At 71.0% G+C, this 57,431-nt stretch carries 46 protein-coding genes; 24 read left to right on the forward strand and 22 right to left on the reverse strand.

Annotated elements, in window-relative coordinates:
* Positions 1-91: 91 nt before the first annotated feature.
* Positions 92-1,225, reverse strand: coding sequence for a WD40/YVTN/BNR-like repeat-containing protein (locus tag ACIQNU_RS34705; RefSeq protein WP_401373965.1), 1,134 nt, complete (start codon positions 1,223-1,225; stop codon positions 92-94).
* 209 nt (positions 1,226-1,434) lie between these two features.
* On the opposite strand from ACIQNU_RS34705, the gene ACIQNU_RS34710 reads away from it, so the two are divergent.
* Entirely contained in the window at positions 1,435-1,851 is a 417-nt protein-coding gene (locus ACIQNU_RS34710) for an SsgA family sporulation/cell division regulator (protein WP_401373967.1), read from the forward strand.
* Between the two features lie 40 nt (positions 1,852-1,891).
* Here ACIQNU_RS34710 and ACIQNU_RS34715 read toward each other — a convergent pair whose 3' ends face one another.
* Positions 1,892-2,755, reverse strand: a complete 864-nt coding sequence (locus ACIQNU_RS34715) for an isocitrate lyase/phosphoenolpyruvate mutase family protein (protein ID WP_401373969.1) — start codon at positions 2,753-2,755, stop codon at positions 1,892-1,894.
* 101 nt (positions 2,756-2,856) lie between these two features.
* On the reverse strand, positions 2,857-3,537 hold the full coding sequence (locus ACIQNU_RS34720; RefSeq protein ID WP_401373970.1) for a GPP34 family phosphoprotein: 681 nt from the start codon (positions 3,535-3,537) through the stop codon (positions 2,857-2,859).
* Between the two features lie 394 nt (positions 3,538-3,931).
* Between ACIQNU_RS34720 and ACIQNU_RS34725 the strand changes: the two genes are divergently transcribed.
* The 4 genes from ACIQNU_RS34725 (at position 3,932) to ACIQNU_RS34740 (ending at position 9,819) form a co-directional block, all read left to right on the forward strand.
* Positions 3,932-5,569 carry an ABC-F family ATP-binding cassette domain-containing protein gene (locus tag ACIQNU_RS34725; protein ID WP_401373972.1) on the forward strand — a complete coding sequence of 546 codons (1,638 nt, stop codon included), beginning with the start codon at positions 3,932-3,934 and terminating at the stop codon, positions 5,567-5,569.
* A 10-nt stretch (positions 5,570-5,579) separates the two neighbouring features.
* Complete coding sequence (locus tag ACIQNU_RS34730) at positions 5,580-7,853, forward strand: ATP-binding cassette domain-containing protein (RefSeq protein ID WP_401373973.1); 2,274 nt, start codon at positions 5,580-5,582, stop codon at positions 7,851-7,853.
* A 90-nt stretch (positions 7,854-7,943) separates the two neighbouring features.
* Positions 7,944-8,720, forward strand: coding sequence for a dimethylargininase (gene ddaH / locus ACIQNU_RS34735; RefSeq protein ID WP_401373975.1), 777 nt, complete (start codon positions 7,944-7,946; stop codon positions 8,718-8,720).
* A gap of 124 nt (positions 8,721-8,844) precedes the next feature.
* A complete protein-coding gene (locus ACIQNU_RS34740; RefSeq protein ID WP_401373977.1) occupies positions 8,845-9,819 on the forward strand; it encodes an acyl-ACP desaturase in 975 nt (324 codons plus the stop codon).
* A 118-nt stretch (positions 9,820-9,937) separates the two neighbouring features.
* Here ACIQNU_RS34740 and ACIQNU_RS34745 read toward each other — a convergent pair whose 3' ends face one another.
* Both ACIQNU_RS34745 and ACIQNU_RS34750 read right to left on the reverse strand, forming a co-directional pair.
* On the reverse strand, positions 9,938-10,207 hold the full coding sequence (locus tag ACIQNU_RS34745) for a WhiB family transcriptional regulator (protein ID WP_401373979.1): 270 nt from the start codon (positions 10,205-10,207) through the stop codon (positions 9,938-9,940).
* A 149-nt stretch (positions 10,208-10,356) separates the two neighbouring features.
* A complete protein-coding gene (locus tag ACIQNU_RS34750) occupies positions 10,357-11,148 on the reverse strand; it encodes a VOC family protein (RefSeq protein ID WP_401373980.1) in 792 nt (263 codons plus the stop codon).
* A 221-nt stretch (positions 11,149-11,369) separates the two neighbouring features.
* Here ACIQNU_RS34750 and ACIQNU_RS34755 point away from each other — a divergent pair, with 221 nt between their 5' ends.
* Positions 11,370-12,593: a glycoside hydrolase family 64 protein gene (locus ACIQNU_RS34755; RefSeq protein WP_401373982.1), complete on the forward strand. Its 1,224-nt coding sequence runs from the start codon at positions 11,370-11,372 to the stop codon at positions 12,591-12,593.
* A 276-nt stretch (positions 12,594-12,869) separates the two neighbouring features.
* Here ACIQNU_RS34755 and ACIQNU_RS34760 read toward each other — a convergent pair whose 3' ends face one another.
* Entirely contained in the window at positions 12,870-13,922 is a 1,053-nt protein-coding gene (locus ACIQNU_RS34760) for a LacI family DNA-binding transcriptional regulator (RefSeq protein ID WP_401373984.1), read from the reverse strand.
* A gap of 312 nt (positions 13,923-14,234) precedes the next feature.
* Here ACIQNU_RS34760 and ACIQNU_RS34765 point away from each other — a divergent pair, with 312 nt between their 5' ends.
* Complete coding sequence (locus ACIQNU_RS34765) at positions 14,235-15,116, forward strand: hypothetical protein (protein ID WP_401373986.1); 882 nt, start codon at positions 14,235-14,237, stop codon at positions 15,114-15,116.
* 75 nt (positions 15,117-15,191) lie between these two features.
* On the opposite strand, the gene ACIQNU_RS34770 is transcribed toward ACIQNU_RS34765, so the two are convergent.
* Positions 15,192-16,154, reverse strand: a complete 963-nt coding sequence (locus ACIQNU_RS34770) for a multicopper oxidase domain-containing protein (RefSeq protein WP_401374170.1) — start codon at positions 16,152-16,154, stop codon at positions 15,192-15,194.
* A 435-nt stretch (positions 16,155-16,589) separates the two neighbouring features.
* Here ACIQNU_RS34770 and ACIQNU_RS34775 point away from each other — a divergent pair, with 435 nt between their 5' ends.
* Complete coding sequence (locus ACIQNU_RS34775) at positions 16,590-18,989, forward strand: ThuA domain-containing protein (protein ID WP_401373988.1); 2,400 nt, start codon at positions 16,590-16,592, stop codon at positions 18,987-18,989.
* Between the two features lie 62 nt (positions 18,990-19,051).
* Positions 19,052-21,196 carry an OmpL47-type beta-barrel domain-containing protein gene (locus ACIQNU_RS34780; protein WP_401374173.1) on the forward strand — a complete coding sequence of 715 codons (2,145 nt, stop codon included), beginning with the start codon at positions 19,052-19,054 and terminating at the stop codon, positions 21,194-21,196.
* An 86-nt stretch (positions 21,197-21,282) separates the two neighbouring features.
* Here ACIQNU_RS34780 and ligD read toward each other — a convergent pair whose 3' ends face one another.
* Positions 21,283-22,314, reverse strand: a complete 1,032-nt coding sequence (gene ligD / locus ACIQNU_RS34785) for a non-homologous end-joining DNA ligase (RefSeq protein WP_401373990.1) — start codon at positions 22,312-22,314, stop codon at positions 21,283-21,285.
* 89 nt (positions 22,315-22,403) lie between these two features.
* On the opposite strand from ligD, the gene ACIQNU_RS34790 reads away from it, so the two are divergent.
* Together ACIQNU_RS34790 and ACIQNU_RS34795 are read left to right on the forward strand one after the other, a co-directional pair.
* Positions 22,404-23,471, forward strand: coding sequence for an ATP-dependent DNA ligase (locus tag ACIQNU_RS34790; protein ID WP_401373992.1), 1,068 nt, complete (start codon positions 22,404-22,406; stop codon positions 23,469-23,471).
* A gap of 109 nt (positions 23,472-23,580) precedes the next feature.
* Positions 23,581-24,585: a DUF3048 domain-containing protein gene (locus tag ACIQNU_RS34795; RefSeq protein WP_401373993.1), complete on the forward strand. Its 1,005-nt coding sequence runs from the start codon at positions 23,581-23,583 to the stop codon at positions 24,583-24,585.
* Between the two features lie 36 nt (positions 24,586-24,621).
* Here the strand turns inward: ACIQNU_RS34795 and ACIQNU_RS34800 are convergent, their stop codons facing one another.
* Complete coding sequence (locus ACIQNU_RS34800; RefSeq protein ID WP_401373994.1) at positions 24,622-25,089, reverse strand: MarR family winged helix-turn-helix transcriptional regulator; 468 nt, start codon at positions 25,087-25,089, stop codon at positions 24,622-24,624.
* 197 nt (positions 25,090-25,286) lie between these two features.
* On the opposite strand from ACIQNU_RS34800, the gene ACIQNU_RS34805 reads away from it, so the two are divergent.
* The 7 genes from ACIQNU_RS34805 to pcaD all read left to right on the forward strand — a co-directional run bounded on the left by ACIQNU_RS34805 (position 25,287) and on the right by pcaD (position 31,942).
* Positions 25,287-26,042, forward strand: coding sequence for a CoA transferase subunit A (locus ACIQNU_RS34805; RefSeq protein ID WP_401373995.1), 756 nt, complete (start codon positions 25,287-25,289; stop codon positions 26,040-26,042).
* The gene (locus ACIQNU_RS34810) at positions 26,042-26,689 is read left to right on the forward strand and encodes a CoA transferase subunit B (protein WP_401373997.1); all 648 of its coding nucleotides are present in this window, start codon (positions 26,042-26,044) and stop codon (positions 26,687-26,689) included. Before ACIQNU_RS34805 ends, ACIQNU_RS34810 begins: the two co-directional genes overlap by 1 nt.
* Positions 26,686-27,921 carry a thiolase family protein gene (locus ACIQNU_RS34815; RefSeq protein ID WP_401373998.1) on the forward strand — a complete coding sequence of 412 codons (1,236 nt, stop codon included), beginning with the start codon at positions 26,686-26,688 and terminating at the stop codon, positions 27,919-27,921. The genes ACIQNU_RS34810 and ACIQNU_RS34815 overlap by 4 nt, the downstream gene beginning before the upstream one ends.
* A gap of 61 nt (positions 27,922-27,982) precedes the next feature.
* A complete protein-coding gene (gene pcaH / locus ACIQNU_RS34820; protein WP_401374000.1) occupies positions 27,983-28,753 on the forward strand; it encodes a protocatechuate 3,4-dioxygenase subunit beta in 771 nt (256 codons plus the stop codon).
* 5 nt (positions 28,754-28,758) lie between these two features.
* Positions 28,759-29,322: a protocatechuate 3,4-dioxygenase subunit alpha gene (pcaG, locus tag ACIQNU_RS34825; protein ID WP_401374002.1), complete on the forward strand. Its 564-nt coding sequence runs from the start codon at positions 28,759-28,761 to the stop codon at positions 29,320-29,322.
* A gap of 5 nt (positions 29,323-29,327) precedes the next feature.
* A complete protein-coding gene (locus tag ACIQNU_RS34830; RefSeq protein WP_401374176.1) occupies positions 29,328-30,821 on the forward strand; it encodes an adenylosuccinate lyase family protein in 1,494 nt (497 codons plus the stop codon).
* The gene (pcaD, locus tag ACIQNU_RS34835) at positions 30,818-31,942 is read left to right on the forward strand and encodes a 3-oxoadipate enol-lactonase (RefSeq protein WP_401374003.1); all 1,125 of its coding nucleotides are present in this window, start codon (positions 30,818-30,820) and stop codon (positions 31,940-31,942) included. Before ACIQNU_RS34830 ends, pcaD begins: the two co-directional genes overlap by 4 nt.
* Positions 31,943-31,976: 34 nt before the next feature.
* Here pcaD and ACIQNU_RS34840 read toward each other — a convergent pair whose 3' ends face one another.
* Positions 31,977-34,688 carry an ATP-binding protein gene (locus ACIQNU_RS34840; RefSeq protein ID WP_401374004.1) on the reverse strand — a complete coding sequence of 904 codons (2,712 nt, stop codon included), beginning with the start codon at positions 34,686-34,688 and terminating at the stop codon, positions 31,977-31,979.
* Between the two features lie 206 nt (positions 34,689-34,894).
* On the opposite strand from ACIQNU_RS34840, the gene ACIQNU_RS34845 reads away from it, so the two are divergent.
* Positions 34,895-35,857, forward strand: coding sequence for a DUF2510 domain-containing protein (locus ACIQNU_RS34845; RefSeq protein ID WP_401374006.1), 963 nt, complete (start codon positions 34,895-34,897; stop codon positions 35,855-35,857).
* Positions 35,858-36,027: 170 nt separating this feature from the next.
* On the opposite strand, the gene ACIQNU_RS34850 is transcribed toward ACIQNU_RS34845, so the two are convergent.
* A complete protein-coding gene (locus ACIQNU_RS34850; protein WP_401374008.1) occupies positions 36,028-36,732 on the reverse strand; it encodes a TetR/AcrR family transcriptional regulator C-terminal ligand-binding domain-containing protein in 705 nt (234 codons plus the stop codon).
* A gap of 352 nt (positions 36,733-37,084) precedes the next feature.
* On the opposite strand from ACIQNU_RS34850, the gene ACIQNU_RS34855 reads away from it, so the two are divergent.
* Genes ACIQNU_RS34855 through ACIQNU_RS34865 form a run of 3 tightly spaced genes read left to right on the forward strand, consistent with a single transcriptional unit; the run spans position 37,085 to position 39,178 of the window.
* Complete coding sequence (locus ACIQNU_RS34855; protein ID WP_401374010.1) at positions 37,085-37,996, forward strand: phosphatase PAP2 family protein; 912 nt, start codon at positions 37,085-37,087, stop codon at positions 37,994-37,996.
* Positions 37,993-38,940, forward strand: coding sequence for a DMT family transporter (locus ACIQNU_RS34860; protein ID WP_401374011.1), 948 nt, complete (start codon positions 37,993-37,995; stop codon positions 38,938-38,940). Before ACIQNU_RS34855 ends, ACIQNU_RS34860 begins: the two co-directional genes overlap by 4 nt.
* Positions 38,941-38,989: 49 nt before the next feature.
* Positions 38,990-39,178 carry a CsbD family protein gene (locus ACIQNU_RS34865; RefSeq protein WP_401374013.1) on the forward strand — a complete coding sequence of 63 codons (189 nt, stop codon included), beginning with the start codon at positions 38,990-38,992 and terminating at the stop codon, positions 39,176-39,178.
* A gap of 87 nt (positions 39,179-39,265) precedes the next feature.
* Here the strand turns inward: ACIQNU_RS34865 and valS are convergent, their stop codons facing one another.
* Positions 39,266-41,824 (reverse strand): valine--tRNA ligase, encoded by a 2,559-nt coding sequence (gene valS, locus ACIQNU_RS34870; protein ID WP_401374014.1) that lies wholly within the window; start codon positions 41,822-41,824, stop codon positions 39,266-39,268.
* Positions 41,825-42,097: 273 nt separating this feature from the next.
* Between valS and ACIQNU_RS34875 the strand changes: the two genes are divergently transcribed.
* Complete coding sequence (locus tag ACIQNU_RS34875; RefSeq protein ID WP_401374016.1) at positions 42,098-43,195, forward strand: SGNH/GDSL hydrolase family protein; 1,098 nt, start codon at positions 42,098-42,100, stop codon at positions 43,193-43,195.
* 61 nt (positions 43,196-43,256) lie between these two features.
* On the opposite strand, the gene ACIQNU_RS34880 is transcribed toward ACIQNU_RS34875, so the two are convergent.
* Entirely contained in the window at positions 43,257-43,637 is a 381-nt protein-coding gene (locus tag ACIQNU_RS34880) for a winged helix-turn-helix transcriptional regulator (RefSeq protein WP_401374018.1), read from the reverse strand.
* Between the two features lie 109 nt (positions 43,638-43,746).
* Here ACIQNU_RS34880 and ACIQNU_RS34885 point away from each other — a divergent pair, with 109 nt between their 5' ends.
* Positions 43,747-44,163 (forward strand): Rid family hydrolase, encoded by a 417-nt coding sequence (locus tag ACIQNU_RS34885; protein WP_401374020.1) that lies wholly within the window; start codon positions 43,747-43,749, stop codon positions 44,161-44,163.
* A 103-nt stretch (positions 44,164-44,266) separates the two neighbouring features.
* Here ACIQNU_RS34885 and ACIQNU_RS34890 read toward each other — a convergent pair whose 3' ends face one another.
* The 9 genes from ACIQNU_RS34890 to ACIQNU_RS34930 all read right to left on the reverse strand — a co-directional run bounded on the left by ACIQNU_RS34890 (position 44,267) and on the right by ACIQNU_RS34930 (position 57,385).
* On the reverse strand, positions 44,267-46,324 hold the full coding sequence (locus tag ACIQNU_RS34890) for a phosphocholine-specific phospholipase C (RefSeq protein ID WP_401374022.1): 2,058 nt from the start codon (positions 46,322-46,324) through the stop codon (positions 44,267-44,269).
* Between the two features lie 135 nt (positions 46,325-46,459).
* The gene (locus ACIQNU_RS34895; RefSeq protein ID WP_401374024.1) at positions 46,460-46,993 is read right to left on the reverse strand and encodes a VOC family protein; all 534 of its coding nucleotides are present in this window, start codon (positions 46,991-46,993) and stop codon (positions 46,460-46,462) included.
* Positions 46,994-47,110: 117 nt separating this feature from the next.
* Positions 47,111-49,282 carry a discoidin domain-containing protein gene (locus ACIQNU_RS34900; protein WP_401374179.1) on the reverse strand — a complete coding sequence of 724 codons (2,172 nt, stop codon included), beginning with the start codon at positions 49,280-49,282 and terminating at the stop codon, positions 47,111-47,113.
* Positions 49,283-49,390: 108 nt separating this feature from the next.
* A complete protein-coding gene (locus ACIQNU_RS34905; protein WP_401374026.1) occupies positions 49,391-50,998 on the reverse strand; it encodes a glycoside hydrolase family 13 protein in 1,608 nt (535 codons plus the stop codon).
* Between the two features lie 168 nt (positions 50,999-51,166).
* On the reverse strand, positions 51,167-52,042 hold the full coding sequence (locus tag ACIQNU_RS34910; RefSeq protein WP_401374181.1) for a carbohydrate ABC transporter permease: 876 nt from the start codon (positions 52,040-52,042) through the stop codon (positions 51,167-51,169).
* A gap of 27 nt (positions 52,043-52,069) precedes the next feature.
* Positions 52,070-53,029: a carbohydrate ABC transporter permease gene (locus ACIQNU_RS34915; protein ID WP_401374028.1), complete on the reverse strand. Its 960-nt coding sequence runs from the start codon at positions 53,027-53,029 to the stop codon at positions 52,070-52,072.
* A 140-nt stretch (positions 53,030-53,169) separates the two neighbouring features.
* The gene (locus ACIQNU_RS34920) at positions 53,170-54,582 is read right to left on the reverse strand and encodes an extracellular solute-binding protein (RefSeq protein WP_401374029.1); all 1,413 of its coding nucleotides are present in this window, start codon (positions 54,580-54,582) and stop codon (positions 53,170-53,172) included.
* A 306-nt stretch (positions 54,583-54,888) separates the two neighbouring features.
* On the reverse strand, positions 54,889-55,908 hold the full coding sequence (locus ACIQNU_RS34925) for a LacI family DNA-binding transcriptional regulator (protein WP_401374031.1): 1,020 nt from the start codon (positions 55,906-55,908) through the stop codon (positions 54,889-54,891).
* A gap of 124 nt (positions 55,909-56,032) precedes the next feature.
* The gene (locus ACIQNU_RS34930) at positions 56,033-57,385 is read right to left on the reverse strand and encodes a 6-phospho-beta-glucosidase (RefSeq protein WP_401374033.1); all 1,353 of its coding nucleotides are present in this window, start codon (positions 57,383-57,385) and stop codon (positions 56,033-56,035) included.
* Positions 57,386-57,431 lie beyond the last annotated feature (46 nt).

The following is a 57,431-nucleotide window of genomic DNA, read 5'->3' on the forward strand; positions in this document are numbered from 1 at the left end:
ACCGCCGCGATCTGGCACAACCACAAGACCGGCCAGCCGGTCACACGATCCTTGATCGCCTACGACCACTGATCACATAGGAATGACTCGTCTAGCGGGTTTCCACGCGCGCGATGCGGCCCTTCTCGCCCGACGCCCAGCACGTTCCGTCCGCCGTGCAGTCCACGGTGTCGTACGAGCCGGTGTCGACGGTGCGCCAGGTCCGGCCGCCGTCCGTGGTCAGGTCGGTGCCGGTGGGGCCGACCGCGAGGACCGCGTGCCGGGCGCCCACGCTGTGGGAGAGGGAGTGCGGCAGCCAGGTCACGCCCGAGCGGTAGGCGGGCGGCGGCTGCGCCGACGGGCCCCAGGTACGGCCGCCGTCGCCGGTGACCGCCGCCGCGTCCGGCGACGCCTGATCCGCGCGGTAGTCGCCGCCGACCGCGATGCCGTGCGCACGGTCCCGGAACGCGACCGCGAACACCCCGCGCGCGGGGTCGCCCGCCGGAATCGGTGTGTCGGTGGCCGTCCAGGTGCGCCCCCGGTCCGCGGAGTGCAGCACCCGCGCGCGTGCGCCACCGCCCGTCGCCAGCCACACGTCCCGCGTACCGGACGTCACCAGGCACTGGCCGCTCGCCGCGAATCCGGCCTCGCCCGCCAACGCGGGCGGCATCCCCTCGCTCGGCAGCACGGTCCAGGACCGTCCGCCGTCCCGGGTCGACAGGATGCGGTACTTGCCGTCCACCGGGTCGCTCATCGCGAGGCCGTTGCGCTGGTCGAAGAAGGCGACGCAGTCGTAGAAGGCTTTCGGGTCGGGGTTACGGAACGCCTCGGTCCAGGTCGCTCCCCCGTCCTCGGTGCGCAGCACCCGCGAGGCGTCGCCCTCGCCGATCGCGAGGACCACCGCCCGGCGCGCGTCGAACGCCTCGACGTCCCGGAACTCCAGCCCCTCGGCGCCCACAGGCGACACATCGCGCCAGGTCCGGCCGCCGTCCTGGGTCCGCAGTACGGTGCCCCGGGAGCCCGCGGCCCACGCGGTGCGCCGGTCGACGGCGGCGAGTCCCCGGAAGCGGGCGTCCGTGCCGCTGTCCTGGAGCCGCCAGCCCAGCCCGTGCCGACCGCCCTCGGCGTCGCCGGAGCCACCGGCACCGGCACCGGCCGCCTGAGCGGGCGCCGCGAGCGCCGCCGTGAGGACCAGTCCCCCCACGATCGCCGCCGTCGCCCGCCCCGTACGCCTCATGTTCCCCATGGCCCTCATGGCGGGCGAAGCTAGCCGACCGGGCACCGCCCGTCCAGACGGCCGCACCATCGCCGCGCCTCCGGAGCCGTGACAGACATCACTAGGGATTCCGGTGCACGGATCGGGTCCGTTCTTCGTCTATCCAAGTGCCCGGCGGAACCAGTTCGGCCCACTCGGGTACCGGCCCGGTCGTCACCGCAACCACCAGGAGGCAGGCGTTGTCCCTCGTCATCGAGCAAGCCGTGGAGGCCCGCCTGGTGGCCGCCGCGCCCCGAATGGCCACGATCCCGGCCATGCTCTCCTACGACCGCCGGGACCCCTTCGCCGTCCGGATGACCTTCCCCGCCCCGTCCACGCTGGAGGGCGTCGAGGTGTGCTGGACGTTCGCGCGGGACCTGCTCGCCACCGGCCTGGCCGAGGCGACAGGGGACGGCGACGTACGTGTACGGCCGTACGGGTACGACCGCACCGTCATGGAGTTCCACGCGCCCGAGGGCACCGCGATCGTGCACGTCCGCAGCGGTGAGCTGCGCCGCTTCCTCAAGCGCGCCACGGCGCTGGTCCCGGTCGGCCGTGAGCACCTCCAGCTCGACCTGGACCACGACCTCGCCGAGCTGATGCGCGACGCCTGCTGATCACGGCCGCGGATGACGCTTCACCGGGCACGGCGACTGATCACGCCCGCCCGAACAGGGCGTTCAGCTCCCCGTAGTCCGCGCCGCCGGCGAGCGCGTCGTAGGTGCCTTCGGTCAGTGCCTCGCGGGCGGCCCGGCGGACCAGCGCGTGCACGGCCTGGGCGATGCCCGAGCCGAGGCTGATCCGGGCGACGCCCAGCGCGGCCAGTTCGGCGACCGTGGGGGCGCCGGGCCCGACCATGACGTTCAGCGGTGCGTCGATCCCGTCGGCGAGCGCCCGTACCGTGTCCGGTTCCACGACGCCCGGCACGAACACCCCGTCCGCGCCGGCGGCAACAAAGGCGGCGGCCCTTTCCAGCGTCGCGGACAGCCGCTCCCCAGGCTCCCCCACGGCCCGCAGATACGTGTCCACGCGCGCGTTGACGAACAGCGGCACCCCCTCGGCGTCGGCCGACTCACGCGCGGCCCGGATGCGTTCGGCCTGCTCGGCCACCGGTCGCAGCGGCCCGGAGCCGTCGTACGCGGCGTCCTCGATGTTGACGCCCACGGCACCGGCCGCGAGCACCAGGCGGATCGTCTCGCCGACGCCCTTCGGATCGGCCGCGTACCCCGCCTCGATGTCGGCGGTGACCGGCACCTCCACGGCCGCCGCGATCCGCGCGACGGCGTCCAGGGCGCGGTCGCGGTCCACCTGGTCGCCGTCCGGGGCGCCGAGCGCCCAGGCGAGTCCCGCGCTCGTGGTGGCGACCGCCGCGGCACCGGCCTCCTCGACCACCCGGGCGCTCGCGAGGTCCCAGGCGTTGGGCAGGACCAGGGGTGTACCCGCGCGGTGCAGGGCCCGGAAGGCGAGCGCCCGCGCGCGTAGGTCGTGCCTCGGGGCGGGGGTGTGCGTCTCTTGCGTCATGCGGTCGACCCCATCACGGCGCAGCGGCCGAGGGCTGGCGAGAATCCGACGTGAACGTGCGGACCGAACCTCCCGTCAGCCACCCCCGTCAGCCACCCCCGTCAACTGCCCGCCGCCGCCCCGGTCGCCGCCCCCGTCGTGATCGCCACGATCATCGCCGTACGCACCTCCTGGATCGCCTTCCGCAGGGCGGGCGCCGCCGCTCCGGCGCGTTCGGTGAGTTCCTCGATGCGCTGCTTGTGCCGGCTGCGTTCCTGGCCGGACGCGAACGTGCGTACCTCCGCCGCGGTGGCCAGGGCGACGAGGGCGGCGTCCCGGTCGGACACCTCGGCGACGGGCGCCGGGCCGCGCAGGACGGCCACGGCCTCCTCGCGCAGCGCGTCGACCGTCGTGACGGCCTCCAGCGTGTACTCGACGGACGGGAAGACGCCCAGGACGCGCTTGCGGACGGCCCGCAGTTGACCGCCGGCGACGAGTTGGGCGCGCACGGCGTCGAGAGTGACCCCGGCCCGTGAGCCGACCCAGCTCTTCCACTTGCGCGGCCGTGACTCCTCGATCAGCTCCATGAGGCCGTCCAGGACGGGATCTCCGGTGCGGGCGTCCGGGTCGACGGGCTTGACGATGCCGTCGTCGTCCACGAGGAGTCCGCGCAGGGCCAGTTCGGTGAGCGCGCCCGCTCTGACCAGGCGGCCCAGATGAGTGGCACCGGTGATCTTGAGCTTCGCGGTGTCCCAGGAGAGCAGATAGAGCCGGGCGGGCAGTGAGAGCGGGCCGTCGGGCACGAGGCATCCTCCAGAAGCGGCGCGGGCGGGAGCGCCGTCGGGCGCCACGATAATCGCTTGACCCGCCCCGGCCCGGTTTCTACCGTGGAGAGCACTCCGGTCACACCGGACAGCCCCGCAGCCCGAACAGGAGAAGGACGTTGGACTACTGAGGTCGTGAGACACCGCGTCGCACAGCCGCCCCGCGCTGCTGTGTGCCTCGCGGACGACCTCGGCCGCCGAGCCGTCCCCACGCCCTCCGTGTCCTCCGCACGGAGCCCGAAGCTTTCCATCGGGCCCGTCTCCGAGGACCGCTCCAAGGGCCTTCCCGGGACGCTCCACCCGCCTCCGCCGTCCCGCCCTCGCGGTGTCCCGTACGCGTCGCCCCGACCGTATCCAGCCACCGTGAGGCCAAATGTCCAGTCGCCTTTCCTCGCTCACCTGCGCATCGCTTTCGTTCCACTGGCCCGACGGCTCCCGCGTCTTCGACGGGCTCCAGGCCGCATTCGGCCCCGGCAGCACCGGGCTCATCGGCGTCAACGGGTCCGGAAAGTCCACCCTGTTGAAGCTGATCGCGGGCGAACTCACCCCCACCGACGGCACCGTCCACCTCACCGGCGACATCGGCTACCTGCCGCAGAACGTCACGCTCGACACCCGGCTGCGGGTCGACGAGGCGCTGGGGATCGCCGGCACGCGCGCCGCGCTGCACGCCATCGAGGCGGGCGACGCGGCCGACGAGCACTTCACCGCCGTCGGCGACGACTGGGACGTCGAGGAGCGCGCCCTGGCGACCCTCGGCGCGCTCGGGCTCGGCGCCATCGGCCTCGACCGGACCGTCGGCGAACTGTCCGGCGGCGAGTCCGTGCTGCTGCGGCTGGCCGCGCTGCTCCTGGAGCGGCCCGGCGTGCTCCTCCTGGACGAGCCGACGAACAATCTGGACCTGTACGCGCGGCGCCGCCTGTACGCGGCCGTCCAGGCGTGGTCCGGAGTGCTGGTCGTGGTCAGCCACGACCGTGAACTCCTCGACCTGGTCGACCGGATCGCCGATCTGCGCGACGGCGCGCTCACCTGGTACGGCGGCGGGTTCTCCGGGTACGAGGAGGCGGTCGCCGCCGCACAGGAGGCCGCCGAGCGGACGGTCAGGGCCGCCGAGACCGACGTACGCCGTCAGAAGCGGGAACTCGCCGACGCCCACATGAAGTTGGCCCGGCGCAAGCGCTACGGCCAGAAGATGTGGGACACCAAACGCGAACCCAAGGTCATCATGGGCGCCCGCAAACGCGAGGCCCAGGTCGCCGCCGGAAAGCACCGCGTCCTGCACGAGGAGCGGCTGGCGGCGGCGAAGGAGCGTCTGGACGAGGCGGTCGTCGCGGTGAGGGACGACGACGAGATCCGTGTCGACCTGCCCGCCACGGCGGTCCCGGCGGGGCGGGACGTCCTCGCCCTGCGTGCGCTGACGCTGCGCCACGCGCGCGGGGCGGCCGTCTCCGGCGAACTCCTGGTGCGCGGCCCCGAGCGGATCGCGCTGACCGGGCGCAACGGCGCGGGCAAGTCGACGCTGCTGCGGACCGTCGCCGGTGAACTGGCGCCGGTCTCGGGCGAGGTGGAGGCGCTGGTTCCGACGCGGTTCCTGCCGCAGCGGATCGACCTCCTGGACGGTGCGCTGACGGTCGCCGAGAACGTGGCGCGGTTCGCCCCGCAGGCCACCCCGCAGCGGATCAGGTCACGGCTGGCCCGGTTCCTGTTCAAGGGGGCGCGGGCCGACCGGCCCGCGGGCACCCTGTCGGGCGGTGAACGGTTCCGTGCGGCGCTGGCCGCGCTGATGCTCGCCGAGCCCGCGCCGCAGCTCCTGCTGCTCGACGAGCCGACGAACAGCCTCGACCTGGCGAGCGTCCGTCAGCTCACGACCGCCCTGGAGTCCTACGAGGGAGCGCTGATCGTGGCAGGACACGATGTGCCGTTCCTGAAGTCCCTCGGCATCACACGCTGGCTGCACCTGGACGGAGAACTCACGGAAATCACGCCAGAAGCTGTCGGGTATTCCGCCTAGCGTCGAGGGCATGCACGCCTACATCACCTTGTCCGGAGCCCGCGAGAACAACCTCAAGGACATCAGTCTGCGTATCCCCAAGGACCGGCTCACGGTCTTCACAGGGGTGTCGGGATCGGGAAAGTCGTCGGTCGTCTTCGACACGATCGCCGTCGAGTCGCAGCGGCAGCTCAACGAGACGTTCACCTGGTTCGTCCGCAACCGGCTGCCCAAGTACGAGCGACCGCAGGCGGACACCATCGAGGACCTGTCGCCCGCGATCGTGGTCGACCAGCGCCCGATCGGCGGCCACTCCCGCTCCACCGTCGGCACCATGACGGACGTCTACTCGGTGCTGCGGGTGCTGTTCTCGCGGTACGGGACGCCGAGCGCGGGTGAGGCGACGGCGTACTCCTTCAACGACGCGGCGGGCATGTGCACGGACTGTGACGGCCTGGGGCGGGCGGTGCGGCCCGACTGGGACCGCATGCTCGACCCGGCCAGGTCGCTCGCGGACGGCGCGATCGTCTTCCCGCCGTTCGCGGTCGGCACCTGGCAGGGCCAGACGTACGTCAGCACCGGCGCCCTGGACACGCACAAGCCGGTCGGTGAGTTCACCGCCGCCGAGCGGGAGTTCCTGATGCGCGGGGACGGCACGGGCCGGAAGGTCCGGGTGACCAGTGCGGGGAACAGCTTCGAGATCGACTACGAAGGGCTCGCCGACCGTTTCGAGCGGCTGTACGTGAACCGGGACCTGGCGGCGCTCAGTCAGCGCACCCGGGATCTGGTGGCGGGCTACCTGGTGGAGCGGGTGTGTCCGGGGTGCCGGGGCGCCCGGCTCAACGAGGCGGCGCTCGCGACCCGGGTGTGCGGGCTGTCCATCGCCGAGTGCGCGGCGATGGAGGTGGCCGACCTGATCGACGTCCTCGCGCGCGTGGAGCACCCGGTGGGCGGGCCGATCGCGGCGGCTGCCGTACGCGCGCTGGAGCGGATCGAGGCGATCGGCCTGGGCTATCTCAGCCTCGACCGGGAGACGTCCACGCTGTCCGGTGGTGAGGGGCAGCGGCTGAAGATGGTGCGGCACCTGGGCAGCAGCCTCACCGGGATGACGTACATCTTCGACGAGCCGAGTGTCGGGCTGCACCCGAGGGACGTGGGACGGCTGAACGATCTGCTGCTGCGGCTGCGGGACAAGGGCAACACGGTCCTCGTCGTGGAGCACGACCCCGATGTCATCGCCGCCGCCGACCACGTGGTGGACATGGGTCCGCGCGGGGGCGCGGGCGGCGGCCGGGTCGTCTTCGAGGGAACCCCGGAGGCGCTGGCGCGCGCGGACACCCCGACCGGCCGCTGCCTGCGCCGCCGCACCGGCCTCAAGGACGAGCCGCGCAAGGCGACGGGCGGGCTGTGGGTACGGGGTGCGGGGCTGCACAACCTCAAGGACGTCACCGTCGAGTTCCCGACCGGCGTCCTCACCGCGGTCACGGGCGTCGCCGGATCGGGCAAGAGCACCCTGGTGTCGCAGGCGTTCACCGCCGCGCACCCCGGTGCGGTGGTCGTCGACCAGTCGGCGATCGGCATCTCGGGCCGCTCCACGCCCGCCACGTATCTCGGGATCATGGACACCGTACGGAAGATCTTCGCGCGCGGGACGGGCGCCGACGCGGGGCTGTTCAGCTTCAACTCGCGCGGGGCGTGCGAGACCTGTCAGGGGCGTGGTGTGATCCACAGCGACCTGGCGTTCATGGACCCGGTCACCACGGTCTGCGAGACGTGCGGTGGGCAGCGCTTCCGTGAAGAGGTGCGACGGCTGACGGTCGGCGGGCGGTCGATCGTGGACGTCCTGGAGATGACGGCCGACGAGGCGCTGGACTACTTCACGGACGCTTCCGTACGGCGCCGGCTGCGGGCGCTCAGCGAGGTCGGACTGACGTATCTGACGCTCGGGCAGCCGATGTCGACGCTGTCGGGCGGTGAACGGCAGCGCATCAAGCTGGCGACCCGGCTGCACCGTACCGGCGCGGTGTACGTCCTGGACGAGCCGACGACCGGGTTGCACATGGCCGATGTGGACAGCCTGCTCGTGCTGCTCGACGGGCTGGTGGACGGCGGTAACACGGTGCTTGTCGTGGAGCACAGCATGGACGTCGTCAAGCACGCGGACTGGGTGATCGACCTCGGCCCGGACGGCGGCAAGCACGGCGGCCGGGTGGTGTTCGAGGGCACGCCGTCCGACCTGCTCGGCGCGGAAGGGTCGCTGACGGCCCGGCATCTGCGGCGCGCGGTGGTGGGCTCCGCCCGGTAAAGGTGGGGTTGGGGGGTGTTGTGGTGCGGACGTGGCGCTGCATGATGAGCGCCGACCCCCACGACCGCGCCGTCGATTCGGAGATCCCCCGTGCCCAGCAGGAAAGCCCTGGTACGCCGCCCCAGCCCGCGGCTCGCCGAAGGACTCGTCACGCATATCGAGCGCGAGCCGGTGGACACCGCGCTCGCGCTCGCCCAGTGGGAGACCTACACCGCGACCCTGCGGGAACACGGCTGGGAAACCCTGGAGGTGGAGCCCGAGGACGACTGCCCGGACTCGGTGTTCGTGGAGGACGCCGTCGTGGTCTTCCGCAATGTCGCCCTGATCACCCGGCCGGGCGCCGAACCGCGCCGCGCGGAGACGGCGGGCGTCGAGCAGTCCGTGGCGCGCCTTGGCGCGTCCGTCAACTGGGTGTGGGATCCCGGGACACTCGATGGGGGCGATGTCCTCAAGGTGGGCGACACGATCTACGTGGGGCGCGGCGGGCGGACCAACGCGGCCGGGGTGCAGCAGGTGCGGGCCGCCTTCGAACCGCTCGGCGCGCGGGTGGTGGCGGTACCCGTCAGCTCGGTGCTGCATCTGAAGTCGGCGGTCACGGCGCTGCCGGACGGCACCGTCATCGGGTACGAGCCGCTGGTCGACACGCCGTCGCTGTTCCCGCGTTTCCTGCCCGTTCCGGAGGAGTCGGGGGCGCATGTGGTGCTGCTCGGCGGGTCCTCGCTGCTGATGGCGGCGAGCGCGCCCAAGACGGCGGAACTCTTCGCGGACCTGGGCCATGACCCGGTGCTGGTGGACATCAGCGAGTTCGAGAAGCTGGAAGGGTGTGTGACCTGCCTCTCGGTCCGGCTCCGTGACCTGTACATGTGACAAACGATCTTTACGGAGCGTTTAACCTACGGGAACGTAACCTACGGATACGTAGCCTACGTCTGCGTAGGTTGTCGTCGTCCCCGCAAGTACTCCCGTACTACTCCCGTCCCCAGGAGCCCCCGTGACCCTCACCTCGCCCGACCTCGGCACGCCGTCGACGTGGACGGATGCCCGACTGCTCCACGCGTTGGAGGAAGTGGTCGAGACCGAGTTGAACCGCCATCTGCGGGTCACGAAGGACTGGATGCCCCATGAGTATGTGCCCTGGTCGGACGGGCGGAACTTCCCGGGGTTCTTCGAGGACGGCGAGGCGTGGGACAAGGAGCAGTCCAAGGTCACCGAGATCGGCCGGATCGCCCTGGTCGTCAATCTCCTCACCGAGGACAACCTGCCGAGCTACCACCACGAAATAGCTTCACTGTTCGGCCGCGACGGAGCCTGGGGCACCTGGGTGCACCGCTGGACCGCCGAGGAGGGCCGGCACGGGATCGTGATGCGGGACTATCTGCTCGCCTCGCGCGCGGTGGACCCGGACAAGCTGGAAGCGTTCCGGATGGCGCACATGTCGGAGGGTTTCGAGTCGGACAACCGGCACTCGATGCTGCACTCCGTCGCCTATGTGGCGTTCCAGGAGCTGGCGACCCGGATCTCGCACCGCAACACAGGCCACCAGTCCGGTGACCCGGTCTGCGACCGGATGCTCGCCCGTATCGCGACCGACGAGAACCTGCACATGGTCTTCTACCGCAATCTACTGAAGGCCGCCTTCGAACTCGCGCCCGACCTGACGATGCAGGCCGTGCGGGATGTCGTGGTGGGCTTCCGGATGCCGGGGCACGGGATGCCGGGCTTCGAGCGGGCCGCCGCGCAGATGGCGATCGGCGAGGTCTACAACATGCGCATCCACCACGACGACGTGCTCCAGCCGGTGTTGCGCTTCCTGAAGGTCATGGAGATCGACGGGCTCGGCCCCGAGGGCGTGCGCGCCCAGGAGGAACTGGGCCTGTTCATGGGCGGCCTGGACGCGGAGGCCCGCAAGTTCGACGAGAAGCTGGCGGCCAGGAAGGCGCGGCTCGCCGCGCGCGGGCGGATCTAGACAGCCCGCAGCACCGCACGGCGGGCGGGTGGTCGGGTTCCACGGACCCGGTGCTGCCGAGGGACCCGGTGTCGCCACGGAGGCGAATGTCTCCCCGGCGGCGCCGGGTCCCCCCCGTTTACCGGTCCCGGTCTAGTCCGGGCGCCGAGTCCGGGCGCCGCAGGCTCTGCCGCTCCTTCTCCGAAAGGCCGCCCCAGACCCCGAAGCGTTCGTCGTGGGTGAGGGCGTACTGGAGGCAGGCCGCACGCATCTCGCACATCCGGCAGATGCGCTTGGCCTCGCGCACCGAACTGCCGGGCTCCGGGAAGAAGAACTCCGAGCCCGTCTGCGCACAGAGCGCCTGCTCCTGCCAGGAGAGATCCCGTGGAATGACACTGTCGATCTGCATGGCACCGATGGTGCCGCCCGGCGAAAAACGTTCGCTCAACGCCTCATCAACGCCACGTCCAACCGGCGCTCCGGACCGAGTCCGATCGACTTCGGGACTTCGCGATCAGCGCGATGCGGCTCCGCGATCAGCGCGATGCGGCTCCGCGATCAGCTCGATGACTCCGCGCTCTTGATGACCGCGAACCGTACGCCGGAGCGGTCCGCCAGTTTGGCGAAGCGGCCCACGTCCGGGATGTCCGTCGCGGGTACCCGGACCGTGCCGCCGATCTCCTGCGCCTTGGCGACCGTGGCATCGGGGTCGGTCACCTCGAAGTACGGCAGCCAGTACGGCCCGGCCTGGGCCTCGGCGGGATCCATGTCGACCGGTACCAGACCGCCGAACATGGAGGTGTCTCCCCCGGTCGCGGGCCGCACGGTGGTGTACGTGCCTCCCGGGAACGGTACGTCGGTGGTGACCCAGTCGAAGACGGTGCCGTAGAACTCCTTTGCCGCGTCGACATCCGGGGTGTACAGCTCCGTCCAGCACAGGGAGCCCGGCTCGGTGACGGTGTCGAGGCCCGGGTTGGCCGCGGGCTGCCAGATGCCGAAGCCGACGCCCCTGGAGTCGGCGAGGAACGCCATCCGGCCCTGGTCCATGACGTCCATCGGCTGGAACACCACGGAGCCGCCGGCCTGCTCGGCCGTCTTGGCCGTCGCGTCGGCGTCCTCGGTCTGGAAGTAGACGTTCCAGGAGGGCGGGCCCTGGTCGGGCGTGACCGTCATCGCGCCGGCGACGGTCTTGCCGGACAACTGGAGCATGCCGTAGCCGCCGGCCTCGGGACCCGCGGACAGGAACGTCCAGCCGAAGAGTCCGCCGTAGAAGGAGAGGGCGCCTTCGAGGTCGGGGGTGCCGAGGTCGAGCCAGTTCGGGGCGCCGTTCACATAACGGGTGGTGAGCATGGTGCCCTCCTCAAGGGAGTCCCGTTCGTCTCGCGCGTCTGTCGCGTCTGTGTCTGTAGTCCGAGTCTTCCACCGCACGTCGCACAGCGCCGTCCGGGCATGACTGAGAGCGCTCTCAGACGGAACTCTTGACGCGTTCTTGGTCCGCCGGGAGAGTGGGAGCCCGGGGCCCCCACTGCCCCTTGAGTCCCACCAACCCCCCACACCCCAGGAGTTGCATCGTGATCTCGCGCAGGCTGTTTCTGACGGGCGCCGCGGCTGTCTCGACGGCGGCCACGTATCCCCTCTGGGGGAGCGCTCTCAGCCCCACGGCGGACGCGGCGCCCGCGACCTGCCGTCTCGCCCTGCGGAACAAGTCCCTGCCCGGTACGGTCCGCGCCTATGTCACCGGGCACGAGCAGGGCACCAACGGCTGGGTGCTGCTGCGCGCCGACGGGAGTGTCTACCGGCCCGATTCGCCGTCCGCGCCGCAGACCCCGCTGCCCGTCGACTGCGCCATTCCGCTCGGCGCCGCCGGCGCCCCCGCCGTCGAACTGACGCTTCCTCAGATGTTCGGCGCCCGGGTGTACTTCGTCCGGGACGACACCCTGGACTTCTTCCTCAACCCGGGCCCCTCGCTGGTCGAGCCCGCCTTCGCCACGCCCAACGACCCGAACTACGGACGGACCTGGTCGTTCTGCGAGTTCACCTTCAACCAGGACCAGTTGTTCGCGAACATCAGCTATGTCGACCTCGTGACCGCGCTCCCCATCGGGCTGACCCTGGAGGGCGACGCGACGCACACCGTCGCCCCGCTGCCGGACGGGGCCGTGGACCGGATCGCGGCCGACCTCGTCGCCCAGGCCGGGCGGGACGGCCAGCCGTGGGACAAGCTGGTGATCCGGGGGTCGGGCGGTGAGGTGTTGCGGGTGATCTCGCCGCAGAACCTGATGGCGCCGTTCTTCGACCGGCCCGACGAGATGCCGTTCCGGGATCTGTGGAACGGCTATGTCGACCAGGTCTGGGAGAAGTACCGCGGTGAGGACCTGAGGATCGATCTCCAGGGCGGGCGGGGCGTGTTCACCGGGCGGGTCTCCGGCGACACGCTGACCTTCACCGGCGGGCACACCTTCACCAAGCCCGCGTCCAAGGACATCTTCACGTGCAACCACGGGCCGTTCACGAACAACCCGGGCGACTCCGACGACAAGAAGGGCCTCCTCGCACGGCTCGCCGCCGGGTTCAACCGGAGCATCATGCTCACGCATCCCGAGCAGCCGAACGGATCCGGGACCGGCGACTACTACCAGGGCCTGACCAACCAGTACGCGCGCGTGGTGCACGCCAACTCGCCCATCGGGTACGCGTTCCCGTACGACGACGTACGGCCCGACGGACAGCCGGACGTGTCGGGGGCGGCGCATGACGGCCACCCGGTGCGGTTCACGGTGACCGTGGGGGCGTAGCCCTTCCCGGGCGGGGAGACCGGTATCCCGCCGATTCCGCCGTCTCCCATGCCGCCGGACACTCACCGTCGTGACGACGCGCCGTGGCGGCGGGAAGTGACCCCCACAGGGTCGGGGGCCAGCCGACTTGGCCGTCTCCGACGCCGCCGGGCATTCGCCGGCATGCCGGCGCACCGTGGCGGCGGGAAGTGTCCCCGGCGGGGCTGCACCGTCACCGGGGCTCGGGAGAAGGTGGCTCTGAAGGGTCGGGGGCGGCCTTTCGCCGTCTCTCCCGGTTCAGGCCGAGGCTCGGCGGACCAAGGTGGTCGGCATCACGACGCTTTTCGGGGTGTCGGCCACCGGGGTGGGCTCGGCCGTCGTCGGGACGCGGTCCAACTGGCGCAGGAGGAGGCGGGCCATCAAGCGGCCCATCTCCTCTATGTCCTGACGGACCGTCGTCAGCGGCGGGTCGCTGTGTTCGGCGACCGGGAGCATGTCGTCGAAGCCGATCACGGCGACATCGTCGGGCACCCGGCGGCCCGCCGCGCGCAGTACCCGCAGCGCGCCGACGGCCGTCAGGTCGTTCGCGGCGAACACGGCGTCCAGGTCCGGGCAGCGCTCCAGGAGTTCCCGCATCGCGCGCTCCCCGCCCGCCGGGGTGAAGTCCCCCTCCACGATCAGCCGTGGATCGGCGTCCACGAGCACATCGCGGAACCCGTCTAGGCGGTCCACGGCCGATGTCTGGTCGAGGGCGCCCGTGATGTGCGCGACGCGGGTCCGTCCGAGGCCCACAAGGTGCCGTACCGCGTCCCGCGCGCCGCCCCGGTTGTCGCAGTCGACGTACGGCCCGTCCCAGGGCGAGCCCGACCAGCTCGGCCGGCCGCCGAAGACGGTGGGGATGCCCGCGCCGCGCACCAGGTCCGGCAGCGGGTCGTCCAGGTGGAGGGAGAAGACGAGGGCGCCGTCGACATGGCCGCCCGCGAGATAGCGGCCCACGCGCGCGTGGTCGTCGCGGCCCTCCGTGAGCAGTAGGACGAGCTGTGAGTCGGCGGCCGTCAGCTCCTTGCTGATGCCACGGAGCTGGAGTGCGAAGAACGGGTCGGCGAAGACCCTGGTCTCGGGCTCGGCGATGACGACGGCGACCGCGTCGTGACGGCGGGTGACGAGGCTGCGGGCCGCCTGGTTCGGAACGTAGCCGAGTTCGTCGACCGCGCGACGGACCCGCTCGGCGAGCGATTCCCTGACGCCGGCCCCGCCGTTGACCACACGGGAGACGGTCGCCCTGGAGACCCCGGCGCGCGCTGCCACCGCCTCCAGGGTCGGGCGGGTGGCAATCGTCTGCTCGGTCACCTTGCGTGCACCTCCGGCGTGGGCTCGCGGCCAGGATATCGGCCGGATCCGACGGAAGAGAGCGCTCCCTTTCCGTGCCGCCGCATGTGCTGCCCCACCTGCCGACCCGCCCGCCACCACCCGCTCCACCCCGGAAAACAGCGTTGCGCTGAGCGCCCGCCGTCGACCATGATCGGCCCATGACGACCAGAAAGGCCCATGCCGTCTAGGGCCACGCCGTCCCACGGCCCCACGCTCCCACCCTCGGCCCGCGCACCGCCGGTCTCCGCCGCCCCACGCCACGGACACCGCCGCCCTTCGCCGAGGAGACCCATGAGCCCCGTCAACGACGTTCCGCTGACCCCGTACGCCCACCTGCCCGCCGCCTACCAGGACCGGCACATCGCCCACAGCACCGTCGACGCCTACGGGCGCGCGCACTGGCTACTCACGGAGAAGGCTCCGGTGTGGGGCGGGCCGCCCTACGACGCGGTGGTCGTCACGGTCGGCGACGGACACGCGTACGAGACGCATCTGAGTGCGGTACTTCCGTACGGGGTGAGGTTCGACGCCTTGCCCGACGGCGGCTTCGTCGTCGCCGGTGTGCGCAGCCCGCGCGACGAGACGCAGCCGCAGGCGCAGGTGTTCGACGCGCTGGGGCGGTCGTCGTGGACGTTCCGGCTGGGTGACGCCGTCGAACATCTCCTGGCCGACGAGGACGGACAGTTCTGGGTCGGCTACTTCGATGAAGGCATCTTCGGTGACGACCTCAGCGCGCCCGGCGTCCGGCAGTGGAGCAGCACCGGTGAACCGGTCCGGGAGTACAAGCCCGGCCCGGGTCTGGAGTACATCTCCGACTGCTACGCCCTCAACGTCGCCACGAGGTCCACCTGGGTGTGCGCCTACACGCGGTTCGACCTGGTCGAGATGCGCCGGGACGGGACCGCGCGGAGCTGGGACAACCCCGTCAGGGGCGCGTCCGGATTCGCCGTACGCGGTGAGCGGGTCGTCTTCTACTCGCCGTACGGGGACGACCACCACCGGCTCGTCGACTGCCGGCTGACCGGCGCGCGCGTCACGCCGGTCGCCGAGAGCCGGCTGGTGCGGCCCGACGGTGGTGCTCTGGGCCGGCGTCGCGTGGTGTGCCGGGGCGCGAGGCTCTACGTCCAGGAGGAGCCCGGCACAACCTGGACGCTGCTCGAACTCACCGAGTGAAGTCCGCTGCGGTCGGCAGCGCCCCCAGGGGCGCGGGGAACTGCGCGACCGCGCTCAGCGCTCAGCGCTCAGTGCTCAGTGCTCGTGCGGCTCGTACCCGGGGATCGTGCCGTCCGCCTTCTTCACCAGGAACAGGCCCACCATCCCCATGTCCGAGTGGCTCTGGACATGGCAGTGGTACATCCAGGCGCCGGCGCCCACGCCTTCGCCCGCGATGATCTGGAAGCCGAAGGAGTCGGCGGGTCCGACGATCTTGTTGTCGATGACCTGGCTGGGGTCGTCGGGGCCGGTCAGCAGCCCTGTGCGGTTGTCCGCCCAGCGGTGACCGTGCATGTGGAACGTGTGGTAGTACTCGCCGTGCGTGATCATGACGATCTCCACACGGTCGCCGACGGTGGCCTCGAAGTCCGGTCCCGTGTGGGCGGGTTTGTTGTTGATCGTCATGTCGTTGAAGACGATCGTGAAGGTCTTGTCGGGGAGGATGTCGCCCTTGCGGCGGACGATCACCGGACCGTAGAGGCCCTTGCGGATGCCGCCGGTGCCGTGCTCGGTGCCGACGACATGGTCGTGGTAGTGCCAGTAGCCGGCGCTGCCCGAGCGCCAGGTGCCGTCCTTGCGGCGGCCCGGGACATGGGTGCGCCAGGTGTACGTGCGCTTGCCGCCAGGCGCGACCTGGCTTTTGTTGAGCGCGGTGCCGTCGCTGGTGATCTCGTAGTCCAGGCCGTGCACATGGAGGCTGGCGGCGACGTCCATCGTGTTCTCGAACTCGATGTGCAGGGTGTCGCCCTCGTTGATCTCGATGAGCGGGCCGGGTATGGACGCCTTGCCCTTCTCGAAGCCGTAGCCCATCTGCCCGTCGGCGAGCTTCTCGGCGTACATCTTGATGTGCCGGACCTCGCCGCCGGCGGGCGCCGTCCTCGGCGGGTCGCCGACCGCCGCCGAACTCTCCGGCGCCGACGCCGCGGACATCGATGTCAGACCGGCCGCGACCACCGCTCCCCCGGCCAGGAACCGCCGGCTGAACGCGCGTCTGCCCAGACCGGACGGCGCGCCAGGGGTCGCGTCCGCCGCCGAACCCGCCGTCTCGCCCGTCGCGTCACTCATCGTGGAACTCCCCACCTTCGTACGCATGTTGCGGGCACGCCGACGACAGTGCCCCGGTGTCGGCGACACGGTAGCCAAGGGATCTTCGTTTATCCACACTCAGGACAAAGTTCGTTCTCTTGCGGTCATACCTATTGGCGAACTGGGAAAAGAGGTCTAGCTTCGTCGGCGCTGTGGCTGTGTGCTGTAGCCGTTGCTGTTGCTGTTGCTGTTGATGTGACGACGGAGGGATGGGTGACCCACATGCGGCTGACACCGCATCAAAGGCCCTCAGCCGTACCTGGGTTGAGCAGAGTGTTAGTGAGACGGGGGCGTGCGCGCCGAGCCTGGGCCGCGGCCCTGCTCGCCGGAGCCGTGACCACCGGAGTCATGACCGGACCCGCCGCGTCCGCGCGGCCTTACCCCGAAGCGCCGCTGACAACGATGTCCCTGCCGTCGCCGCCCGGCGGGGCGAACGTGCGCGTGCTGGTGTTCTACGGCTCGGCGGCAGCGGGCGAGGAATCGCCTCTGGTGAACGCCGGGATCGCGGCGATCGAGAAGATCGGCCTGTCGGGCCCGGCCGCCGAGCGGTTCACGGTGACGGCGACCGACGACGCGTCCGTCTTCACCAACGGCACCAAGCTGGGCAGGTTCAACGCTGTCGTGTTCCTGACCGGCGGCGGCGATGTCCTGGACCCGGAGCAGGAGGCCGGACTTGAGACCTACATGGAGGCGGGCGGCGGTTTCGTCGGCATCCATGACGCGGCCCGCGCGGAGCCCTACTCGGACTGGTTCACCGGTCTGATCGGCGCCCGCCCGTCCGACACCAGCCCGACCACCGTGCAGCGGGCGACCGTCGAGGTCGGTGACCGTCAGCATCCGGCCACCAAGGACCTCCCCGTCCAGTGGAAGCGCCCCGACAAGTGGCTGAACTGGGAGAAGAACCCCACGGGTGCGGTGCACACCGTGGCCCGGGTCCGTGAGTCGACGTACCAGCCGGGCGCCGGCAAGAACGGCGCGGACCACCCCGTGTCCTGGTGCCGTGACTACGACGGCGGCCGTTCCTTCTACACCGGAATGGGCGGCACCACGTCCTCGTACGACGAGACCGACTTCCGGAGCCATCTGCGCGGGGCCCTGATGTGGACCACGCGGATCTCGCAGGCCGACTGCAAGGCGTCGATCGACGCCAACTACAAGGCGGAGCGGCTGACCCAGGCCAACCAGCCGGGGCAGAACGACCAGATCGGCGAGCCGCACGGACTGGTCACCGCGCCCGACGGACGCGTGATCTACATCGGCCGGGGCGGCGCGGACTCCTCGCAGCCTGTGATCACCGACTGGAACAACCCGGACATCGGCAAGGGCAAGGGCGAGATCCACGTCTACGACCCGAAGACGAAGAAGGTCACGCTCGCGGGCGCCCTGACGATCTTCGGCAACAAGGGCGGCGGGGACGAACTCATCAAGGTCGAGGAGGGGTTGCTCGGGATCGAGCTGGACCCGAAGTTCGAGCAGAACGGGTGGGTGTACCTGCACTACACACCGCACTCCCAGCTCGACCGGGACAAGCAGATCGCCGAGCGCCGTGTCTCGCGGTTCACCCTCGACCTGGCGACGAACAAGCTGGACCTGAGCAGCGAGAAAGTGCTGCTCAAGTGGCCCGTCCAGGTGCACAGTTGCTGCCATGCCGGCGGCGGGATGACCTTCGACTCGAAGGGCAACCTGTACATCGCGACAGGCGACAACAACTCCAGTGGCTTCAGCGACGGGTACTCGGGCAACAACCCGCAGCCGAACTACAAGGGTGTCTCGTTCGCCGACGCGCGCCGCACCGCGGGCAACACCAACAACCTCAACGGCAAGATCCTGCGGATCCACCCGGAGCCGAACGGCACATACACACTGCCCGACGGCAATCTGTTCACGGGCAAGGAGACGGCCGAGGGCGGCGGCAAGACGCGCGGTGAGATCTATGTGATGGGCGTCCGCAACCCGGCGCGCATCTTCGTGGACCAGAAGACCGACGTCCTGTACGCGGGCTGGGTCGGCCCGGACGCGGGCGCTCCGTCGACGACGTGGGGTCCGGCGAAGTACGACACGTTCGCCGCGATCACCAAGGCGTCCAACCGGGGCTGGCCGTTCTGCATGGGCAACAACCAGCCCTACCGCGACCGCGGTCTGCCGGACCCGACGAAGCCGCTCGGCTGGTACGACTGCGCCAAGCCGAAGAACGAGTCGCCGAACAACGACGGTCTGGTGAACCTGCCGCCGGTGACCGGCAACAACATCTGGTACTCGCCCCAGGGCGGCGCCCCGGACTACCCCCGGGACGCGAACGGCGTGCCGTCGTACAAGAACGAGGAGGCCTCGTATCTGCTGCCGTGGCTCAAGGGCGGCGGTCAGGCCACGATGAACGGCCCGGTGTACCGCTTCGACGCCGCGAACTCCAGCGATGTGAAGTGGCCCGCGTACTGGGACGGCAAGTGGTTCGTCGGTGACTTCTACGACGGGGACCAGCCGCGCCACGCGGTGCTCATGGACCCGAAGACGATGGGCGACGGCGGGCTGCCGATCCACGCGGAGAACCTGAAGAAGATCATTCCGGTGGGCAACAACGGCATCAAGAACCTCATGGACTGGAAGTTCGGTCCCGACGGGGCGCTGTACGTGCTCGACTACGGCCGGGGCTTCTTCACCTCGGACTCCAAGTCGGCGCTGTGGCGCGTCACCTACACGGGCGGCGGGCCCACCCCGGCCGCCGGTGATCTGGCCAGGAGGGCGGGATGATGACCAGCGTGCGCAGGCGGAGACCCTGGCATCTGTGGACGGCGCTGTTCGCGTCCGTGCTGATGGTGCTCGGGCTGACCTCGACGGTCGCGTACGGCCGCGCCGACGACACCAAGGCCGCCCAGGTGCTGACCTGGACGGCGGGCAACGACATCACCAAGTACGCGTCGGCGCCGCAGACCGCGGTGGCGGGCGCGGCGACGATCGTGTTCGAGAACAGCGCGGCGACCGGGAACGACACAGGGATGCCGCACACCCTGACGTTCGACGTCTCCGACCCGGAGTACAACAACGAGATCCCGCTGAACATCCTCGCCAACCCGTTCGACGCCGAGGGCGGCAAGCACACCGCCGAGGTCGTCCTCAAGCCGGGCCGCTACCGCTACTACTGCACCATCCCGGGGCACGGCTCCATGCAGGGCATCCTCGTGGTCACCGAGGGCACCGGTGAGGACACCACGGCGCCCGAGGCCACGGCGAAGGTCGAGGGGCAGAAGAACGCGGACGGTGCCTATGTCGGCTCCGCGTCCGTGACGCTGAGCGCCACCGACGAGGGTTCCGGTGTGGACCGGATCGAGTACGCGCTGGGCGCCGACGGCGCCTGGCAGCCGTACACCGCGCCCCTGGTGATCAACCAGGTCGGCGACCACGAGGTCCGCTACCGGGCGACCGACAAGGCGGGCAACACCTCCGCCGCGAAGACCGAGCGGTTCACGGTGGTCGCGCCGCCGACGGACGACACGACACCGCCGGAGACCTCGGCGACCGTCAGCGGTGAGAAGGACGACCAGGGCCGCTATCTCGACATGGCGACGGTGACGGTCACGGCGTCCGACACGGGCTCCGGGGTCAACACCATCGAGTACGCGATCGGGGACACCGGTGCGTGGCAGGCGTACACGGCGCCCGTGATGGTGCACGCCGTGGGTACCCACAAGGTGCGCTACCGGGCCACCGACAAGGCGGGCAACCAGGCCGCCGAGAAGAGCGTCGAGTTCACGGTGGTCACGCCGCCCGTCCAGGACAAGACGCCGCCGGAGACCTCCGCGACCGTCACGGGCGACAAGAACTCCGACGGCGCCTACATCACCAGCGCCAAGGTGACGGTGACAGCCACGGACGCCGGTTCGGGTGTCGACAAGGTCGAGTACTCGCTCGACGGCGGACCGTACCTCGCGTACAGCGCGCCGGTCCTCGTGGACCGGGTCGGCGCACACTCGGTGGCGTACCGGGCGACCGACAAGGCCGGCAACACCTCGGCGGCGAAGACGGTGACCTTCACGGTCGCGTCGGGCGGCGGTGTTCCGGCGCCGAACTGCGCCGAGTTCGACGAGCGGCTGACCGTCATCGTCGGCACGGTCGACACGGGGATCCCGAACCGGGTGACCAACAACCGGTGCCGGATCAACGAGTTGATCGAGGACGAGCGGCAGTGGTCGTCCCAGGCGCTGTTCCTCAAGCACGTCAAGACGGTCACCGACAAGCTCCTCAAGGAAGGGGTGATCGACCAGCGCGAGTACAACAAGATCAACAAGGCGGCCAAGCAGTCCGGGATCGGCAAGCCGGGACAGCAGACCGGCTACCGCACGATCTTCGACGGCACGACGGGCTCCCTGGCCAAGTGGGAGCACGTGGGCGGCGGTTCGTTCGCGCTGAACGGTGACGGCTCGATGACGTCCGGCACCACCAAGGGCGGCCTGGGCATGCTGTGGTTCCCCGAGCGCAAGTACGGGGACTTCTCGCTGAAGCTCCAGTGGCGGGACGACGCGCCGGGCACCGGCAACGCCAACTCCGGTGTCTTCGTCCGCTTCCCGCAGGTCCACGACCACCCGGAGGAGTCCCGTCCGGAGTGGGTGGCCATCAAGTACGGCCACGAGGTGCAGGTCTTCGACAGCCCCACCGGGGACATGTACAAGACCGGGTCGATCTACGGCTTCGACCGGGTGGGGCTCGCGGGTGCGGGCGTCACGCAGAAGGGCACGTGGAACGACTACGAGATCCGGGTGGTCGACCAGCACTACCAGATCTTCCGCAACGGTGTGCTGATCAACGAGTTCGACAACACGGGCGGTCAGGTCTTCGAGCCGCCCCGGTCGGACGACCCGGGCACCGACGGCCGGCGGTTCGCCTCCGGGTATGTCGGGCTCCAGGTGCACAGCACGACGGACGTCGTCTCGTACCGGGACATCCGGATCAAGGAGCTGTAGGGAGCGGGCAGTCCTGCGGTGAAGACTCTGGGCCCCTCTCCGGCGGGAGGGGCCCAGACCCGTTTGCGGGGGTGGGGGGTTGTGGCTCAGGTGTCGTCGTCGTGCCGGGCGCGGCTGGGCTGGACCCGCTTCGGTTCGCCCGGCATCTTCGGGTACTCGGGCGGGTACGGCAGATCGCCGAGCCCGTGGTCGTGTTCGTCGCGGCGGGCGAGTTCGAGGAGCGAGTCGAGCGAGAACCGGTGGTCGTCCATGTCGGCGTGCACATCGCCGACGTCGGCGTAGCGGACCGGCATCGTCGCGATGTCGAAGTCCTGGGGTGCCACGTCGTCCACCTCGTCCCAGAGCAGCGGCGCGGAGACGGGGGCGTGCGGGCGGGGGCGCACGGAGTAGGCGGAGGCGATGGTGCGGTCGCGGGCGGTCTGGTTGTAGTCGACGAAGATGCGCTCGCCGCGCTCCTCCTTCCACCAGGCGATGGTGACCCGTCCCGGCATCCGGCGCTCCAGTTCGCGTCCGCAGGCGATGGCGGCGCGGCGGACCTGCATGAAGGTCCAGCGGGGCTCGATCGGTACGAAGACGTGCAGGCCGCGTCCGCCGGAGGTCTTGGGCCAGCCGCGCAGGCCGTGCTCCTCCAGGAGCGCCCTCAGTTCATGGGCGGCCCGTACCGCGTCCTTGAAGTCGGTGCCGGGCTGCGGGTCGAGGTCGAGCCGGAGTTCGTCGGGGCGGTCGGTGTCGTCGCGCCGCACGGGCCAGGGGTGGAAGGTGAAGGTGCCGAACTGGGCGGCCCAGAGGACGGCGGCGACCTCGGTGGGGCACATCTCGTCGGCGAAGCGGCCACTGGGGAAGGTGATGTGGGCCGTGGGGATCCACTTCGGCATGTTCTTGGGGGCGCGCTTCTGGAAGAAGGACTCACCGCCCAGGCCCTCGGGGTAGCGCTCCAGCGTGGTGGGGCGGTCGCGCAGGGCGCGCAGGATGCCGTCGCCGACGGCGATGTAGTAGCGGGCGAGGTCCAGCTTGGTGAACCCGCGCTCCGGGAAGTAGACCTTCTCCGGGCTGGACAGACGCACGGTCCGCCCGCCCGCCTCCAGCTCGATCGCCGCGCCATGGCTGCTCGCACCCATGACGGTCACAGTAGGCGAGGCCCCCATACGCCGCATATCGGGCCGCCGCACAGCGGGCCGATCGTCGCGGTCCCCGGCAGAATCGGCGTATGGAGCTGCCGGTGATGCCACCCGTGAAGCCGATGCTCGCCAAGTCCGTGGCGAGCATCCCGCCGGGCATGCAGTACGAGGCGAAGTGGGACGGGTTCCGGGCGATCGTCTTCCGGGACGGCCCCGAGATCGAGGTGGGCAGCCGCACGGGCAAGCCGCTGACCCGGTACTTCCCCGAGCTGGTGGCTGCCCTCGGGGAGCGGCTGCCGCAGCGGTGCGTGGTGGACGGCGAGATCGTGATCGCCCGCGAGGGACGGCTCGACTTCGACGCGCTCACCGAGCGGATCCACCCGGCCGCCTCCCGGGTGCGGACGCTCGCGGAGCGCACCCCGGCCTCCTTCGTCGCCTTCGACCTGCTGGCCCTGGACGACGAGAGCCTGCTCGACGCCCCGCTGACGGACCGGCGCACCCGTCTGGCCGAAGCGCTGCGCGGCGTGACACCGCCGGTGCATCTGGCGCCCGCGACCACGGACCGCGAGGTGGCGCGGAGCTGGTTCGAGCAGTACGAGGGCGCCGGCCTGGACGGGGTGATCGCGAAGCCGCTCGACCTGCGCTACCGGCAGAACGAGCGTCTGATGTTCAAGGTCAAGCACGAGCGGACGGCGGACTGCGTGGTCGCCGGCTACCGCTTCCACAAGACGGGCCCCATCGTCGGCTCCCTGCTCCTCGGCCTGTACGACGACCGGGGCGCCCTCCAGCACGTCGGGGTGTGTGCCGCCTTCTCGATGGCGCGGCGGGCGGAGCTGATCGAGGAGTTGGAGCCGCTGCGGATGGAGTCGGCGCAGGGGCATCCGTGGGCCGCGTGGACGGACGAGACGGCGCACGAGTCGGCGCGGCTGCCGGGCGCGCCGAGCCGCTGGTCGGGCAAGAAGGACCTGTCGTGGGTGCCGCTGCGCCCGGAGCGGGTGGTCGAGGTGGCGTACGACCACATGGAGAACGGGGCACGGTTCCGGCACACGGCCCGCTTCCGCCGCTGGCGCCCGGACCGGACGCCGGACAGCTGCACGTTCGGGCAGTTGGAGGAGCCGGTGCGGTACGACTTGACGGAGATCCTGGGCACGGGTTGACGGAAATTCCGGGCAACGGGGGCTGACCGGCTCCTCGACGGGATCCCGACGTACGCTTGAACACACAAGCGAATTACGGGGATTTCGGGGACACGGGGGTGCAGGTCGTATGAGACCGTCCGCGCGCATACGGCACGTCGCTCGCCTCCGGTACGGGGCCGCCCTCGCGGTGACACTGGCCGCCCTGGTGTCGGCGTGCACGGTGGACAGCGGCACCGCGCCGCCCAGGGCCGACGCCTCGACGCCCCGCGCGTCCGTGTCGCCGAGCCCCGAGACCAGCCCCACCCCGACGCCGACGGCACCCCCCGTACTCGCCGTGAAGATCGACAACGTCGGTCCGGCCCGCCCGCAGACCGGGCTCGACGCGGCGGACATCGTGTACGCGGAGCAGGTGGAGGCCGGTCTGAGCCGGCTGATGGCGGTGTACGCGACCCGGCTGCCGGAGACCGTCGGGCCGGTGCGCAGCGCGCGGGAGACCGACCTCGAACTGCTCGCCCAGTTCCACGATCCGACGCTGGCCTTCTCCGGCGCGCAGTCCAAGCTGCTGCCCCTGATCGACAAGGCGCCGCTGAGGGCCGTACCGCCGGAGAAGGCGGACGCGGCCTACTACCGGGGCCTGAACAAGCCCGCCCCGCACAATCTCTATCTCCGCCCGGACAAGGTGATGGACAAGGCGGCGGGCGCGGCGGCCCTGGCGCAGACCGGGTTCCGCACGGGTCCCGCGCCGTCGGGCGGCAAGGCGGTGAAGCAGCGGACGGTGAAGTTCCCGGCGGCGCGCTTCACGTTCACGTGGTCAGCCGACCGGGGGCGCTGGCTGGTCTCGATGGACGGCACCAGGGCCCGGACGACCGACGGCAAGGACCTGGCGCCGGCGACGGTGGTCGTGCAGCACGTCAAGGTGCGCGAGTCCGCGTTCCACGACTTCCTCGGCAACAACTCGCCGTACAGCGAGACCGTCGGCTCGGGCACCGCCGAAGTGCTGCGCGACGGCCGCTCCTACGACGTCCGGTGGAGCCGCCCGAGCGCGGACGAGGGCACCGAGTTCACGACGGCGGACGGCGCTCCGGTGAACTTCGCCGCCGGGCAGGTGTGGGTGGTGCTGGCGAAGGCTTGAGCCCTCGGCCTGCCGCGCCCTTCCTGAAGCGTCCGTTCAGGCGCCCTTCGCCGCGAGTGGTTCCGCCGGGTTGCGCAGGCCCTCGGCGGCGTCCGCGACCTTGCGGATCAGCGTGAAGAACTGTGCCTGCTCGTCCTCCGTGAGCGGCCCGAGGAACACCTGGTTCATCCTGGCCGTACGCAGGGTCAGCTTGCGATGCGTCCGGACGCCCTCGTCGGTGAGGCGGAGCAGGAAGCGGCGGCCGTCCCGCTGGTCCCGCACCTTGTCGAGGAGGCCGCGCCTGCTGAGCCTGCTGATCACCTCGGCGATCGTGGAGCGGTCGAGGCCGACCCGCTCCCCCACCGTCCGCTGATCGAGCCCCGGCTCGGCGACGAGCGTGTTGAGGACCGCGAACTGCGGTGAGGTGATCTCCTCCGAGACCATCGTGTTCCACAGCAGGTAGTGCGCCTGCTGGAGGCGCCGGGCCAGATGCCCGGGATGGGTGCCGATGTCCACCGCGCCCATGAAGGTCCTCCGCTCCCGATGCCGCTGATCCGGCTGGCTGACTTTGTCGGCACACTGAACAATACCGAGCGTGGGTAGCGAGTATTGACGACCAGGCCCGCAGATGGCAACGTGACCGGCACTTCGGAAAATAGTCAGTGCCCTGACTATCTGATGCGGGACTCGGGATACTCGGGACACGGGATGGGGCGTCGCACATGGACAAGGTGGTGGGGTCGGCCGCCGAAGCGGTGGCGGACGTGAGCGCAGGCGCGTCCCTCGCGGTGGGCGGCTTCGGTCTCTCGGGCGTACCGAACGTCCTGATCCGCGCCCTCCATGAGCGGGGCGTCGACGGCCTGAAGGTGGTGTCGAACAACTGCGGGGCGATGGGCTCCGGGCTCGCGGTGCTGCTCGCGGCCGGCCGGATCGCCCGGGTGACCGGGTCCTACATCGGCGCCAACAAGGAGTTCGCGCGCCAGTACCTCGCCGGTGAGCTGGAGGTCGAGATGATCCCGCAGGGCACCCTCGCGGAGCGGCTGCGGGCGGGCGGCGCGGGCATCCCGGCGTTCTTCACACCGGCGGGTGTCGGCACGCAGGTCGCCGAGGGCGGCCTCCCCTGGCGCTACGACGGCCAGGGCGGTGTGGCCCTCGCGTCGCCGCCGAAGGAGGTCCGGGTGTTCGACGGCGTCGAGTACGTGATGGAGCGGGGCATCCGTACCGACTTCGCCCTGGTGCGCGCGGCGCGGGGCGACCGGCACGGGAACCTGGTGTTCGCGAAGTCGTCCCGCAACTTCAATCCGCTCGCCGCGATGGCGGGCCGCGTGACGATCGCCGAGGTCGAGGAGCTGGTGGAGCCGGGCGCGATCGATCCGGACCAGGTGCATCTCCCCGGTGTGTTCGTACGGCGGGTGATCGCGCTGACGCCGGAAGAGGCGGCGGACAAGGGGATCGAGAACAGGACGGTGAGCGCGTGATGGCGTGGACGCGTGAGGAGATGGCGGCGCGCGCGGCACGCGAGCTGCGCGACGGGCAGTACGTGAACCTGGGGATCGGGCTGCCGACGCTCATCCCGAACCATCTGCCGCCGGGCGTGGAAGTGGTTCTTGAGTCGGAGAACGGCATCCTCGGCACCGGCCCGTACCCGGGCGAGGACGAGGTGGACCCGGATCTGATCAACGCGGGCAAGGAGACCGTCACGGTCCTGCCCGGCGCTTCGTTCTTCGACTCGGCGCTGTCGTTCTCGATGATCCGGGGCGGCCACATCGATGTGGCGGTGCTGGGCGCGATGCAGGTGTCGGCGCGCGGCGACCTCGCCAACTGGGCCGTGCCGGGCAAGCTGATCACCGGGATCGGCGGCGCGATGGACCTCGTGCACGGCGCCCGGACGGTCCTCGTCGTGATGACGCACACCGCCAAGGACGGCAGGCCGAAACTCGTCGAGGAGTGCGATCTGCCGCTGACCGGGCGTGCCTGTGTGGACCGGGTGATCACCGAACTCGGCGTCCTCGACGTCACCGAGGACGGGCTGCTGCTGATCGAGACGGCGCCCGAAGTGAGCGCGGACGAGGTGCGGGAGCGGACCGGGGCCAAGGTCCGTTTCGCAGAAGGGGTCACGTCATGAGCGCCGGCCGAACGGTCCGGGACGTCTACATCTTGGACGCCGTACGCACCCCGGTCGGCCGCTACAACGGCGCCCTCGCCGCCGTACGCCCCGACGACCTGGCGGCCCACGCCATCCGTGAACTCCTCGCCCGGACACCGGAGTTGGACCCGGCGCGGATCGGGGACGTGTACCTCGGCAACGCGAACGGCGCCGGTGAGGAGAACCGGAACGTGGCCCGGATGGCGGCCCTGCTCGCGGGGCTCCCGGTCACCGTGCCCGGCGTGACCGTCAACCGGCTCTGCGCCTCGGGGCTCGAAGCCGTCGTCCAGGCCGCGCGCGCCGTCGCACTCGGCGACGCCTCGGTCGTGGTGGCGGGCGGCGTCGAGTCGATGACCCGCGCGCCGTACGTCCTGCCCAAGAGCGACCGGCCCTTCCCCGCCGGCCACCCCGAGCTGTACTCCACCACGCTCGGCTGGCGCATGGTCAACCCGGCGATGGACCCGCAGTGGACCGTCCCCCTGGGCGAGTCCGCCGAACTCGTCGCCGACAAGCACGGCCTGACCCGCGAGCAGCAGGACGCCTACGCGCTCTCGTCCCACCGGAAGGCCGCAGCCGCCCAGGCCGCCGGCCTCTTCGACGGCGAGATCGTCCCCGTCACGATCCCGCAGCGCAAGGGCGAGCCGATCGTGGTCGTCCGCGACGAGTCGGTACGCCCCGACACGAGCCTCGCGGCGCTGGCCCGGCTGAAGCCCTCCTTCCGTACGGAGGCGGAGCACGGAAGGGCCGGGACGGTCACGGCGGGCAACGCGTCACCGCTCAACGACGGCGCCGCCGCGCTCCTCCTCGTGGACGACGAAGGCCTCGCGGCGACCGGCCGGGAACCGCTCGCCCGGATCTCCGCGTCCGCCGTCTCCGCGAGCGAACCGCACTACTTCGGTCTCGCGCCCGTCGAGGCCGTCCGGCGCGCGCTGGCCAAGGCGGGCCGCACCTTCGCAGACCTGGCCACGCTTGAGCTGAACGAAGCCTTCGCCGCGCAGGTGCTCGGCTGTGTCGCGGAGTGGCCCGACCTCGACCCGGCGGTCCTCAACCCGCAGGGCGGAGCCCTCGCGCTCGGACACCCCCTCGGCGCCTCCGGGGCCCGCCTCGCCGGAACGGTCGCCCATCAGCTCGCGCGCCGGGGCGGCGGCACGGGTGTGGCGACCCTCTGCATCGGCGTGGGCCAGGGCCTCGCCCTCGTCATCGAACGCTAGCCATCGAACGTCAGCCACCGAACGTCAGCCATCGAACGGTAAGTAAGGAGGCCGGTCTCCCATGACGCTCACCCAGCAGGACATGGACGTCGAGATCGCCGACGCCCAGGACGCGTACGACAAGTCCCGCGCGGCGGGCGCCCCCGTACGGCACCATCCGCCGCGCGACTACGCCCCGTACCGCAGCTCCGCGTTGCGGCATCCCCGGCAGCCGCTGGTCGCGGTGGGCGGTGGGGACCCGGAGGCCGTCGAGCTGTCCGGGCCGGTGTTCGGCGCGACCGACATCACCGGGACCGACAGCGATCTCACGGTGCAGCACCAGGGCGAACCACTCGGCGAGCGCATCACCGTCACCGGACGGCTCCTGGACCGCGAGGGGCGCCCGGTGCGCGGCCAGCTCGTGGAGATCTGGCAGGCCAACGCCTCCGGCCGGTACGCCCATCTGCGCGACCAGCACCCGGCGCCGCTCGACCCGAACTTCACCGGCGTCGGCCGCACCCTCACCGACGACGACGGCCGCTACTCCTTCACCACGGTCAAGCCGGGCGCCTACCCGTGGCGCAACCACGACAACGCGTGGCGGCCCGCGCACATCCACTTCTCGGTGTTCGGCTCGGCGTTCACACAGCGGCTGATCACCCAGATGTACTTCCCGAACGATCCCCTCTTCCCCTACGACCCGATCCTGCGGTCCGTGACCGACACCGCGGCACGCGAGCGCCTCGTCGCCGCCTACCGCCATGACCTGTCGCGGTCGGAGTTCTCGCTCGGCTACGAGTGGGACATCGTCCTCGACGGTCCGTCCGCCACCTGGATCGAGGAAGGCCGCTGACTGCCATGCTGCCCACCCCCGCACAGACCGTCGGCCCCTTCTACGGCTATGCGCTGCCCTTCCCGGAGGGCGAGCAGATCGCGCCCAAGGGCCACCCCGGCACGGTCACCGTGCACGGTCACGTCCTCGACGGTGCCGGTGATCCGGTGCCGGACGCGCTCCTTGAGTTCTGGCAGGCGGACCCGGAAGGGTCGCTGAAGGGCGCCCCCGGGTCGCTGCGCCGGGACACGACGACAGGCGGCCATCTGGGCCGCAACGGCACCGACTTCACGGGCTTCGGGCGGGTGGCGACCGACGCGGACGGCCATTTCGCGCTGTTCACGCTGGAGCCCGGGGCCGCACCTGGCCATGCGGGACTTCCGTACATCGCCGTGTGCGTCTTCGCCCGAGGACTGCTGCACCATCTCTTCACCCGCGTGTATCTGGCGGACGGTCCCGATCCGCTCCTCGACGCGCTGCCGGACGAGCGGCGGGCCACGCTGGTCGCGCGACCGGGACCGCACCGGACGTACCGTTTCGACATCCGCCTTCAGGGCGAGGGCGAAACGGTCTTCCTGGAGTTTCCGTGACATCGATGGAGTCCGACGCGGGTCTGCTGGCTCCCGGGCGGGCCGGTTCGGCCGCCGAGGCCGCGACCGGTGACGGCGCGTTCCTGCGGGCGCTGCTCGACGCCGAGGCCGCGCTCACGCGGGCCCAGGCGGCGGTCGGGCTCGCGCCCGCCGAGGCGGCCCGCGCGGTGACGGCGGCGGCCGGGGACACCGCCCGCTTCGACGCCCGGGACCTCGCGCTGCGGGCCCGCGCCGGCGGCAACCCGGTGATCCCTCTGGTCGCGGATCTGACGGCGGCGGTGCCCGAGGAGTACGGGCCGTACGTCCATCGGGGGGCGACCAGTCAGGACATCCTCGACACCGCGATGATGCTCGTCGCGTCCCGCACCCTGGACCTGACCCTCGCTGACCTGTCCCGCACGGAGACCGCACTCGCCCGTCTGGCGACGGCCCACCGCGACACGGTGATGCCGGGCCGCACCCTGACCCAGCACGCGGTCCCGACGACCTTCGGCCTGAAGGCGGCGGGCTGGCGGTGGCTGGTACTGGACGCGCGGGACCGGTTGAGGGCGGTGCGGGAGGGGTTGCCGGCGCAGCTGGGGGGAGCAGCGGGAACACTGGCAGCCTTCGCCACATACGCAGCCCACGACGCCGAGTCCTCCCCCACCGGTCGCGCCGACCCCTTCCCCACCCGTCGCGACGAGTCCTCCCCGGCCCATCACGCCGACCTCTTCCCCACCGGTCGCGCCGAGTCCACCCCAACTCGTTGTGGGCAGGCGTCCCGCATGGCGGGACGGGTGGGCACAACCCCATGGGACCAGCTCCCCGGAATCTACGCCGACGAACTCGCCCTGACAGAACCACCGTTGCCGTGGCACACCCTCCGTACCCCCCTCGCCGACCTCACCGCCACCCTGACCTTCACAGCCGTCGCCCTGGGCAAAATCGCATCGGACGTCCTCACCCTGACCCGCACAGAAATCGCGGAAATCACCGAAGGCACCGGCGGCGCCTCCTCCGCCATGCCGCACAAGGCGAACCCGGTCCGCGCCACCCTCATCGCGGCGGCGGCCCGCCGCGCCCCCGGCCTCGCGGCCACCCTCTACGGCTGTGTCGCCGCCGAGGACGAACGGCCGGCCGGTGCCTGGCACGCCGAGTGGGAGCCGCTGCGCGACCTGCTCCGACTGGTGGGCGGGGCGGCGCACGACGCGGTGACCCTCACCGAAGGGCTCCAGGTGCACCCGGCCACGATGCGCGCCCACCTCGACCTCACCCACGGACTGATCGTCTCCGAGCGGCTGTCCGCCGAACTCGCCCCCCGCATCGGCCGGTCGCGCGCGAAGGCGCTCCTCACGGACGCGGCCCGCCGTGCCACATCCGAGGGCCGCCCGCTCGCGGACATCCTGGCCGCCGAACCCGACCTCGCGGAACTCGGCCTGGATCTCAACGAGTTGACCGACCCGACCGCCTACACGGGCTCCGCAGGAACCCTCACCGATCGCGCTCTGGAGCGCTCATGACCGACACAGCACTGCTCCACCACCGCGCCGAAGGACCAACCACCGCTCCCCCACTCCTCCTCGGCCCGTCACTGGGCACCTCGCTGGCCCTGTGGGACGCGGTCGCCCCCGAACTCTCCACCACGCACCGGGTGGTCCGCTGGGACCTGCCGGGCCATGGCGGCTCCCCCGCCGGACTGATCGGGCCGGGCGCCACCGTCGCCGATCTGGCGGCGCTGGTTCTGGCGCTCGCGGACGCGCTGGGCATCGACCGGTTCTCGTACGCGGGGGTCTCGCTCGGCGGCGCGGTGGGGCTGCACCTCGCGGTGCATCACCCCGAACGGGTCGAGCGGCTTGCGGTGTTGTGCTCGTCTGCGCACTTCGGCGGCGCGCAGCCGTGGCGGGAGCGGGCCGCGCTGGTACGGCGTGAGGGTACGGGTCCGGTCGCGGAGACGGCGCCCACGCGGTGGTTCACTCCGGGGTTCACGGTGCCCGCGCTGGTCGAGGACAACCGGCGGGCCGATCCGGAGGCGTACGCGGCATGCTGCGAGGCGCTGGCCGCGTACGACATCCGCGACGCCCTGCCGACGATCACCGCGCCGACCCTGCTGGTCGCGGGGCGCGAGGACACGGCGACACCGCCGCCGCATCTGCGGGAGATCGCCGACGCGGTGCCCGGTGCGTCGCTCACCGAGTTGGCGGGCGCCGCACATCTGGCACCGGCGGAGCGACCGGGGGCCGTACTCGCCGCGCTGCGGGGACACTTCGACGGGGAGCCGGGTCAGGGGATCGCGGTACGGCGTGCGGTGCTCGGTGACGCGCATGTGGACCGGGCGCAGGCGAGTACGGACGCCTTCACGGCGCGGTTCCAGGACTTCATCTCGCGGTACGCGTGGGGGGAGATCTGGACCGATCCGACACTGTCACGCCGGGAGCGCAGCGTGATCACGCTCACGGCCCTGGTGGCCCACGGCCACCTGGACGAACTGGCGATGCACACCCGGGCGGCCCGCCGCAACGGCCTGACCCCCGAGGAGATCGCCGCCGTCCTGATGCAGACAGCGGTCTACTGCGGCGTACCGGCGGCCAACGCGGCCTTCGCGGTGGCCCGCAGAACACTCGACGAGGAACCCCCGTCCTGACCCCCGACCTGCCCCGCCCCGGCAGCGGAGCGTCTCAGCGCAGTCCCCGCCCGGTCGCCAATACCTCCTCCGCCCGTGCCACCACCGCATCCGCCCCGCAGGATCTCGCCAGCGTCAGACCCCGGGTGAGTTCCGCGACGGACCTGGCGGCGATGCCGTAGTCGACGCGGGCGACCGCGTGTTCGTAGGCGCAGGGTGATGCCTCAAGGTAGGCCGCGGCCTGGGCGTACAGGGTGACCGAGCGCTGACCGGTCTCCAGTGCGGCAGCGCACCGCAGCGCCTCCCCTATGGCCGTGTCGGTACCGAACCGTTCGGCCTGGGCGCGGGCGTCCGCGGCGAGCGCCGCCGCCCGGCCGGGGTCGTCCTTCGCGAGGGCGCGGGCCAGATCCGCGGCCCACGGCGCCATGATCGTGTTGTGCCGGCCCCGGGCCGCCGCCGCCTTCTCGGCGGCCTCCAGCTCGTTCACGCCCTCCTTGACCCGCCCGGCCTCGATCAGCAGCCGTCCGCGTACGGAGTGGACGTCGGGCATGACGACGGTCGACGGGTACGGCGGCGCGAAGTTGTAGCGGTCCGCGACCTCCAGTGCCTGGTCGACATGGCCGCGGGCGAGCAGTGTGTCGATGAGCATGCACGCCGCGTCCCAGTGCATCGGCAGCCCGCGCCCGACCCGGTCGGCGAGCCGCAGGGCTTCCCGGAGATAGCCCTCCGCCTCGCTGAGCCGCCCGCGTCTGCGGTGCACGAATCCGACGAACGCCTGGGCGAGCGCGAGATGACCACCGCTCCAGCCCGCCGCCTGATACGCCCGCAGCGCCTCCGTGAACAGACTCTGCGCACGGTCGAGCCGGTCCGCGAAGGTGTACGAGGCGCCGAGCATCACGAGGAGTTCGAAGCCCCACTCGGTGTCGGTCCAGCCGAGACCGGGCGCGAGGCTGCCGTTGACGAGGGAGCGGTCGCAGAGTTCCACGACCGACTCGGCGCTCTCGCCCCGGTTCATGGCGTCGTAGGCGCGGAGTATCAGCAGGGCGCGTTCGGAGTTGTCGCGTCCGGTGAGGGGTCCGGCGAGCGCGGCGAGGCTGCGGGACCGGCCGGGTGAATCCTCCTCACCGGCGTGGATGCCTTCCCACATGTAGTGCATGGCCTGGAGCCTCAGCCGCGCGGGTCCCGGCGGCAGCCGTTCGGCCTCGGCGTCGACCGCGCCGACGGCCTCCTCCAGCTCGCCGTTGTGGACGAGTGCCTGGGAGAGTCGGCAGACGGCGTCCACGCGTGTGTCGCCTTCGAGCCCCGGGATCGCGAGGGCGTCCCGCAGATGCCCGATCGTGGTGACGGGCGAGGTCAGCAGGGTGGCGCAGCCGAGTTCGTACAGCACCCGGGCCTGGACCTCGGGCAACGGCGGCTCCTCCAGGGCCCGTTCGAGACAGCGCCGGGCCGCGTCGGGCGCGCCGACGGCGAGGTGTTCGCGGGCGGCCTGCCGTAGCTGCCCGACGAGTTGGGGATCGTCGTCCGGGTGGACTTCGAGGAGGTGCCGCGACGCCGCCGCGGCTCCCCGCCCGGACAGGGTGACCTCCGTCGCGGCCACGCCGTGGAACGCGGTGCGGGTGGCGGTCGGGATGGACTCGTAGACGGCACCGGCGATCAGCGGGTGCACGAACTCCAACTCGTCGCCGCCGGTGAGGCCGTCGCCGGTGAGGCTGTCGCCGCCCGCGCCGACGGAGCCGCCGTCGGCGACGGTGAGGATACGGGCGTTCCGCAGCACCTGCGCGTAGTGCTCGGCCTCCTCGTTCGACAGTCCGGCGAGTTTGGCGGCCAGTCCGAGCGAGATCCGGGTGCCGAGGATGGCGGCGGCCCAGGCGAGGCGGGTCGCCTTGGTGCCGAGCCCTTCGAGCCGGGCGACAAGGCCGAGGCCGCGCGCCGACTTGTTGAGGGCACGCAGTTCGGCGGCGGACGTCTCGACCGGATCGAGGCCGCTGTCCTGCACCTTGGCGAGGAGTTCCACGGTCTCGTACGGATTGCCTCCGGTGACCGCCCACACCTCGCGGCAGAACGGCGCGTCGGCGTGCTCGCCGAGTGTGGCGCGGGTGAGTCCGGCAGCCGCGTCCGGGGTGAGGGCGCGCAGCGTGGAACTGGGCCGCGCCGCGGCGCCGATCCGCTGGAGGAAGTGGGCGCTCTCGGCCACGGCCTCGCCCTGCCGGTGCGCGACCACGACGAACACCGAGAGGTCGTCGAGGCGTTCGGCGAAGGCGGCGAGCCAGCGCAGGGACTCCTGGTCGGCCCAGTGGGCGTCGTCGATGAGCAGCACGAGCGGCCACTCGATCTCGGCGAGCCGCCGGACGGCGACGACCAGACCTTCGCAGACACCCTGCGGGTCGGCCTGCCCCTCGCCGGGCGAGGCTATGCCGAGCGCGGGCCCCGCGATGTCGTACCAGCTGCCGAGGTGGTCCCGGGTCTCCTCGGGCGAGAGGGTGAGCAGCGCGGGTTGCAGCAACTGCCGTACGACGTTGAACGGTACGGAGGTGACGGTGGCGCCGCCGCGTGCCGACCACACCGTGCAGCGGCCTTCGGACATCCGGCGGACCTGGGCGAGCAGCGCGGTCTTGCCGATGCCCGCCTCGCCGGAGAAGACGAGCAGGCTGCCCGGCGAACCGGGGTCCGCGCAGAGCAGATCCACGGCTTCCGTGGCAGCGGCGATCTCGGTGTCACGCTCCCACAGCGGAGCCACGACGCCCCGTGCCGGCCGTCGCTGCGTCATCCCGCAACCTCCCGAGGTCGCCCTATCGATGTACAGACCCTTGAGATTAGCTGGCCGGAGGCCCGATGCGGGTGGGTCGGACGAGGTCCGCCCGAGTTGGGTGAAGTGACTTGCGGTGACGTGCCCGAGACGCTAAGGCATGTCCGGGCGGTCGCTTTTCCTGGGGCTCTCATGGGGATTTCAGGCACGTCTCCTACTGTTGCGGTATGACCCAGGTGACTCCTCCCGGCTGGTATCCCGACCCCGGGCAGACAAGTGACGGCCCGCCCACCGAGCGCTGGTGGGACGGCAGTGTGTGGACGGAACAGACCCGCGCCGCCGGGTCGGACGCCGTGTGGGGTCCGCCCGCGTATCCGCCCGCCTATCCGCCCGGTGCCCCGGCGCCGGACCAGCGGCGCAAGAAGAAGGTCCGCGCGGTGACGGGCGCGGTGGTGGCGCTGGTCGTGCTGGCGGGCATAGGCGGCGGGGTGTACGCCCTGACGGCCGGTGACGGCGGGAACGACGGCAAGGACCGTACGGCGGTGGAGCCTTCGCCCGGCGCGTCGTCGCCCGGCGGCCGGGGCGACACACCCCGGGAGCCGGGGACACCTGGCACACCGCCGCCGTCCGGTATGCCGTCGGTGCCGCCGAGCGAGGACGGTTTCGCGACCGACGCGGCGAGCGGCATCAGTCTGCCGGTGCCGGACGGCTGGACCGGGCAGTCGGGCTATGTGGGCGCCGAGGTGTCCACGGGTGCGTACAAGTGCCCCGGTGACACGTCCACGCAGTGTGTGCGGGGCGGGGTGTTCTCGGCTCCGGCGGCGGCGCTCAAGCTGACGCAGACGACGGCGGAGGCGGTGGCCAGGGCGGACATCGAGAAGAACGCCGAGGAGTCCTACGGCGGGGAGGCGTACGGAAAGATCAGCTCGCACGACGAGTTGGAGTCGAAGGCGGTGACGGTCGCGGGCGGTAAGGGCTATCTGATCCGCTGGAAGGTCGTCACGAGCAAGGGCGACGACGGGTACGTGGAGTCGCTGGCCTTCCCGTCCCCCATGAGCAAGGACCGGATCGTGCTGGTCCGTTCCGGCTTCGACGTCAGTGACAAGGCGCCGAAGCTGTCCGTGATGGACGAGATCAGGGAGGGCATCAAGAAGGCGCCCGAGGGCACGGGCAACGGTCAGGAGGCCTGAGCCCCGGCATGAGCCCCGACAGCCCGGTCCGGCCGGGGACACGGCGGACCGGGCGGGGCCTCTCCCCTGCGGGAGGGTCCGCCCGGTCCGGGTGGCGCGCCGCCCCCGTCCCCACGGTGCGGCGCGGGCAGGCCGCCGTCCGGTCATCCCTTGCGACGGCGGCCTGTCGTTCAGGTGCCCCCTGCGGGGGCGGTGGGTGAGCCGGACACGTCGGCCGCGTGCCCGGCGGGGTGCTCGGCGGAGTGCTCGGCCGCGCTTGAGGTGAGCCCGAGTGCGGGCAGCACCGACGCCTCGACGAACCGGGCCATGTACTCCGCGTCCGCGTACCGCCCCTCCAGGACGGGCCGTGCCCGCAGGACGCCGAACAGCTGGGCGGTGACGAACGCCGCCGCCGGGTGGTCCGCGGCGATCTCACCGCGTGCGACGGCGCGGCTCAGCATCGCGTCGATCGCCGTGACCTCCGGCTCGACCAGGGCTTCGAGCAGGGCACGCTTCAGCTCCGGGTCGTGCAGGACGGCGTGGCCGACCGCGTGCATGAGCTGGGTGTCGTCGCCCGATCTGTCACCGGCCGCGACCGCGGCGGCGCGGAGGTCGCCGGCGAGGCTGCCGGTGTCGATGTCGACGAAGCGCGCGCACCGGTTCGAACGGAGCGCGGCGGCGACGAACTGGGGCTTGGTCTTCCACTGCCGGTAGAGCGTGGACTTGCTGCACCGGGAGCGGGCGGCGATGCCCTCCATGGTCAGCGATTCGTACCCGCACGCGCGGAGCTGGTCGAGCGCGGCCTCGTAGAACTCGCGCTCCCGCTCCGGCGTGATCTTGGAGCGGCGCGACGGGACCGGTGCCTGTGCCGGTGCCTCTGCTGCCCGCGACGTCATGGCTCTTCTCCTCGCTCCGGCGGCCCTGGGGCCTGCGTCACATGCCCGTCGTTCGCCCGGTAGGGCGGGCCGGGCGGCGTCTGGTGCGTGCGATCGCAAGGCGCCGGAAGGTCCTCGTAGCGGCGCTACGTGGGCCTTTCGGCAACGCCGCGAGCGTGCGTGCCAGGCGTCGCACGGCAGACGGGCATGTGACGGCAGGCCCCACACCCTATCGATACGCCAGTGTACCGGTACGCGACCGTATCGGTACACTGTCGTATCGATAGGCGTCGGCCGGGCCACCCCACCGGGGTGAAGCGGCCGGCGCCCGTTCACCGCACCGCCACTCTCACGTCAGCAAAGGGGCCGGGGGATGGATTCCCGCACCGAGCCTTCCGCGCCGGACCCGGACATACCCGGTGATCCACCGGCCACGGTCCGCGGCGTCCGCGCCCGCGCGGCCCGTTCCGCCCCCGACCGCCCGCCGCTCCTGCGGGAACTGCTGCTCGTCGTCGGGCTCTTCGCCGTCTACAAGGCGGGCAGGCAACTGGCGACCGGCCACACCGAGGCCGCGTTCCGCAACGCCCGTCACGTCTGGGACGCCGAGCGGGCCCTGCGGCTGCCCGGCGAGGGCGCCGTACAGGGCGCGCTCCTGCACAGCGAGACACTGATCCACCTCGCCAACACCTATTACGCGGCCGTCCACTTCCCGGCGACCGCCCTGTTCCTGGTCTGGCTCTATCTGCGCCGCCCGGCCCACTACGTCCGGGCGCGGCGCGTCCTGGCCGTCCTCACGGCCGCCGCGCTCGTCCTGCACCTCGCCTACCCGCTGGCCCCGCCGCGCCTGCTGCGACTGACGGGTCTGGTGGACACCGGGCAGGTGTACGGGCCGACGGTGTACGGGGCCGCCCCGCGCGCGGACACGATGGCGAACCAGTTCGCGGCGATGCCGTCGCTGCACGTCGGGTGGGCGCTGATGGTCGCGATCGGCCTGATCGCCGCGGTCCGGTCCCGGTGGCGGTGGCTCTGGCTGCTGCATCCGCTGATCACCCTGCTCGTGGTCGTCGCCACGGCGAACCACTACTGGCTCGACGCGGTGGTCGCGGCGGTGCTGCTCGGGGGCGCGCTGGCGGTGGTACGGCGCTTCGGTACGGCGTCGCCCCGGCGGGTCGGCCTGGTGAGAGCGGACGCGGTGCCGTTCGGCGGGGCGGCCCCAGCCGGGATCTCGGGAGCCGAAGCCGGGGCCGGGGCCGGGGCCGGAGTCGGAGTCGGAGTCGGACGGTGAACGCCACCCTCGTCGCCGTAGCGCTCTCCCTGCTCTCCGCCGTCGCGTACGCCGCCGCTGCCGTCGCCCAGGAGCGTCTCGCCGCCCGTACCGCCGACACCGGCACCGGGCTGGTGCGGCTGCTGGGCACCGGTGCCTGGTGGTGGTCGGTCCTGCTGAACGCGGGCGGGGCGCTGCTGCATGTCACGGCCCTCGCCTTCGGTCCACTCACGCTGGTGCAGCCGCTCGGCGCGCTGACGTTGGTGGCGGCGGTGCCGCTGGGCGCGCGGATCGCCGGGCGGCGGGTGAGCGGCGTCGAGTGGCGCGGCACCGCGCTGACGCTGCTCGGCCTGGCCGCCCTGCTGATCACCGCGTCGGGGCCCGCGCCCGACGACACGTTGTCGCTGCCCGAGGCGGTCGCCGTGGCCGGCGTGACCGCCGTCCTGATCGGGCTCCTCTCGCGGCGGGGTGCGCGCCCGGGGCTGCGGCACGCGACCGCGTCCGGCTTCGCGTCGGGGGTGGCGTCGGCGCTCACGCAGACGGTGACGGTCGCCGCGACGGACCGGGCCGGGCCGCTGCTGAGCGCCCGGGTGATCGTGGTGGCGGTCCTGGTGGCGGCCTTCGCGATGGGCGGCCTGCTGCTGTCCCAGACCGCCTACCGTGGCGGGCTCGGCGCCCCGCTCGCCCTCGTCACCCTGGCCAACCCGGTCGCGGCGGCAATCATCGGACTGACCCTGCTCGGCGAACGCCTCCAGGGCGGGATCGCGGGGCTGGCCCTCGCCGCGGTGGGCGCGGCTGCGGCGGCACGCGGGGTGGTGATCCTGGCCCGCAGACCCCGCGAGATCCGGCCGCCCGACCAGCCACCGACGGCTCCGCCGGTTCCGGCACCCCATATTCCGGCCCCCGGAATCCCCGCCCAGCCGGACCCGGACACCCGAGATGCGCAGGCTTTCGACCGCGCCTAGCGTGGCAGACGTCCCCCAGTTCGACGCGAACGCGAACCAAGGAGCCGTCATGGGCGAAGGTGCCAAGGACAAGGCCAAAGGCAAGGCCAAGGAAATGATGGGCAAGGCGACCGGCGACGACCGTATGCAGGCCGAGGGCAAGACGGACAAGGCCAAGGGCACCGTCCGGGACGCCGCCCAGAGCGGTCGCGACAAGGCCAAGGGCGTACGCGACTCGCTCAAGCACGACGACAAGTGACCCGATACGGCTTACGGGTCTCTACGGGTCTCTACGGGGTCGTGAACTGCCATGGTTCACGGCCCCGTACAGGCACGCGGCCGTGCGTCACGGCCCCAGCTCGACCCGGACCCTCAGCTCCCCCTCCGTCTCCTCCCGCGTGACCGTGCCGATGCGGCCCGCCGCGCGGATGTCCGCCTCGATGCGGGCGAAGCGGTCCAGGGCGGGGCGCGGACCCGAGACGACCGCCTGGGCGACCTCGACGCGCATCGACAGATGGGCCTCCGACTTGGCCTTGCGGACGGCGGCGATCAGCTCCGAAGCGGTGACGAGCAGCCCGGCGTCCCCACCGTCACCGTCCCCGCCGTCACTCGGCCACGGAGCCCGGTGGACCGAACCCTCCGACCACCACGACCAGACCTCCTCGGTGACGAAGGGCAGGAACGGCGCGAACAGCCGCAGCAGGGTGTCGAGCGCGGTACGCAGGGCGAGCAGCGCGGAGTCCCTGCCCGTCTCCGCGCCCGGGTCCCCGTAGGCCCGCGCCTTGACCAGTTCGACGTAGTCGTCGCAGAAGCGCCAGAAGAACTGTTCCGTGCGTTCCAGGGCGCGGGCGTGGTCGTAGTCGTCGAAGGCGGCGGTGGCTTCGCGGACGGTGCCGGCGAGGGCGGTGAGCAGGGACCGGTCCAGGGGCTCGGTGACGGTCGCGCCGGGGCCTGGTTCGCCGAGGCCGAGGACGAACCGGCCGACGTTGAGGATCTTCGTCGCGAGCCGGCGGCCGATCTTCAACTGGCCGGCGTCGAAGGCGGTGTCGGTGCCGAGCCGGGCGCTCGCCGCCCAGTAGCGGGCCGCGTCGGACCCGTACCGGACGAGCAGATCGCCGGGCGTGACGACGTTCCCGGCGGATTTGGCCATCTTCTTGCGGTCCGGGTCGAGGATCCAGCCCGAGATGGCCGCGTGCCGCCAGGGCAGGGTGTCGTGCGCGGCGTGCGAGCGGACGACCGTCGAGAACAGCCAGGTGCGGATGATCTCGTGGGCCTGCGGGCGGAGGTCCATCGGGAAGACCCGCTCGAACAGGTCGGGGTCCTTGAGCAGGCCGCCCGCGATCTGCGGGGTCAGCGACGAGGTGGCCCAGGTGTCCATGACGTCGGGGTCGCCCGCGAACCCACCGGCCGCGCCCCGCTGTTCCTCCTTGTACCCCGGCGGTGTGTCACTGCTCGGGTCGACGGGGAGCGCGGACTCGTCGGGGAGCAGCGGGTGGTCGTGGTCGGGGCGGCCGTCCGCGTCGAGGGGGTACCAGACGGGGACAGGAACTCCGAAGAACCGCTGCCTGCTGACGAGCCAGTCCCCGTTGAGCCCGGCGACCCAGTTCTCGTAGCGGATCCGCATGTGCGGTGGATGCCAGGTCAGCTCCCGGCCGCGGGCGATGAGCCGGTCGCGGAGTTCGGCGTCCCGGCCGCCGTTGCGGAGGTACCACTGGCGGGTGGTGACGATTTCGAGGGGCCGGTCGCCCTTCTCGTAGAACTTGACGGCGTGGACGACCGGTCGCGGTTCGCCGTGCAGGTCGCCGCTCGCGCGGAGCAGTTCGACGATGTGCTCGCGCGCGGTGTGGGCGGTCGCTCCGGCGAGGCGCGCGTACGCCGCGCGGGCCGCGTCCGTACCGACGCCGGGCGGTGGGTCGGGGACGAAGCGTCCGTCCCAGCCGATGACCGGGCGGGTGGCGAGGCGCAGTTCGCGCCACCAGACGACGTCGGTCGTGTCACCGAAGGTGCAGACCATGGCGATGCCGGTGCCCTTGTCCGGGGTCGCCAAGTGGTGGGCGAGGACGGGGACTTCGACGTCGAAGAGGGGGGTGCGGACGGTGCCGCCGATCAGGCCCGCGTACCGCTCGTCGTCCGGGTGGGCGACGAGGGCGACGCACGCGGGCAGCAGCTCGGGCCGGGTCGTGTCGACGAGGACCGGGTCACCGCCGGGGCGGTGGAAGGCGATGCGGTGGTAGGCGCCTGGGCGCTCCCGGTCCTCCAGTTCGGCCTGGGCGACGGCGGTGCGGAACGTGACGTCCCAGAGGGTCGGCGCCTCCGCCTTGTACGCGTCGCCGCGCGCGAGGTCACGCAGGAAGGTGCGCTGCGAGATGGCGCGGGTGTCGGCGGCGATCGTGCGGTACGGGCGGGTCCAGTCGACGGACAGGCCGAGCCGCCGCCAGACCCGCGCGTACGCGGCCTCGTCCTCGGCGGTCAGCCGCTCGCACAGCTCGACGAAGGTGCGGCGCGAGACGGGGATCTGCCGCTTGCCCGGCTTCTCGGGCGGGGTGAAGCCGTCCTCGTACGGCAGCGAGGGGTCGCAGCGGACGCCGTAGTGGTTCTGGACGCGGCGCTCGGTGGGCAGACCGTTGTCGTCCCAGCCGATCGGGTAGAAGACTTCCTTGCCGCGCATGCGCTGGAAGCGGGCGACGGTGTCGGTGTGCGTGTACGAGAAGACGTGCCCGATGTGCAGGGAGCCGCTGGCGGTGAGCGGCGGGGTGTCGATCGAGAAGACGTCGTCCCGGCTGCGGGCCCGCTCCCGGTCGAACGCGAATACACCCCGCTCGTCCCATCGCCCTGACCACTTCTCCTCAAGCCCGTCAAGGGCAGGATTGTCCGGGACGCCCGCGGGGCGATGGGTGGGGTTCATGCCTGGTGATGCTAGTCAGCGGGGCGGCCGGCGATCACGTCATTATCCGTCGGTGTGCGCGCCGATACCCATGGCGCGTCGGCCTGATGCCTCATACCCCCTCATGGACACGGAGTGGTGAACTGACGCACCGCGCTCGGCGTGTCACCGAAAGTGACTGCTTAAGTCCTCTGTGCAGTCGCCCGTTTGGGCCCGCAACAGCAGGAGAGGTGCATGTTTCTCATGAAGATGTCCAGATCAGCGCCGCGCCGACGGAAGGGAGCCGTCAGGGCATTGACGGGTTCGACCGCGGTCCGGAGGCTCGCACTGGGCGCGGTGGCCGTACTGACGCTCACGGCCGCGGTGCCGGCGACGGCTTCGGCGGCGGTGTCGGCGGCGCCGGAGCCCGTGCGGTGGGCCGCCCTCGGTGACTCCTACACCGCCGGGATCTTCGTCGGTGATCCGCTCCCGGCGCTGGGCTCCGCGGACCGGGACGGCTGTGACCGTACGACCGGCGCCTACCCGTACCTCGTCGAGCGCAAGCTCACCGCCGGCCCGCCCGCGGGCCGCCAGGTGAAGCTGACCGACGTGAGCTGCGGCGCCGCCACCATCCCGGAGATCGCCGCGCAGCGGCAGACCCCCGTCAGCCCCGTGGAGCCGCCCCAGAACGGCTGGCCCGGCGTCGCCACCCAGGTGGACCGTGCCGGCCTGGGAACGACCACGGACGTGGTCACGATCGGAGTCGGCGGCAACAGCCTGCCCTTCGGCAAGATCCTCCCGTCCTGCCTGTTGGCCGGATTCGACCAGCCCGACGAGGCGACCCCCTGCCGGGATGCCTACGAGGCGGGCGATTCGGTGCTCGACCCCGAGTCGATCCACGACAAGTACGACCGGGTCACACGGGAGTACGCGGCCATGCTGCGCGACGTGCACCAGAAGGCACCCAACGCCAAGATCGTCACCGTCGGCTACCCCACGATCGTCCCCGAGGACCCCTCGGGCTGCGACCGTAAGGACACCAGCGAACTGGCTGCCTCCATCAAGGGATTCGGGCTGCTCTCGGTCACGCACGGGGACATCGCCTGGCTGCACGAGGTGACCACCCACCTCAACGCCCTCATCCAGGCGATCACCGAACTGTCCGGCGGCCACTACGTCGACACCGCCACCTCCAGCGTCGGCCACGACCTGTGCCAGCCCCGGGCGGCGAAGTGGGTCGAGGGCGTCTGCGGGCAGGCGGGCACCTACTGGCCCAGCGAACTGGACCTCGGCGTCATGACGCTGGAGTGCTCCGACGGCAACCGGGCCACGCTCGTGCACCCCAACGCCGCGGGCCACGCCAACACGGCCACGCACGTCGAAGCCGCGATCCGTGCGGTGCTGAAGGAGTAGCGAGGATCCGGACAGCCGGACGGCGGCGCCCGGGAGAAGGACGGCCCTCCCGGGCGCCGTCTCAGGCGTCGAAGCGGCTGCGGGACGCGTCGATGTGGCCGAGGTAGCGGTGGGTCCAGCCGCACATGCTGTCGACCGTGGCACGCAGGGCCTGGCCGGGTTCGGTGAGGGTGTACTCGACGCGGGGCGGCACCGTGGGGTGCACGGTGCGGTCGACCAGGCCGTAGCGCTCCAGCATGCGCAGGTTCTGCGTGAGCATCTTGTGGCTGACGCCCTCGACCTCGTTGCGCAGTTCGCTGAAGCGGAGGGTGCGCTCGCCCAGCGCCTCGATGATCAGGAACGCCCACTTGTTGGCGACGTCGGAGAAGATCTCGCGTGCCAGGGAGTCGGCGCGGCGCAGGTCGGCGTCCTCGGGCGAGCCCGTGTACTTCTTGGTCACCATGAGGTTCCTCAGTTACTGAAAAGTGCGTTCTTCCAGGTCGGGGCTCACTCTCCTACAGTTCCTGAGTAACCACAAGAGAGCGGCTAGAGAGACCCGAGGGACGAGAAACATGACCACCACCGAGACCGCCACCACCGACGTCTACCACCACAATGTGCCGGCCGAGAGCGACTTCGGTTACGCGCAGGCGATCAGGTCTGGCGCCCTGATCCATGTGTCCGGACAGCTCTCCCTGGACGCTGAGGGCACCTTCGTCCACGCGGACGACTTCGCGGCCCAACTCTCCGAGACCTACGCCAACTTCGACACGATCCTCAAGCACTACGGTGCGACCCGCAACCAGATCATCACGCAGACGCTGTACATGGTGGACCTGCGGCGGAACGCCGATGCGGTGGCGCGGGGCAATCTGGCGTACTTCGGCGACCACCACCCGGCCAGCACGGTCGTCGGGATCACAGAACTGACGTTCCCGGGCCAGCTCATCGAGATCAGCTTCGTCGTGGACACGAACCTGCCGGCCTGAGCCGTACGGACGGCGGGCCGAGCGGGCAGGGAATCCGGATCGCCGGGGACCGTCGCCTGCCCGTCGGGCCGCCCCGGTCCCCGGCGATCCGGTCACCGCCCGGTCAGTCCGTGCGCAGCGCCGGGTCGCTCACCCCCTCGCGGCCCGTCTCGACGTGGCCGGCGAGGCGCCGCAGGTACGTGGTGTCGTGGTCGGAGACGACGGTCAGGTCGTACCAGCGCCTGCTCCGGGCCAGGTTCACGGTGTGCGTGACGGTGGCGCCGGGCGCGACCTTCAGGGTTTCGGGACGGCCTCCGTAGGCGTGGGACAGCGTCAGGCGGACCGTCTTCGCGCCCGCGTTCGTCAGGGTCAGGCGGAGGTTGCCGGTGCGGGCGTCGTGGCGCGCCGTGATCTCCGGGCCCGCGACCTTGCCGGGGCCCTGGAAGGTGCGCAGGAAACCGTTCGGGCCGTGTGCGCTCAGGTCGTAACTGCCCTGGGAGTACACCGAGTTCCAGGCGTCGGTCAGGGTGCGGCCCGCGGAGGTGGAGTAGGTCCAGGGGCCGTCCGTGCGGTTGCCGGAGGTGATGAGGAAGGCCGCGCCCGCCTTGTCGCCGCCCGTGAGGGTGAGCGCGTACTTGCCGGTGGCGGGGTCGAGGGCGCCGTCGACGTGGGGCGTGTACGGGAGAGGGCGGGTGGGGCGGGTGCCGCGCTCCTGCTTGGGGAGGCTGGGGCTGGCGGGCGGCTTGAGGAGGTAGCTGGGGTGGCGGTCGTTGTCCGGCGGGAGGTAGGCGTCGGTGTCCGGCAGCCGGGCCGGGCGCTGATCCGTACGGTCGAAGTCGAACGCCGACGTCAGATCGCCGCACAGGGCGCGGCGCCACGGCGAGATCTGAGGCTCGTGGACGCCGAAGCGGGCCTCCATGAAGCGGATGAGCGAGGTGTGGTCGAAGGTCTCGGAACAGACGTAACCCCCCTTGCTCCACGGGGACAGGACGAGCATCGGGACGCGCGGGCCGAGGCCGTAGGTCCCGGCGCCGTAGCCCCTGCCACCTGCGTACAGGTCGGCGGCGACATCGACGGTCGACAGGCCCTGGTTCGCGGAGGACGGCGGGAAGGGCGGGACGACGTGGTCGAAGAAGCCGTCGTTCTCGTCGTAGGTGATGAAGAACGCGGTCTTGCTCCACACCTCGGGGTTCGAGGTGAGCGCGTCGAGGACCTGCGAGATGTACCAGGCGCCGTAGTTCGACGGCCAGTTGGAGTGCTCGGTGAAGGCTTCCGGGGCGGCGATCCAGGAGATCTGCGGCAGCCGGTCGGCCTTCACGTCGGCGCGCAGCAGATCGAAGAAGCCGTCGCCGTTCTTGGCGTCGGTGCCGGTGCGGGCCTTGTCGTACAGCGGGTCGCCGGCGGTGGCGTTGCGGTACTGGTTGAAGTAGAGCAGCGAGTTGTCGCCGTAGTTGCCCCGGTAGGCGTCGTTGATCCAGCCCCAGTGGCCCGCCGCGTTCAGGCCGTCGCCGACGTCCTGGTAGATCTTCCAGGAGACGCCCGCCTGCTCCAGGCGTTCGGGGTACGTGGTCCAGCCGTAGCCCGCCTCCTCGTTGCCGAGGACCGGGCCGCCGCCCGTGCCGTCGTTGCCGGTGTGGCCCGTCCACATGTAGTAGCGGTTCGGGTCGGTGGCGCCGATGAAGGAGCAGTGGTAGGCGTCGCAGACGGTGAACGCGTCGGCGAGCGCGTAGTGGAAGGGGATGTCCTTGCGGGTCAGATGGGCCATGGTCCCGGCGGACTTCGCGGGGATCCAGTTGTCGTAACGGCCCTTGTTGATGGCGCTGTGACCGTCGGGCCACGAGTGGGCAAGGCCCTGAAGGAACTCCATGCCCAGATCGTCGGACTCGGGCCGGTACGGAAGGATCTCCTTCGTGCCGTCGGACTGGTGCCAGACGGATTTTCCGCTGGGCAACGTCACAGGGCGCGGGTCACCGAAGCCGCGTACGCCCTTGAGCGCACCGAAGTAGTGGTCGAAGGAACGGTTTTCCTGCATCAGGACGACGATGTGCTCGACGTCGCGCAGGGTGCCGGTGCGGCGGCGGGCCGGGATGGCGGTGGCGCGGTCGATGCTCTGCGAGAGCGCGGTGAAGGCGGCGGTGCCGCCAGTGAGCTGGAGGAAACGGCGCCGGTTGAGTTCTGACATCTGCGGGAGACCTCTTGTCCGGACAGGTTGCGGATGGAACACGAGTGGAGCGAGTGTTCCAAGCGCACCGAACGTCTGGGAAGGGACAGATGTCGCCAAGCTGAAGTCCGGCGGTACAGGGGAGTTTGTGGCGGGTCAGTGGGTCGGTCTGACGGGCGCGCTGCTCTGGCCCTCGACCCGGCCGGACAGTTCGGAGTCAAGGGTCTCCTGGGCCACGCGCATGGCTTCCGCGTACACCGGCTCCTGGAGGCGCTGCCACATCTCGCCCTCCGTCAGGTCCTCGACGTGGCTCGTCACCCACCAGATGTTGCCGAAGGGGTCCTTGATCCGGCCGCCGCGCTTGCCGAAGGCGTCGTCGGCGGGCGGGGTGACGATCCGGGCTCCGGCGGCGACGGCCAGCGAGAGTGTCTTGTCCGCGTCGGCCACGTACACGTGCAGCAGGCTCGGCATGGCGGGCCAGTCCGCGTGCCGGTCGAAGGCCAGGACGACGGTGTCGCCGACGCGGATCTCGCCGTGGCCGATCAGGCCGTCCTCCGTCCGCACCCGTCCCAGTTCCTCTCCCCCGAACGCCTCGGTGACGAAGTCGAGGAAGGCACCCGTGTCGTCGGTGACGACCCAGGGTGCGACGGTGGTGTAGCCCTGGGGCGCGGCGCTGCTCTGCTCGGGCATCGCAGTCCTTTCGTCGGTGTGTGGCTGCCGACGGTGACGGTAGGCGCGCAATAGGCCAGGTGCTGTCCTAAGAGGGTGGGCGGACCACGGGGTACGGGCCCGCCCACCCCTGCCGGGTCAGGACAGATACGCCTCCAGCTCGCTCAGCTGGGCCGCCGGCCACCCCGTGTTCGCCGTCACCTGGACCCGCAGATGGCGCGGGTTCGTCCCGGCCGGTACCGGGATCGTCACCGTGTTGCCGGTCGCCGGGTCGAAGCGGTAGTCCTTCGACGCGACCAGGGTGCTGAACGACGAGCCGTCCGTGCTGCCCAGCACCGACAGGGTCTGCGTGCGGGCCTGCCAGGCGGTGGCGGGCGGGAGCTTCAGGACCAGGCGGCGCACGGCCTGCGCCGAGCCGAGGTCGACCGTCAGGGACTGCGGGAAGGCGTTGTTCGTGGACTCCCAGTACGAGGACGCGTCCCCGTCGACCGCCTTGCCCGGGGTGTAGACGTCCACGGAACCGGTCGCCGTCGCCGTGCGCCCCTGGGCGAGGTTGCGGCCCGGGTCAGGGTCGGGGTTGCCAGAGCCGGGCTGCGGCCAGGCGTTGCAGTTGGACCAGGTGCTGCTCCAGCCGGAGTTCCCGCCGCCGTCGGTAAGCACGAAGGAGCCGGAGCCGGTCGGGTAGGGGCAGTTGTAGATCCCGGCCGCGCCGACCCCGGTCGCCGTCACATTGCTGAACTTGGCGGCACCCTGCGCCTCGGCCTGGACGACGACGGTGCCCACCTTGTTGACGGTGGCGCGGTCGACGGTGGTGTTCTTGGCGGCCAGGCCCCGGCCGCCGCCGGAGACGAACTCGAAGGCGCTGTACGGGCTGTCGGTGATGGTCGTGTCGGTGATGTTGACCTGTGCCTCGATGGCGCTGTCGTACGAGTCGACGCGGATCGCGCCCATCGGGTGGTTCCAGTTGGGGTTCATCGCGCCGGTGCGGACGAGGGTGTTCCCGGAGACCGTGATGGTCCCGGCGAGCGGTGAGAACGGGTCGGCGAACTTCTGGTTGGAGATGGCGATACCGCTGCCGAGCGCGTTGGTGTCGGAGATCAGGTTGTTCTTGACACCGATGTCCCGGCCGCCGTAGATCGCGATGCCGTTGGCGAGGTTGGGCTGCGAGATGGTGTTGTTCTCGAAGCTGCTGTCGGTGTCGGCGGAGTACAGGGACCACATGGCGAGCGCGTCGTCGCCGTTGTTGCGCAGGAAGTTGTTGCGGACGCGTACCCCGCGCGCGTTGCCGTTGAGGTTGAGGCCGTCGGCGGTGGTGTCGAGGATGCGGTTGTTCTCCACGACAAGGTTGTCATTGTTGCCCATGAGCCACAGGCCGACCTTGAGGTGCTGCACCCACATGCCGGAGACCGAGGAGTTCGGGCCGAGGGTGCCGTTGACGAAGTTGTCCGGGTTGGAGTCGACGCGCTCGGTGACCTCGCCGATCACCGCGAAGTCCTTGATACGGGCGTTGCCCGCCGACGCGGACTGGTCGATGAAACGGGACGAGCGCACCACCGAGTACCAGTGCCCCGCACCCTGGAGGGTGACGTTCTCGACGCCGCTGAGCGACGACGTCAGCCGGAACGTGCCCTGCGGGATCCACACCACACCGCCCCCCTTGGCGGCGGCTATCGCGTCCCGGAACGCCTGCGTCGAGTCGCCCTGCCCGCTGGGATCGGCGCCCTTGTCGGTCACCGACACCGCGCCCGCGGGCTTGGCGGCGGGCCCCGCGACCTGCTCGAAGTCGGCGACGTCCACGGTCACCTGGGACTGCGCCTCGAACGCGACCTTGTCGCCCGCCTGGACGTTCTGCCCGAGCAGAAGACGCGCGTTGTCGAAGAGGTGGTGCGTCTTGGAGCCGACGATCCAGGACGTGTCGACGTACGAATACTTGGAGGTGACGGGCAGAGTCGCGCTGATCCTCTGCCCGTTGACGTACACCGCGAGCTGCCCGGACTGGCCGTCGGGGACGTTGTACGAGACGGTCACCGCGTTGGCCGCGCGGGGCGCCGTGAACTCGACGCGCTGGCCCGCGTTCAGCCGTACCGCCTGGCGTCCTGACGCCTCCGACGCGACGGTGCCCTGGGTGTAGTCGGGGCCGATCCTCGTACCGGTCGTCGTCGCGGACTCGGCCTCGACCGAGGTGAACGGCAGGGTCGCGCCCGCCGCCGCCACCGCCGCGTGGGCGGCGGGGACGGTCGCCGAGAGCATGCCGGCGGCGAGGATCACGGCCGCACCGGCCGCCGTCCACACGGCTCCTCGTGACGGCATGTGCCTGACAGCGGACTGCTGCCTGACTTCGTGCTGCATGGCTGTTCCCTTTCCGTGGGGGGATGGGGGTGGGGTGAGAACAGGTGCGGACGGCGGCCCGGCCGGGGATCAGGCCCGCAGCCAGGCCGCCGTGTCCCGGGGCAGCCGGCCCTCGTCGTCCAGGGGGCCGCTGGTCAGCAGGACGCTTGTGTGGCCGGGCAGCCCTGCGGGCGCTTCGGCGAGGTTGACGACACAGATGAGACCGTCGGCCGGGCCGTCGGTGCGGGTGAAGGAGAGGACCCCGGGCTCCGACGGCAGCCAGGTCAGCGGCCCGTCGCCGAAGCCGGGTCCGGAACGCCGGATCTCCAGCGCCGCCCGGTACAGCGACAGCATCGAGTCCGGATCCGCCGCCTGCCGGTCCGCCGCGTACGCGGCCCAGCCCTCGGGCTGCGGCAGCCACGGCTCCGTCTGCGCGCCGAAGCCCGCGTACGGCGCGTCGGCCGACCAGGGCAGCGGGACCCGGCAGCCGTCGCGGCCCGGGTCGGTGCCGCCGGAGCGGAAGTGCATCGGGTCCTCGATGCGGTCGAGCGGGATGTCGGCCTCGGGCAGCCCGAGTTCCTCGCCCTGGTAGACGTAGACCGCGCCGGGCAGCGCGAGCGAGAGGAGCGCCGCCGCGCGGGCCCTGCGGGTGCCGAGGTCCAGGTCGGTCGGTGTGCCGAAGCGCTTCTTGGCGAAGTCGAACCCGGTGTCGTCGGCGCGTCCGTAGCGGGTCACCGTCCGGGTCACGTCGTGGTTGCACAGCACCCAGGTCGCGGGCGCCCCGACCGGGGCGTGGTAGGCGAGCGTGGTGTCGATGGAGGCGCGCAGCTCGGCGGCGTCCCAGGAGCGGGCGAGGAAGTCGAAGTTGAAGGCCGTGTGGAGTTCGTCGGGGCGCAGATAGCGCGCGAAGCGGTCCGGGTCGGGCACCCACAGCTCACCGATGAGGACCCCGTCGAACTCGTCGGCGACGGCCCGCCAGGAGCGGTAGACGTCGTGCAGTTCGTCCCGGTCGACATACGGCGTGGTGTCGTCGTCGGCCGCGTCGGGCAGGTCCGGGTCCTTGACGACCAGCGCCGCCGAGTCGATCCGTACGCCCGCAGCGCCCCGCTCGAACCAGAAGCGGAGCAGGTCCTCGTGCTCCTGGCGCACCGCCGGGTGCGCCCAGTTGAGGTCGGGCTGCTCCGGGGTGAACAGATGCAGGTACCACTCGCCGTCGGGGACCCGGGTCCAGGTGTTGCCGGAGAACTGCGAGGGCCAGTTGTTGGGCGGCAGTTCGCCGTTCTCGCCACGGCCCGGCCGGAAGTGGAACAGCTCGCGTTCGGGGCTGCCGGGTCCCGCGGCGAGTGCGGCACGGAACCAGACGTGCTGGTCGGAGACATGGTTGGGGACGATGTCGACGATGGTGCGGATGCCGAGTTCACGGGCCTCGGAGATCAGCTTCTCCGCCTCGGCGAGGGTGCCGAAGGCGGGGTCGATGGCCCGGTAGTCGGCGACGTCGTAGCCGCCGTCCGCCATGGGTGACAGATACCAGGGGTTGAACCACAGCGCGTCCACGCCGAGTTCGGCGAGGTACGGCAGCCGGGCGCGGACGCCCGCGAGATCGCCGGTGCCGTTTCCGTCACCGTCCGCGAAGCTGCGTACGTACACCTGGTAGATGGCGGCGGAGCGCCACCATGTGTCGGGGTTCGGGGCTGCCACGTGAACGTCCTTTCGGGCAGGTGGGACTCCGCCGCCGGCCCCGGACAGCGGGGCGCGTGCAAGGAGGCCGGTGGCGGAGCGCTGAGGTGGAACTGGGCGGTCGGCCCGGATGAGGCAGGCGGTCGGCCTGGGTGGAGCAGGGCGGTCGGGCCGGACGGGGCAGGGCGGTCAGCCCTTCAGTCCTCCGGCGGTCAGGCCGCTCATGATGTTGCGCTGGAACAGGAGGAAGAGGAGGAGCGTGGGGACGGAGGCGGTGGTGAGCGCGGCGATGAGCTGGTTCTCGGGGACTCCGCTGGCGAGCGAGTAGATACCGACGTTGAGGGTCTGCTTGCTCGGGTCGGGCAGCGTCAGCATCGGCCAGAGGAAGTCCTTCCAGACGCCGACCACCGCGAAGATCGACACGACACCCAGGATCGGCCGGGAGATGGGCAGCACCACGGACCACAGCGTCCGCAGCGGGGACGCCCCGTCGATGGAGGCCGCGTCGAGGAGTTCCTTCGGTATGGAGTCGAAGAACCGTTTGAGCAGGAAGATGTTGAAGGCGTTGGTCACGGACGGCAGCCAGATCACCCAGGGCGAGTTGAGCAGATTCCGCTCGAAGATCGGCACGTCCAGGACGGTGAGGTACTGCGGTACGACCAGGACCGTGGCCGGGATCATCAGCGTGGCGAGCATCATGCCGAGGATCACATTGCCGAAGATCGGCCGCAGTTTGGACAGGGAGTACGCGGCGGCGACGTCGAACACCAACTGGAAGGCGAGCGCGCCGAACGCGTAGTACAAGGTGTTGCCGAGGAGCTTGGCGAGGTCCATGACCCGCCAGGCGTCCTGGTAGTTCTCCGGGTGCACACTGCCGGGGACCAGGGTGGGCGGTGACTGGACGATCTCCTGCGTGGTCTTGAGACCGCCGGTGACCATCCAGTACAGCGGTCCGAGGAAGATCAGGGTGAAGAGGAGCATCACCACGGCGAAGACGGTCCAGTAGACGACCTTGCCCCGGGTGCGGCCGAGCTGGGCCGGTGAGATCAGGGTCCTGGGGCGCATCGTGTCGGTTGCCATCGTGATCCCCCGTCAGTCTTCCTGCGCCCGGCTGAGGCGTACGTACACCGCGGAGAAGCCCGCGAGCAGGACGAGCAGCACCAGGCCGAGGGCCGCCGCGCCGCCGTAGTTGTTGAAGTTGAAGGCGTATTGGTAGATGAGGTAGACGACCGTCATCGTGGAGCCCTCGGGGCCCGCGCCGTTGGTCAGCAGGAACGGCTCCGTGAAGACCTGCATCGTCGCGATGATCTGCATCAGGAACATCAGCGAGAGGATGAGCCGGGTCTGCGGGATCGTCACGTGCCAGATCTTGCGCCACAGTCCGGCGCCGTCCAGCTCGGCCGCCTCGTACAGCTCGCCGGGGATGCCCTGGAGCGAGGCGAGATAGATGAGGGTGGCGCCGCCCATGTTCATCCAGGTCGCCGCGATCACCACGGAGAGCATCGCCGTGTCGGTGGACTGGAGCCACTGTTGTGCGGGGAGCCCGAAGATGTCGAGGACGCGGTTGAAGAGGCCGTAGCCCGGGTCGTAGAAGTACTTGAAGAGCAGCACGGACGCGACCGGCGGGAGCATCACCGGGAGGTAGACCAGCAACCTCAGATAGCCCTGGCCGTGGCGGAACTCGTTGAGCAGCACCGCCACGAGGAACGGCACGGCGAAGCCGAGGAGCAGCGCGAGACCGGTGAACAGCAGCGTGTTGCGCCAGGCCTGCCAGAAGGCGGGGTCGTTGACGACATAGCTGAGGTTCGACCAGCCGGCCCAGGTGGTCCTGCCGTCCTTCGTCTTCTGGAAGGCCAGGAAGAACTCCCTGACCATCGGGTACCAGGAGAAGAAGGAGAAGCAGAGGACCGCGCCGATCAGGAAGCCGTGCGCGGACACATTGCGCCGCAGGGCCCGCAGGAACTCCTCGCGGCCCGTGCGGGGCGAAGAGCCGGCGGGGCGGCCGGGGCGCGGCGGGGCCGCCTTGCTCGTGGACAGGGTGGGGACCGACATGGTCTCTCCTCAAAACCTTGGTGCCGACCGTGCTGCGGGATCCGTGCCGGGAAGCTGGTGCGACCGGCGGGCGGGGGCCGGGCGGGTGTGGGCCCGGCCCCGCGCGCCTGCGCGACTGCTCCCCAGAGGGCGGATCCGCCCTACTGGTTGGCCAGCACCTGGTTGACCTGCTTCTCCGCGGTGGAGAGCAACTTGTCGATGTCGGCGTTCTTGTTGGTGAGTACGCCGGACATCACGTTGTCGAGGACCTTGTAGATCTCCTGGGCCTTCGGCGGCTCGGCCTTGCCCTGGATCGGGTTGTCCATGAAGGTCTTGAAGTTCTCGACCGGCATGGTGGCGTTGTCGGTCCGGGACTGGAGGTCCTTCACCTTGGCGTCACCGGTGAAGAAGTTGGGCTGCGGCAGACCGACGGGCAGGCCGTCCGCCTTGGTGCGCGCCCAGTCGAACTGGCCCTTGCCCGGCGAGAGCGTCTTGAAGTTGAGCCAGGCGATGGCGGCCTTGATCTTGTCGGGCGACGAACCCTTCTTGATCATGTAGTCGTTGCCGCCGAACAGCGTGGCCTTGCCGCCGGGGATCGGGCCCATGCCGAAGTTCTCGAACTTGGCGCCGAGCTGCTGGACCATGTACGTGATGTCGTCCGGCGCGGCGAGGAACATACCGAGCTTGTCGGAGGCGATCTGCTTCTGGAGGTCGCCCCACTTCAGCAACTGGGTCTTGCCCATGCTGTCGTCCTTCCAGCGCATGTCCTTCAGCTGCTGGGCGACCTGCTTGCCGGTGTCGTTGTTGAACGCGGCCTTGGTGCCGTCGGGGGTCACGACGTCGCCGCCGAGGCTGTACATGGCGGCGGTGAAGTGCCAGCCGCCGGTGTTCTCGGCGCTGTACTCGCCGTAGCCGGAGATGCCGTTGCCGAGCCCGGCGATCTTCTTGGCGGCGGTACGGACCTCTTCCCACGTGGTGGGCGGGGTGTTGGGGTCGAGTCCGGCCTTCTCGAAGAGACCGCGGTTGATCAGCAGGCCCATCGTGTAGTTGCTGGTGGGCAGGCCGTAGAGCTTGCCGTCCTTCTTGAGGACGTTGAGGACGTTCGGGTCGATGCTGTCGAGCGCCGGGACCGTCTTCGGCGTCACGTACTCCGTGATGTCGGCGGCGCCGTCGTTGTCGAGGACCTGCTGAAGGTCGGTGAAGTAGGTGTAGAAGACGTCCGGCTGCGACTTGGCCTTGAGCTGTGCGGTGAAGCGGGCGGGCTCCTCGCACTGGCCGGGAGTCGACTTACCGTTGATGGTGACGTTCGGGTACTTCTTGTTGAACTCCTTGACGTCCTCCTTCCACTCCTTCAGCTCCGCCGCCTTCGCGGTCGGCGGCATGCAGTCGATGGTCAGCGTGACCTTGGTCTTCGGGTCCAACGGGGCCGTGACGTCGGTGGATCCACCCTTCGGTTCGTCGTCGTTGTCACTGCTGCTACTGGTGCCGCAGGCGGCGAGCGAGGCGAGGGCGAGCGCCGCGACGACGGAGGCCGCGGAGGTACGGGACGTACGGCGGAACCAAGTGCTTCTCATCGGTGGTCCCCTTCGGGCATGAGCGTGGAAGGCCCCACGGCTGCCGGCAACCGTAGGTGGCCGATGCCTGAAACCATCGGCCGGGGCGCGGCACACTCAACCACCACCGACACATGTCCGCAAGATGTCGCGCCAATTTCGCAAAAGATTGACAGTCAGATGCAGGCGGGCGCGGTCCGATGGTGGACGTACGGAAGCCCCCTTGCGGCGGTACGACACTCCGCCGACAAGGGGGCCCCGCACCCCACCGGACAGGGGGTGACGGTCAGGTGTACGCCGAGGTGGTCGGCCGTACGCCAGGGTGGATCAGCTGTACGCCGGGTGCGGGGCCTGCGCGGTGGAGCCGCGGACCACCAGCTCGGGCTCGAAGAGGAGTTCACCGGGCGGTACGACACCGCCCTGGATCTGCGCGGCGAGCAGTTCGACGGCGGCGCGGCCCATCGCCTCGATCGGCTGGCGCACGGTCGTCAGGGGCGGCTCGGTGCAGTTCATGAACGCCGAGTCGTCGTACCCGACGACGGAGATGTCGCTCGGTACGCCGAGGCCGCGCCTGCGGGCGGCGCGCACGGCGCCCAGGGCGAGCGGGTCGCTGGCGCAGATGATGCCGGTGATGCCCCGGTCGAGCAGGCGGGCGGTCGCGGCGTGACCGCCCTCCAGGGAGAACATGGCGCGCTCCACGGCCTCTTCGGGCAGCTCTCCGCCGGCCGCGCGGGCGTTGGCCTGGGCCGCTGCCAGCTTGCGGCGGGACGGCATGTGGTCCGCCGGGCCGAGTACGAGGCCGATGCGTTCGTGCCCGAGTGAGGAGAGATGGCGCCACGCCTGGTCGACGGCGACGGCGTCGTCACAGGCGACGCAGGGGAAACTGAGGCGCTCTATCGAGGCGTTGATGAGCACGACGGGCACCTTGCGGTCGGCGAGCTGCTGGTAGTGCCCGTGCTCGGCGTCGGCCTGGGCGAAGAGTCCGCCGGCGAAGACCACCCCGGAGACCTGCTGCTGGAGCAGCAGTTCGACGTAGTCCGCCTCCGATACGCCGCCCTTGGTCTGGGTGCACAGCACGGGGGTGAGTCCCTGCTGTGCGAGCGCGCCGCCGATCACCTCTGCGAACGCCGGGAAGATCGGGTTCTGCAGTTCGGGCAGCACCAGGCCGACGAGCCGGGCCCGCTCTCCGCGCAGCTGGGTCGGCCGCTCGTAGCCGAGGACGTCCAGGGCCGTCAGCACGGCCTGCCGGGTGGCCTCCGAGACGCCCGGCTTCCCGTTGAGGACCCGGCTGACCGTGGCCTCGCTGACCCCTACCTTCTTCGCCACCTGAGCAAGTCGTCGCGTCATACACGCAAGAGTAGCGCAAACCCTGCAAGCGGCTTGCGTCGTCTGCGTCCCAGCCTGACAAGACCGCGGGTGCCACGCAACCCTCGTGCGGTCATCAACTGCCGTAAGGGAACTCTCGTACGCGCTATGACTTACTGAGGTACGCGAGGCCCGGATGCACCGCGAGATACCCGTCCACCAGCCGGCGGGCGACCGCCACCGAGTCCACCAGCGGATGCAGCGCGAACGCCTTCACGGCGGTCGCCCGTGACCCGGAGGCGGCGGCGGCCATCACCTCCCGCTCGACGGCCTTGACCGCGGTCACCAGCCCCGTGGCGTGGTCCGGGAGCGGGGCCGCGGACAGCGGATGCGCGCCGTTCGCGTCGACCAGGCACGGCGCCTCGATCACGGCGTCGGCGTCGAGGGCGGCGAGTGTTCCGCGATTGCGAACGTTCAGGATCAGCGTGGCGCGCTCGTCGCGCGCGATGGCCCGCATCAGGGCGAGCGCCACCTTCTCGTAGCCGCCGGACTCGGTGAGCGACGCCTCGTCGCGCTCCCCCGCGCCCGCCGCGTCGCGGCTCTCGGCCATGTAGGTGGCCTCCCGCTCGGCCCGTACGGCGTCCCAGGCGGCCAGGGCGGGGACGGCCGGATTGTTCACCTGTGCGTAGAACCGCTCCTGCTGGTCGTGGAGGAAGGCGCCGCGCGTCCGCTCGGCCGCCTGGTACGCGCGGACGGTCTCGCGGTTGAAGTAGTAGTAGTGCAGATACTCGTTCGGTACGCAGCCGAGTGACCGGAGCCAGTCGGCGCCGAAGAGCCGGCCCTCCTCGAAGGCGTCGAGCAGACCCGGTTCGGTGAAGAGGCGCGGCAGTTGGTCACGGCCGTCGATGTGCAGGGCGCGGAGCCAGCCGAGGTGGTTGAGGCCGATGTAGTCGATGCCCGCGCGGTGCGGGTCGGTGGCGCCGAGTACCCGGGCGACGCGTCGGCCGAGGCCGACCGGTGAGTCGCAGATGCCGATGACCCGGTCGCCGAGGTGCCGGGACATCGCCTCGGTGACCAGGCCCGCCGGGTTGGTGAAGTTGATGAACCAGGCGTCGGGCGCGAGCGCCGCCACGCGCCGCGCGATGTGGTCCGTGACGGGCAGGGTCCGCAGCCCGTACGCGATACCGCCGGCGCCGACCGTCTCCTGCCCGAGTACGCCTTCGGCGAGCGCCACGCGTTCGTCGGCGGCGCGGCCTTCGAGCCCGCCGACGCGGATCGCCGAGAACACGAAGTCGGTGGAGCGCAGCGCCTCGTCGAGGTCGGTGGTGACGGTGACAGCGGGCGCTTCGGGTACGCCGTCGGCCTGGTCGGCGAGTACCCGGGCGACGGCGGAGAGCCGGGCCGGGTCGGGGTCGTACAGAACGACGCGGGTCACCCGGCCCTCCGCCCGGTCACCGAGCAGCGCCCCGTACACGAGGGGCACCCGGAAGCCGCCGCCGCCCAGAATCGTCAGTTTCACGCGAGTACCGCCCTTACGCCCGTCTCCGCACCCGATCATGCGCCAC

The sequence above is a fragment of the Streptomyces sp. NPDC091292 genome (assembly GCF_044757265.1).
Taxonomy (GTDB): Bacteria; Actinomycetota; Actinomycetes; order Streptomycetales; family Streptomycetaceae; genus Streptomyces.

Excerpts from the sequence above, each read along its gene's own strand:
- ACIQNU_RS34705 (WP_401373965.1), bottom strand. The coding sequence starts at position 1,225 with ATGGGGAACATGAGGCGTACGGGGCGGGCGACGGCGGCGATCGTGGGG.
- ACIQNU_RS34715 (WP_401373969.1), bottom strand. The coding sequence starts at position 2,755 with ATGACGCAAGAGACGCACACCCCCGCCCCGAGGCACGACCTACGCGCG.
- ACIQNU_RS34725 (WP_401373972.1), top strand. The coding sequence starts at position 3,932 with ATGTCCAGTCGCCTTTCCTCGCTCACCTGCGCATCGCTTTCGTTCCAC.
- ACIQNU_RS34730 (WP_401373973.1), top strand. The coding sequence starts at position 5,580 with ATGCACGCCTACATCACCTTGTCCGGAGCCCGCGAGAACAACCTCAAG.
- ACIQNU_RS34745 (WP_401373979.1), bottom strand. The coding sequence starts at position 10,207 with ATGCAGATCGACAGTGTCATTCCACGGGATCTCTCCTGGCAGGAGCAG.
- ACIQNU_RS34750 (WP_401373980.1), bottom strand. The coding sequence starts at position 11,148 with ATGCTCACCACCCGTTATGTGAACGGCGCCCCGAACTGGCTCGACCTC.
- ACIQNU_RS34765 (WP_401373986.1), top strand. The coding sequence starts at position 14,235 with ATGAGCCCCGTCAACGACGTTCCGCTGACCCCGTACGCCCACCTGCCC.
- ACIQNU_RS34775 (WP_401373988.1), top strand. The coding sequence starts at position 16,590 with ATGACCGGACCCGCCGCGTCCGCGCGGCCTTACCCCGAAGCGCCGCTG.
- ACIQNU_RS34780 (WP_401374173.1), top strand. The coding sequence starts at position 19,052 with ATGGTGCTCGGGCTGACCTCGACGGTCGCGTACGGCCGCGCCGACGAC.
- ligD (WP_401373990.1), bottom strand. The coding sequence starts at position 22,314 with ATGGGTGCGAGCAGCCATGGCGCGGCGATCGAGCTGGAGGCGGGCGGG.
- ACIQNU_RS34790 (WP_401373992.1), top strand. The coding sequence starts at position 22,404 with ATGGAGCTGCCGGTGATGCCACCCGTGAAGCCGATGCTCGCCAAGTCC.
- ACIQNU_RS34795 (WP_401373993.1), top strand. The coding sequence starts at position 23,581 with ATGAGACCGTCCGCGCGCATACGGCACGTCGCTCGCCTCCGGTACGGG.
- ACIQNU_RS34800 (WP_401373994.1), bottom strand. The coding sequence starts at position 25,089 with ATGGGCGCGGTGGACATCGGCACCCATCCCGGGCATCTGGCCCGGCGC.
- ACIQNU_RS34805 (WP_401373995.1), top strand. The coding sequence starts at position 25,287 with ATGGACAAGGTGGTGGGGTCGGCCGCCGAAGCGGTGGCGGACGTGAGC.
- ACIQNU_RS34810 (WP_401373997.1), top strand. The coding sequence starts at position 26,042 with ATGGCGTGGACGCGTGAGGAGATGGCGGCGCGCGCGGCACGCGAGCTG.
- ACIQNU_RS34815 (WP_401373998.1), top strand. The coding sequence starts at position 26,686 with ATGAGCGCCGGCCGAACGGTCCGGGACGTCTACATCTTGGACGCCGTA.
- pcaH (WP_401374000.1), top strand. The coding sequence starts at position 27,983 with ATGACGCTCACCCAGCAGGACATGGACGTCGAGATCGCCGACGCCCAG.
- pcaG (WP_401374002.1), top strand. The coding sequence starts at position 28,759 with ATGCTGCCCACCCCCGCACAGACCGTCGGCCCCTTCTACGGCTATGCG.
- ACIQNU_RS34830 (WP_401374176.1), top strand. The coding sequence starts at position 29,328 with ATGGAGTCCGACGCGGGTCTGCTGGCTCCCGGGCGGGCCGGTTCGGCC.
- pcaD (WP_401374003.1), top strand. The coding sequence starts at position 30,818 with ATGACCGACACAGCACTGCTCCACCACCGCGCCGAAGGACCAACCACC.
- ACIQNU_RS34840 (WP_401374004.1), bottom strand. The coding sequence starts at position 34,688 with ATGACGCAGCGACGGCCGGCACGGGGCGTCGTGGCTCCGCTGTGGGAG.
- ACIQNU_RS34845 (WP_401374006.1), top strand. The coding sequence starts at position 34,895 with ATGACCCAGGTGACTCCTCCCGGCTGGTATCCCGACCCCGGGCAGACA.
- ACIQNU_RS34850 (WP_401374008.1), bottom strand. The coding sequence starts at position 36,732 with ATGACGTCGCGGGCAGCAGAGGCACCGGCACAGGCACCGGTCCCGTCG.
- ACIQNU_RS34855 (WP_401374010.1), top strand. The coding sequence starts at position 37,085 with ATGGATTCCCGCACCGAGCCTTCCGCGCCGGACCCGGACATACCCGGT.
- ACIQNU_RS34865 (WP_401374013.1), top strand. The coding sequence starts at position 38,990 with ATGGGCGAAGGTGCCAAGGACAAGGCCAAAGGCAAGGCCAAGGAAATG.
- valS (WP_401374014.1), bottom strand. The coding sequence starts at position 41,824 with ATGAACCCCACCCATCGCCCCGCGGGCGTCCCGGACAATCCTGCCCTT.
- ACIQNU_RS34880 (WP_401374018.1), bottom strand. The coding sequence starts at position 43,637 with ATGGTGACCAAGAAGTACACGGGCTCGCCCGAGGACGCCGACCTGCGC.
- ACIQNU_RS34885 (WP_401374020.1), top strand. The coding sequence starts at position 43,747 with ATGACCACCACCGAGACCGCCACCACCGACGTCTACCACCACAATGTG.
- ACIQNU_RS34890 (WP_401374022.1), bottom strand. The coding sequence starts at position 46,324 with ATGTCAGAACTCAACCGGCGCCGTTTCCTCCAGCTCACTGGCGGCACC.
- ACIQNU_RS34895 (WP_401374024.1), bottom strand. The coding sequence starts at position 46,993 with ATGCCCGAGCAGAGCAGCGCCGCGCCCCAGGGCTACACCACCGTCGCA.
- ACIQNU_RS34900 (WP_401374179.1), bottom strand. The coding sequence starts at position 49,282 with ATGCCGTCACGAGGAGCCGTGTGGACGGCGGCCGGTGCGGCCGTGATC.
- ACIQNU_RS34910 (WP_401374181.1), bottom strand. The coding sequence starts at position 52,042 with ATGCGCCCCAGGACCCTGATCTCACCGGCCCAGCTCGGCCGCACCCGG.
- ACIQNU_RS34915 (WP_401374028.1), bottom strand. The coding sequence starts at position 53,029 with ATGTCGGTCCCCACCCTGTCCACGAGCAAGGCGGCCCCGCCGCGCCCC.
- ACIQNU_RS34920 (WP_401374029.1), bottom strand. The coding sequence starts at position 54,582 with ATGAGAAGCACTTGGTTCCGCCGTACGTCCCGTACCTCCGCGGCCTCC.
- ACIQNU_RS34925 (WP_401374031.1), bottom strand. The coding sequence starts at position 55,908 with ATGACGCGACGACTTGCTCAGGTGGCGAAGAAGGTAGGGGTCAGCGAG.